Source organism: Nesterenkonia halobia, assembly GCF_039536005.1.
Taxonomy (GTDB): Bacteria; Actinomycetota; Actinomycetes; order Actinomycetales; family Micrococcaceae; genus Nesterenkonia; species Nesterenkonia halobia.
The window spans coordinates 1-48245 of sequence record NZ_BAAAYG010000012.1 but is presented as its reverse complement, the minus strand read 5'-3'; the positions used below and the strand labels follow the sequence as shown (position 1 = coordinate 48245).

Here is a 48245-nt window from a genome sequence, read left to right as displayed (position 1 = left end):
TGGTGAGTCTGCTCAGACTCCGCTGACCGTGACCGACGGCGGTACTGAGACCGACGGCGGCACTGAGACCGACGGCGGCACTGAGACCGACGGCGGCACTGAGACCGACGGCGGCACTGAGACCGACGGCGGCACTGAGACCGACGGCGGCACTGAGACCGACGGCGGCACTGAGACCGACGGCGGTACTGAGACCGACGGCGGTACTGAGACCGACGGCGGTACTGAGACCGACGGCGGTACTGAGACCGACGGCGGCACTGAGACCGACGGCGGTACTGAGACCGACGGCGGTACTGAGACCGACGGCGGCACTGAGACCGACGGCGGCACTGAGACCGACGGCGGCACTGAGACCGACGGCGGTACTGAGACCGACGGCTCTGCTGACGAGCCGTCCGTCACGGTCGACCCGGACACGGCGGCCCCCGGTGACGACGTCTCCATCGGCGGTGAGAACTTCGACCCGGACACCACGGTGACGGTCGAGATCACCGACGAGAACGGCGACATCGTCGACACCATCGAGGGCGTCGAAGTCGGGGATGATGGCAGCTTCACCGAGGGATGGACGGTGCCGGAGGGCATCGACCCGGGTGAGCTGACCGTCACCGCCACGGACGACCAGGACCCGAACGTCTCTGAGTCCGCCACCCTCACGGTGACGGAGTCGGGCGGTCTGGGCACTGACAGTGACGGCACCGTCGATTCGGGTGCCGGGTCTGACGGTGACTCTGACGATGGTCTGGCCGTCACCGGTCCGACCGGAGCCGTAGGCCTCGGCCTCATGGCGCTGCTCCTGCTGATGGTCGGCGTCGGCATCGTCGGCTATGCCAAGGCACGGCGTACGAGCTGACCATATGGTGAGCTGAAGCGATGACCGCTGGCGACGTCATCTCCCGACAGGGTGATGGCGTCGCCAGCGTTCGTTTCCACAGACGATCCGTGACAAGTACCAGATCGATCAAGGCCTTCCGGAGACTATGGACCTGCACGCACGTGATGACCGAGCGGCGGCGCCGCCTGCAGGGGAACCTGCCTCCGGCCCCCGAGCCCCGCGCATCGCTCGCGTGGTCATGTGGCCGCTGCTCGCCGTCGTCCTGGCCCATAGCCTGATCATCGGCCTCTGGGTCGCGCCCAGCACCGCCTTCCGCGACGCCGTCGGCTACGATCGTGTTCGTGAGTACGTCCAACCCTGGTTCCAGCAGGGGTGGTCCCTCTTCGCACCGACTCCCAAGCGCGGCGATGTGGTGTTCGAGGCCCGTGCGTTCGTCGTCGACCTGGAGACCGGGGAGGGCGAGCCCACCGAGTGGGCGCGCGTCACCGACATCGAGAACGCCCTGGTCCACGGAGACCCGGCGCCTCCGCGCACCAGGAAGGTCTCCCGCCGGACGGCCAGCTATGTCCACAGTGCTCGCAGCGATCTGAGCGACGAGCAGCGGGACCTGCTGACGGTGGACTTCTTCGAGACGCCGGTCGACGAGCTGCGCACCATGCTCGAGGAGGAGGGAGGCGGCGAATCCGGCGCCGTCGACCGATATATGCGGGCTGACGCGACCGCCACACTCATCGCGGCCGCCTACTCCGAGGTCACCTGGGGCGAGCAGGGGGAGATCATCCGCGTGCAGTATCGGACCGGAAGTCGCCGCGTCCCGCCCTATCAGCTCGAGCAGGACGAGACCCTGGATGACCAGGACATCGATTACCGCGACTACGGGTGGCGGCACCACCAGGAGCTGACTGATCAGCAGCTCGAGCTCTTCGCCCAGTACGCGACCACGGAGGTGGACTGAGGTGGACCTGCTGCGTCACCACGTCCTGGACCCGGTCCTCTCGTGGATCCGTGCTCTGGAGGATTGGCTGCTGAGCCAGCGTCGCGCGCTCCGCGGGCTCGCCGCGACCCGCGTCCTGGTCGGCATCGGAGCGCTGGGGATCCTGCTGAGCAGCTTCCCGGCGCGCCACGTCGTGTGGGGACCCGGTTCCTTCTGGGTCGAACCCATGCGGGAGGCCGGCGAGTTCGACGTCCTGACCGGACTCTTCGCGACGGACTCGCCGCTGGTCTTCACCCTGGAGTACCTCGCCCTGACCGCCGTCGCGGTGGCCTTCGTGCTGGGCTGGCGCACGCGGGTGATGAACGTGGTGCTGGTGCTGGGGATGACCGGGCTGGTCGAGCGGGCCCCGATGATCGGGAACCAGGGGGACAACATCATGAGGATCGGCCTGACGCTGCTGATCCTGATGAGCACCTCCGAGCACTGGTCCCTCGACGCGCGTCGTCGTGCGCGCGGCCGCAGAATCGAACAGTCCGGGAGTCGACTGTCCGTGCTCCGGCGCCTGCACTATGGTTTGCCGGTGCTCCCGCGATGGTTGACTGCCGCAGTTCACAACAGTGCGCTCATCACCCTGGCATGTCAGATCTTCATCCTCTACACCGCCTCGGCGCTGTACAAGGTCCAGGGAGATCTCTGGCAGTCCGGGACCGGACTCTACTATCCGTTGAGCCTGCCCGAGTTCAGCGTGCTTCCGGCTGTCAATGAGCTGGTCACGGCCGATCCATATCTGCTGACCGTGATGACCTACTTCTCGGTCTTCGTCCAGCTCTTCTTCGCCGTCGGGCTGCTGCACCCGGTCACCCGCCGGCTCTTCCTGCTCGGCGTCATCGCCCTGCATGGCGGCATCGCCGTGCTGATGGGGCTCCCCTGGTTCTCGCTGGCGATGCTGGCCTACGACGCGATCTTCGTGACCGACCGGAGCTGGCGGGCGGTCGAACGTGCCGTTCGGGCCGGCGTCCGCGGGGTCAGGAGACGCGGCTCGCCGGCCGCCTCCGACGCCGATGAGGACGAGTCTCCGCCGCCCGACGGACGTCCTGACGGGCGGGGGATCCGCCGCCGCCAGACCATCGCTGAGCGACGCGCGGGGCAGCCGGCACGCTGATCACCGGCTGAGCCTCAGGCGCAGCTGGGCACCAGCCCGAGAGTGACGGAGAAGTTCGCCGTCTGCGACGGCTCCGAGGTCCACTGGCCCGGACCGAGCGTGCGGACGGTGATCGAATACCGCGTGGAGATGCCCAGCAGGTCCTCGAGCACCTCGAGCAGGTCGGCGCTGAGCGACACCTGCGTCGTCCCCGGCCCATAGGTCTCCGAGCTGATCAGACCCTCGGGGGAGAGGACGCCGCGACGTCGGATCTCGACGGCGTAGCCCTCCGGCTCCGGTCCGCTCGCCGGCGGGGTCCAGACGATGAGTGGGCGCTGCAGCAGCCGCGGACGGCACTCCACCGGAGCCGGCGGGTTCACCGTCGAGGCAGTCAGCGCGTCGGCCCGGGCATGGACGCCGGCCGTCCATTCAGCGAGGGTGGCCTCCACCGGCGCTCGGACCGACGGAGGATCCGTCGGCGGCTGCGGGGCGCCGACGCTCACCAACAGCGCCAGCGCCCCGGTCACCGCGACGCCGGCACGCAGGCGGCGCAGACGGGGCCGTGATCCCCGGCGCCGTGTCATCTCCGCCTCCCGTCGCCGGACTCGTCCGTCGCAGCCCGACGCGTCCGCACCATCATCAGCCGTCGCCCGATCCCCAGGGACAGCATCCCGGCTGCGGCGACGATCAGCAGCGGGGCTCCTGTGGTGGCCAGCTGTCCGTCTCCCGGATCCGGCGCAGGGGAGGGAACGTCGTCCGGAGAGACGGAGATCGACTCACCCTCGCCCACGACGTGGACTCGCAACCGAGAAGCCAGGCCCGGGGCGCTGTCTCCGGAGCCCTCGGGAAGCGAGACCTGCAGTCGCAGCCAGCGCTGCTCATCGGCAGGGTGCTCGTCGAGACGTCGACGGTCCTCGTCGCCGGGGAAGAGCGTCGTCCCCTCCAGCAGCGTCCGCCGGCCGCTCGCGCAGGAGGTCGACTCGGGCCCTCTCGACACGACCGGCTCGACGACGCGCGGCGTGCCGCCCCACGGCTCGGCGCAGGACTCGACGACGACGGCCAGGGGCGCCTGGCCGCTGAGACTCAGCCCGGTGCGCACAGCCCCCGGAGACGGCGCCTGCGCCGAGACGCCGAGCTCCCACACGGCGGTGCCCCCGGGAGTCAGCTGCTGCGCGGCGTCCGGCGGCAGTACCGAGACGAGCTCGAGATGCTCGCCGGTGATGGTCTCGACTCCGGTGCCGGAACGGTCCGTCGCCGACGGCGAGGTCGCCGCCTCGGCGCGCTCTGCCATGGTCGCCGGCGCCATGAGGCCGACGACGCCGATCAGCATCACGATCACCGTCGGGGCGGCATGCCGGGGACGTGCAGGCGCCGCACCCGAGCCGGAGTCCTCGCTGCCTTCGTCGTCCTCGTGGCCTTCATCGGACTGTCCTGCGGAACGGTGCGGCCAGAACGCCCAGCCCACCAGCAGCGCGGCCCCGACGGTGACGGTGCCCATCACCCACGGATCGGACAGCCGGTGGATCGGCTCGGCCATCCCCGGCACGGACCAGAGCACGTCACGCACCTCGGTGACGGTGTAGGGCTCCGGATCCTCCGCGGCGTTGGCGTCGCCCTGCATGGTGATGATCCGCTCCTGCGGCCCCTCACCGTCCTCCACCGAAGTCACACGGTGGGTCACCGGCAGCCGTCCGGCGCGGTCGACGGTCACCACGTCGCCGACGGCGACCTCGGAGGCCGGGATCTCCTTCACCAGGGAGGCCGCGCCCTGCGGGATGGTCGGCTCCATCGACCCGGTACGGAAGAGGATCAGCGAGAGTCCGAAGACGTGGGCGCAGATCACCAGCACCATCGCGGCCAGTCCGGCCAGCGCCGCGACCCAGAGCAGCAGCTCGACGGTCAGGCGACGCAGTCGGCGCAGCAGACTCGACATGAGGGCCTCATCCGTCCGAGCTGGTGCCGAGGACGTGCCAGACCGGTGCCGCGGACTCCCCCTGGACGTCGTTCGGAGCGTCGGCGGAGAGCGTCAGCTCCAGACAGTAGTTCACCGCCGAGGCGCCGTCGGCGTCCACCGCTTGGCTCGTCTCGGCATCGGCGGTCACCGGAGTGCCGCGGCCGACCACGTCGCCCCCGCCGGCGAAGGCGTCGGCGTCGCAGGTGGTGCCGGAGACTGTGCGCACCGCGTACGTCAGCGCGTCGGGCAGGGCGCCGACATTGCCGTCGTCGCCCTGGACCTGCAGCTCGCCGCCGGCCGATCCGGCCGCGGTGCGCACGCTGAAGAAGGCGTAGCTCTGCGCGCCGGGGACCAGCGCGTCGGCGGCGGAGAAGCTCACCGCGTGCGGCGAACCCGCCGTCGACGTCGAGTACGAGGACCCGTCGGTCGAGCCCTCCAGGGTGAAGTGCCCGGCGGTGACGGTGCCGCCGAGGTGCTCGGAGTCGTTCCAGGCCGCCAGCGTCGTCGTGGCTCCCACCCCGAGCACCAGCCCGCCGGCCAGCAGCGCCCGGGCTCTGACCGAGAGGCGGTGGCGAGCGGTCTCGTCACGGGCGGCGCGCGCCCGGCCGGTCACGAGTTGTCGACCGAGGTCGCGAGGACCTCCCAGGTGACCTCAGTGGTGTCACCCTGGGCGAACTCCTCCTCGGCCGCGGTGACGGAGAAGCAGAGCTGCACCGGCGTGCCGGCGGCGTCCTCGCCAGCGGTCAGATCGATGGTCGACGTGCTGCCGACGCCCGTGCTGAGGTCCGCGCCGGAGGCCACCGTGGTGCCGGTGGCCGCGCCGGCGGCGTCGCAGGAGTCCGGATCCGCGGTGACCTCGTAGGAGAGGTTGGCGGTGTTCGTGCCGTCGGATCCGGTGATGCCGATGCCGTCGGCGGCCTCGATGGTGCCGTCCACAGTGGTGTCGGCGTCCAGCCGGACCCAGAACGGGGTATGGACCGTCTGCCCCGGGGTCATGTTGTCCGCGGAGAAGTCCAGCGTCGCGGCCGCGTCCGCGGACGCGTGGTCGGTGTAGCTCTCTCCGTCGGTCGAGCCTTCCAGGTTGAAGGCCGCGGAGCCGAAGATCCCGTCGGCGAACTCCGAATCGTTCCAGGAGGCCAGCGTCACCGCGGCGCCGACGCCGAGGACCAGGCCCCCGGCGAGCACCGCCTGGACGCGGCGGCGGGCAGTGGTCTTTCCGGACGCAGCAGCGGCGTCGGTCATGAGAGGTCCCCTCGTCTCTCCGATGGTCGGCCCCTCGCCCTCCTCAGCGAGCAGGCCTGTGCACACGAAGCACTCCACACGGCGCGGAACGCTACGTTTCGGATAGAGTAGGACAGGTCACGTCTGCTGGACAAGAGCCGGCGCCCGACCACGGAGCCGGGCGCCCCGGGAGCCGCTCAGCCGTCCAGGCGCTGACGCTTGGCGCTGATCACCCCGGTGTTGAAGCCGGCGAGGTTCAGCCCGCCGTGGAAGCGGGCGTGCTCGATCTTCACGCAGCGGTCCTGCACCGCCTCCATGCCGCGGTCGCGGGCCAGCTGCGCGGCCTCCGGGTTCCGGATGCCCAGCTGCATCCAGATCGTCTGCGCCCCGACTTCGGCGGCCTCCTCCACGATGCCCGGCACGTCCTCGGGGCGGCGGAAGATGTCGACGATGTCGGGCACCTCCGGCAGCTCGGCCAGCGAGGGGTACACCGGTTGCCCGAGGATCTCGTCCAGCCGCGGGTTGATGAAATGCACCCGATAGCTCGAGGAGCTCAGCAGGTAGGTCGCGACGAAGTGGCTGGCGCGCTGCGGCTTGTTCGAGGCGCCGACGATCGCGATCGACCGGGCGGAGCGCAGCAGCTGCAGCCGGCGCACCGGCGACGGCGGCTCCCAGATCCCGTGGGGGTGCTCGGAGTGCGCGGCGTCGGCGGTCGTCTCCGTGGTGCTCATCGGGCCTCCTCCGTCTGCTCGGTGGCCGCCGTCGCGGCCAGGGCGGCGTCCAGCGCCTGGTCCAGATCCCAGAGGACGTCGTCGACGTCCTCCAGGCCCACTGAGATGCGGATCAGGTCGTCCGGGATGCCGGCGGCGGCCATCTGCTCCTCGGTGAGCTGCTGGTGGGTGGTCGAGCCGGGGTGCAGCACCAGCGTGCGCACATCGCCGACGTTGGCCAGGTGGCTGGCCAGCTGCAGCGCCTCGATGAACCGGGCGCCGACCTCGCGGCCGCCGGTCACGCCGAAGCTGAACACCGATCCCGCGCCCAGCGGCAGCACCTCGCGCGCCCGCTCGTGGTCCGGATGCGAGGGCAGCCCGGCGTAGTTGACGTAGGAGATGCGCTCGTCGGCCTCCAGCCACTCGGCGATCCGCTGCGCGTTGGCCACATGCTCGCCCATCCGCTGCGGCAGCGTCTCGATGCCCTGCATCAGCTGGAAGGCCGCCTGCGGAGTCAGCGAGGGGCCGATGTCGCGCAGCTGCTCGGAGCGCAGCTTGGTCAGGAAGCCGTACTCGCCGAAGTTCCCCCACCAGGAGAGGTCCCCGTAGGAGGGGACCGGCTCGGTCATCGAGGGGAACTTCCCGTTGTCCCAGGGGAAGGTGCCGGCCTCGACGACGACGCCGCCCAGCGTGGTGCCGTGCCCGCCGAGGAACTTCGTCACCGAGTGGACGACGATGTCGGCGCCGTGCTCGATCGGCCGCAGCAGGTACGGGGTGGTCAGCGTGGCGTCGACCACCAGCGGCACCCCGTGCTCATGGGCGACGTCGGCCAGCCCGCGCAGGTCGGCGACGTCGGAGCTGGGGTTGGCCACCGTCTCGGTGTAGACGACCTTGGTGTTCTCCTGCAGCGCGGCGCGGAAGGCCTCCGGGTCGGTGGTGTCGACGAAGGTCGTCTCGATGCCGAAGCGGCGCAGCGTGACGTCCAGCTGGGTCACCGTGCCGCCATAGAGCTTCGAGGAGGCCACGATGTGGTCGCCGGTGCCGCACAGCGCGGCGAAGACCAGGAACTCCGCGCTCATCCCGGAGGCGGTGGCCACCGCCCCGATGCCGCCCTCCAGCGAGGCCAGCCGCTCCTCGAGCGCGTTGACGGTCGGATTGCCGATCCGCGAGTAGATGCTGCCGTACTTCTGCAGCGCGAAGAGGTTCGCGGCGTCGTCGGTGTCCTTGAAGACGAAGGACGTCGACTGGTGGATCGGCACCGCCCGGGTGCCGTGGACGGCGTCCGGGACGGCCCCGGCGTGCAGCGCCCGGGTGCGGAATCCGAACTCTCTCTCGCTCATGCGGTCTCCTGGGTCGAGGGGCGGGAAGCGGCGGTGCCGCGCGCGTCGCAGATCGCGGCGATCTGCTCCACGCAGTGCTCATTCTGCAGGCTGGTGGTGTCGCCGAGGGCCGCGCCGTCGTGCAGCTGGGTCAGCAGTCGGCGCATGATCTTGCCGGAGCGGGTCTTGGGCACCTCGGGCACCGGGATCACCCGCCGCGGCTTGGCCACCGGGCCGATCACCGCGCCGACGTGGGCGCGCAGCCCGGCCAGCAGCTTCTCCTCGGCCGAGTCACCGTCCGAGTCGGCGTCGGCGAGGCGCGCGCGGGCGGCGTCGGTCAGCACGACGAAGGCCACGGCCGCGTGGCCGGTGGTCGGGTCCTCGACCGGGCAGACGCCGGCCTCGACGACGTCGGAGTGGGTGACCAGCGCCGACTCGATCTCGATGGTCGAGAGCCGGTGGCCGGAGATGTTGATGACCTCGTCGATGCGGCCGAGGATCCACAGGTCGCCGTCGGCGTCCTGCTTGGCGCCGTCGCCGGCGAGGAACCAGCCCTGCTCGGCGTACTGCGCCCAGTAGGAGGTGTAGTACCGCTCCGGATCGCCCCAGACGGTGCGCGCCATCGACGGGCCGGTGCGGGTGAGCACGATGTTCCCCTGGGTCTCGGCGTCCACCGGCGCGCCGGCGTCGTCGACGACGGCGGCCTCCCAGCCGGGCATCGCCCGGCTCGCGCTGCCGGGCTTCAGCGTGCGGGTCGCCGCGTCCTCCGGGCGCGGGGAGAGCACTGTGGAGCCGGACTCGGACTGCCACCAGGTGTCGACCAGGGGGAGCGCGGGCCGTCCGGCGTCGTCGACGGTGTCCCGGCCGATCTCCCGCCGGATCCACCGCCAGGCCTCGGGGTTGACCGCCTCGCCGACGGTGCCGGCCAGCCGGATGCTGGAGAGGTCGTATTCGGCCGGGACGCCGTCGGGGAAGGCGCCCATCAGCGAGCGCACCAGCGTCGGGGCGGTGTAGTAGCTGGTCACTCCGAGGCGCTGGATGATCTCGAAGTGCCGGCCCGGATGCGGGGTGGTCGGCGTGCCCTCGTAGATCACCTGGGTCGCCCCGGCGGCCAGCGGCCCGTAGATCTCATAGGTGTGGGCGGTGACCCAGGCCAGATCCGCCGTGCACCAGTGGACGTCCTCGCCCCGCCGCGCGGGATCCGGGTGGGCGAAGAGCCGCAGATGGGTGAACAGCGCCCCGGTCAGATAGCCGCCGGTGGTGTGCACCAGGCCCTTGGGCTTCCCGGTGGTGCCGGAGGTGTACATGATGAACAGCTCGTGCTCGGCGTCGAAGAACTCCGGCTCGTGCACCGGCGAGGCGGCGTCGACAACGTCGCCCCAGGCCACGTCGCGGCCGGCGGTCCAGGCCACCTCCGAGCCGGTGCGCTCGACGACCAGCACGTGCTCGATCGCGTTCTCCCCGGCGACGGCGGCGTCGGCGTTCTCCTTCACCGGCACCGCCTGTCCGCGGCGGAACTGCCCGTCGGTGGTGACCAGCAGCTTCGCGGCGGTGTCCTCGACGCGGAAGCGCAGCGCCTCGGCGGAGAAGCCGCCGAAGACCAGCGAGTGCACCGCCCCGATCCGCGCGCAGGCCAGGGTGATGACCACGGTCTCGACCAGCACCGGCAGGTAGATCACCACCCGGTCGCCGGCGCCGACGCCCAGGGCGGTCAGCGCGTTCGCCGCGCGGTTCACCTGGTCCTGCAGCTCCGCGTAGGTGACGTCGCGCCGGTCGCCGGGCTCGCCCTCGAAGTGCAGGGCGACGACGTCGCCGCGGCCGGCGGCCACATGGCGGTCGACGCAGTTCACCGCGGCGTTGAGCGTGCCGCCGGAGTACCAGCGGATGTCCGGGCCGCGCTGCGCCTGCGGGTCCGGCGGGGTCCACGAGTGGGTGGTCTCCCAGGGCGTCTGCCAGTCCAGCAGGGCGGCCGCCGTCGCCCAGAACTCCAGGCGCTCGTCCTCGGTCTGCGGGTCGGCCCAGGCGTGGACGTCGGCGGCCAGCGGCTCGGCGGGCGCGACGGCGGTCTCGGCGAACGTCTCGGCGAACGTCTCGGCGGCCCGGGTCACCGGTCACCGTCCGGCACCGGCTCCGGGGCGTGCACCTGGGCGAACTCGCTGCGGTGGAAGACCAGCGGCCGGACCGCCTCCTGCTCGTCCACCGAGACGTCGAGGACCTCCAGGACGACGATGTCGTGGTCGCCGGCGGTGACCTGGTCGTGGATGCGGGTGGTCAGCGTCAGCGGCGAGCCGTCCAGGGTGATCGCGCCGTCGTCGCCGGTGCTTCGGGCGACGCCGTCGAAGCGGGAGGCGCGGTCCTTCGAGGCGATCTGCCGGCACAGCCCGTGCTGGCCGCGGCCGAGCACCGAGATGCCCAGCCGGCCGGCGCCGTCGCGCAGCCGCGGCCACGTCGAGGAGGTGTGCTGCACGGCGAAGGTGACCAGCGGCGGATCCAGCGAGACTCCGACGGTGAAGGTGGAGGCGATCAGCGCCTCCGGGGTCCCGTCGACCTCGGCGGCGACGGTGACCACGCCCTGCGGGAACTCGGCGAAGGCGCGGCGCAGCCGCAGCGGATCCAGAGGCGTCGGCGTCCCGACGTCGACGGACGTGGCGGGGGCCTCGGCGGCGAGGGCGGGTGCGGATGCTGGCATCGGCGATTCACTCCCATCGGTCCTGGCGGTAGCACCCGACTCAAACGGGTTGCTGCGGCGTCGACGAGCCAGATCTCTCAGCCGCTCGGGATGGATACACGGTTCACGGTACGGGGTGCCGATGCCCGGGTCCAACGTGGGGCTCATCATGTGAGACGTGATGTCATCCGGCGTCATGCGCCCCGGCGGGCGTCGCCGAAGGTGTCCGGAATGTGGACCGCGACTCCGAGGAACGTCGGAAGGACGTGTACAGTGCGGTCCGTACCATCCAGAGCGGCCGAGAGACCTGGCTCGTCGACGCCGCAGCAACCCGGATCCGCCGGGTGCTAAAGCCAGGACCGATGGAGGTCTCCTCCCTCGCGCACCCCCGATCGGCGGCTCGCTCCGCCGGTTCGCCGCGCGAGGGGCGCCTGCATCGGCGAGCCACACGAGGAGCACCGCATGACGCATACCCCGTCCCAGCCGCCGACCACCCCCGCCGGACAGCGCGAGATCCTGTTCAACGCCTTCGACATGAACTGCGTGGTCCACCAGTCCCCGGGACTGTGGCGCCACCCGGAGGACCGGGCCCGGGAGTACAATACGCTGAAGTACTGGACCGACGTTGCGAAGACCCTGGAGAAGGGGCTGTTCGACGGCCTGTTCATCGCCGACGTCCTCGGCCCCTACGACGTCTACGCCTCGAACCCCGACGCCGCGCTGTCCTCCGGCGCGCAGGTGCCGGTCAACGACCCGTTCCTGCTGGTCTCGGCGATGGCCGCGGTGACCGAGCACCTCGGCTTCGGGCTGACCGCCGGCACCGCCTACGAGCACCCGTACCCCTTCGCCCGCCGTCTGGGCAGCCTGGACCACCTCACCGGCGGCCGCGTGGGCTGGAACGTCGTCACCGGCTACCTTCCCTCGGCCGCGCAGAACATGGGCCAGGAGGACCAGCTGGAGCACGACGCCCGCTACGACCACGCCGACGAGTACATGGACGTGGTCTACAAGCTGCTCGAAGGCTCCTGGGAGGACGACGCCGTCGTCGCCGACAAGGCCTCCGGCGTCTTCACCGACACCTCCAAGGTCCACCGCATCGAGCACCAGGGCGAGCACTTCAAGACCCCGGGCATCTCGGTGGTCGAGCCGTCGCCGCAGCGCACGCCGGTGATCTACCAGGCCGGCGCCTCCACCCGCGGGCGGGCCTTCGCCGGCAAGCACGCCGAGGCGGTGTTCATCAATCCGCCGACGAAGGAGCTGGCCAAGCAGTCGGTGCAGCGGATCCGCCAGGCCGCCGTCGACGCCGGCCGCGACCCCTACTCGGTGCGCATCTTCGCCATGCAGACGGTGGTCACCGGCGCCGACGACGCCGCCGCACAGGCGAAGTACGACGACCTGGTCCAGTACATCGACCCGATCGGCGGGCTGGTGCTGATGTCGGGCTGGATGGGGCTGGACCTCAGCCAGTTCGACCTCGACCAGCCGATCGGCGACGTCGAGTCCAACGCCATCCAGTCCACCGTCGAGACCTTCCAGAAGGCCTCCGGCCGCGAGGGCGAGCCGTGGACTGTGCGGCAGCTGGCCGAATGGGTCGGCGTCGGCGGCTTCGGCCCGGTGATCGTCGGCGGCGGCGAGTCCGCGGCCCGGCAGCTCGTCGAGTGGCAGGAGGAGACCGACGTCGACGGGTTCAACCTGGCGTACCACATCACGCCGGGGACCTTCGAGGACATCGTCGAGCACGTGGTCCCCGAGCTGCAGAAGCTCGGCCGCTACAAGACCGAGTACACCTCCGGCACCATGCGCCATAAGCTCTTCGGCGACGGCGACCACCTGCCCGACGACCACCACGGCGCCCAGTTCCAGCTGCGCCGGCAGACGCAGACCAGCTGAGAGGGCCGGACATGACCACATCCCAGGAGTTCACCCGGCGCCTCGACGCCGGGCCGGTGATCTGCGCCGAAGGCTTCCTCTTCGAGCTCGAGCGCCGCGGGTACCTCTCCGCCGGCGAGTTCGTCCCCGAGGTCGCCCTCGAGCACCCGGAGGCGCTGCGCGGGCTGCACGTCGACTTCCAGCGCGCCGGATCGGACATCGTCGAGGCCTTCACCTACAACGGGCACCGCGAGAAGATGCGGGTCATCGGCAAGGAGGACCTGCTCGAGCCGCTGAACCGCGCGGCCCTGCAGATCGCCCGGCAGGTGGCCGACGAGCGGCCCGGCGACCTGGTCGCCGGCAACATCTCCAACACCAACATCTGGGACCCGGCCGATCCGGCCGCCCAGGCGGAGGTGCGCGGGATGTTCGAGGAGATGGTCGGCTGGGCCGTCGACGAGGGTGCCGACATCATCGTCGCCGAGACCTTCTACTACGCCGGCGAGGCGCTCGCGGCCCTGGAGATCGCGAAGGCGAGCGGGCTGGCCGTGGTCACCACGCTGGCGCCGATGGCCACCGAGCGGATGTCCGACGACGTCGGCATCGTCGAGACCGCCCAGCGGCTGGAGCAGGCCGGCGCCGACGTCGTCGGGCTCAACTGCTTCCGCGGGCCGCAGACCACCATGCCGTGGCTGCGCCGGATCCGCGAGGCGGTCTCCTGCCACGTGGGTGCGCTGCCGGTGCCCTACCGGACCACGGAGGAGGAGCCGACCTTCTTCAACCTCTCCGACGAGTCCGCCGCAGTGCCCGCCCCGCACGGGCGGACCTTCCCGACGGCGCTGGATCCGCTGTTCACCAACCGGTATGAGATCCGCTCCTTCGCCGAGGAGGCGCTGGCGCTGGACGTGCAGTACCTCGGAGTGTGCTGCGGCGCCGCACCGATCCACATCCGCGAGGTCGCCGAGGCCGCGGGGCGGACGACGCCGGCGAGCCGGTACGGCGAGCGGATGCAGAACCACTTCATGTACGGCTCGCACGAGCGGCTGCCCGAGCACATCGCCGGGCTGGGCGAGACCGCCTGAGCTTCCGGGGCCGTGCGCCGGGGCCCGGGTCCCGGCGCGCGGCCTCGGCCCTCCATGCGCGGCCCGCCGACGCGTTGGCTCTGGAGTTCGGGCCTTAACCCCCTCGATTCCGGCGGGGGTTAAGGCCCGAACTCCAGAGCCAACGGTGTGTGGGCGGGGCGCCGGGCCGACGGCGTCGTTCAGAGGTGCTGCGACAGGACCAGCTCAGGCTCGCCCGTCTCGGGCTGGGCCTCCTGGAAACCGTGGCGCCTGTAGAAGCGCCGGGCATCCCTGTCCTGGGCATCCACCGGAACCTCCACCCATGCGACGTCGGCCGCCCGGGCGTCGTCGAGCACTGCGCGGATCAGCAGCGAACCCGGGCCGACGGAGCGCAGCGCAGGCACCACGTAGAGCTCGTCCAGCAGGTCGACCGGATGATCGGACCAGACGTTCGCCCGGCGGGTGACCAGGGCCAGGCCCGCCGCCGTCGTCGCCTCGGTGACGAGCCAGGCACGAGTCCGGTCGGTCGGCAGCATCCGGCGCAGCCGGTCGGCGAGCACCGCCGGCCCGGGCGTGGGCGAGCCGAACTCCGTGTTGAAGTCGTGCAGCAGGCGCGCGAGGACGTCGGCGTCCGCGACGGTCGCGCGGCGGACCCGCGTCTCGTGGGGCGCCGTCCCGTGGGGCATCGTCGATCCTCCTGGAGAGGGCGTGCGACGAACCTAGCCGGGGGAGCGGCCGGAGCGGAAGCCCTGGGCGCATACGTCGCTTCTGGAGTTCGGGCCTCCGCCACCGCTGAGATCGACGGGGACTGATCCCCGAATTTCAGAGCTGGCGTCGTCTCGAAGGCGAACGACGGGAGTCGCCCATCATGGAGACAAGGTCTGCGGTGTTGCCTGGGGCCTCGAGTCGTGCTGTTCTGCGACCTCCTCCTCCAAGCGCCTTCCCCGGGCACGCAATGTCGCATAGGCCGCCTGTACCGCCGGGTTTCGCAGGGCCTCGGCGCGTCCGACCGCCCAGTAGGAGAGCTCGTGGGCGTAGTTCTCCGGCAGGATCCGGCGCAGTCTGGTGTCGCGTTCGGCCAGAAAGTCGGGGAGCAGGCCGATGCCAGCGCCGGCGGCCGTGGCCGTGACGTGGGAGAGAACGTTCGTCGAGGCGATGCCGCGGCGCATGCTGGGCAGCGACTCCGTAGCGCGGTCGAGGTCGTCGATGGTCAGCACCGCTTCGACGTAATAGTTGAGTCGATGCCCCGCGAGGTCAGTGATCGAGTGCGGAGTGCCGTGTCGCTCGAGATACTCGTCCGTGGCGTAGAGCCGCAGAGCGTAGTCCATGATGTGTTCGGCGTGGGCACGATGGAGCTGCGGACGTCCGACGACGATCTCCAGGTCCAGCCCCGAACGGTTCTGCCGGGCGCGCTGGGTGGCACTGATGAGTTCCACGGCGAGATTCGGATGCGCATCCTGGAGCTCGGACAGCGCCGGCGTCGCCACCTGGACGGCGAAGGCGTCGGGCGATCCGATGCGCACGACCCCGGAGATGCGGGCGTTCCCGTCGCCGTCGTCGACGAGGTCGGCCAACGCCTCTTCGATGCGCTCGGCGGCAGAGAGAGCTCGCTGGCCCAGAGCGGTCATCTCCCAGCCGGCGGGGGAGCGGCTCAGCAGGCGACCGCCCAGCGCATTCTCGAGTCCGACAATGCGACGCGACACTGTCGAATGGTTGATCGACAGAGCGTCGGCGGCGGCCGTGTACCGACCGAGTCGCGCGACGGCTAGAAAGGTCATCAGCTCGTCGAGGTGGCTTGCCAGCCCTTCGGTTCCGGGCGGCAGGTCGTGTGCGGCAGGTCCGGAGAGTCGCGTCATGCCCTGAGTGTGCATGAACGCACATCCGGGGTGCAATGTTCCCTTCCTTCTGTGCATTGAGTGGCGGTCGATGCCTCCTTAGTGTGATTCGTGACACATCAGTCGGCGATGCGGAGTCCCTCCGCTCAGCGACGGTCACTGCGTCCGACCCGAGGAAGCGGCCGGGCGGACTCATTTGAAGGAGGAGCTATGACGACGTACGGATGGATCGGTCTGGGCAACATGGGCGGTCCGATGACGGCGAACCTGGTTGCGGCCGGGCACACCGTCCGTGGATTCGACCTGGACGCCGGGGCCGCCGCGGAGGCCGCCGCCCGCGGGGTGGACATCGTCGGCAGCATCGCCGAAACGGTGGCCGGTGCCGACGTAGTCTTCACCATGCTGCCCAAGGGCGAGCATGTCCGCGCCGTCTACGGCGGAGAGGACGGCATCTGGGCCACTGCCGACACCCGGGCCCTGCTGGTGGACAGCTCCACCGTCGACATCGAGACATCCCAGCACTGTCACGACACGTCTGCGGCTCGCGGTTTTCGCTTCGTCGACGCCCCGGTCTCCGGCGGCGTCTCCGGGGCCGAAACCGCCACGTTGGCGTTCATGGTCGGCGGATCGCCCGAGGCGTCCGAGGAGGCGGTCGGTCATATCGAGCCGATGGCCGGCAGGACGATCGTGGCCGGCGGGGAGACGACCGGCATTGCGGCGAAGATCTGCAACAACATGATGCTGTTCATCAATCTGATGGCGGCCTCCGAGGGCTCTCAACTGGCCGATCGGCTCGGCCTGGACCCGCAGGTCTTCTGGGAGATCGCCTCGGTCTCGTCCGGCCATTCCTGGGCGCAGCAGACGTGGTACCCGATGCCGGGGATCGTCGACTCGGCGGCGTCCAACCGCAATTACGACGCCACGTTCCGCGCGGACCTCGCCCGCAAGGACGTCACGCTGGCCCTCGACGCCGGCGTACTGACCGGAGTCTCCCTGGAGGCCGCGCGGCTCGCACAGCGCCAGTTCGACCGCTTGATCGACGAAGGGCTGGCGGACAAGGACTGCTCGCTCATCGTGAAGTATGCCTCGCCCGACGGCGGGGCGCCGGGATGGACCGGCGCCGGCTCCGCTTCGGCAGAGCGCACCCTTTCTGCAGCCGAGATGAAGGAGGTTCGATGACTATGACTCCCCGGACGAACAACATGCTCTCTACTGACGATCTGAACTGCACGACGGATGTTGGCGCGCACGCTGCGGTCGGCGCCGCGGATGAGGAGCTGCCCACCGTCGGACACTTCATCGGCGGGGAGGCCGTCACCCACGCGCAGCGCCACGCGGAGGTGACGAATCCCGCACAGGGGAGGACGACCGGCCGTGTGGCGCTGGCCGATCGCCAGCAGGTGCGCGACGCCGTCGACGTCGCCGCCGCGGCCCAACGCTCCTGGCGTCGTGTGGGCCTGACCAAGCGGGCCCAGGTCATGTTCCGCGCGCGGCAGATCCTGGAGGACCGTCGTGCCGAGCTGGCCGCGACCATCACCGTCGAGCACGGAAAGGTGCTGTCCGACGCCGAGGGCGAGATCACCCGCGGACTGGAGAACGTCGATTTCTGCGCGGGACTGACGCACCACCTGAAGGGCGAGTACGCCGAACAGGTGGCCACCGGCGTGGACGTCCATCAGGTGCGCCAGCCTCTGGGGGTGGTCGCATGCATCACCCCGTTCAACTTCCCCGCGATGGTGCCACTGTGGATGATCACCACCGCGATCGCCGCGGGCAATGCGGTGATCCTCAAGCCGTCCGAACGAGCCCCGTCGGCGGCGCTGCAGATCGCCGAGGCCTTCCGCGAGGCGGGCCTGCCCGACGGAGTCCTCAACGTCGTCCAGGGAGACAAAGAGGCCGCGGACCAGTTGCTGATCGACCCGGCGGTCGCCGCGGTGAGCTTCGTGGGATCCACGCCGATCGCGCGGCACATCTATTCCACCTGCGCCGCGCATGGAAAGCGCGTCCAGGCGCTGGGCGGGGCGAAGAACCACATGGTGGTCATGCCCGACGCCGACCTCGACGCGGCGGCGGACGCCGCCGTCTCGGCGGCCTATGGTTCGGCCGGTGAACGGTGCATGGCCATCTCCGTCGTGGTCGCGGTCGGGGACATCGCCGATTCACTGGTCGAGCGTATCCGCGCACGCGCAGAGTCACTCCGTATCGGCGACGGGACGGATCCGGCCTCGGAGATGGGGCCGCTCATCACCGAAGAGGCTCTGGAGCGCGTCTCCGGCTACGTCGACGGTGCCGCCCAGGAGGGGGCTGCCGTGATCCTCGACGGTCGGGACCTGCGGGGGCCCGCAGAGGGGTACTTCATCGGGCCGTCGCTGCTGGACCACGTGCGCCCCGGCATGAAGGTCTACGACGACGAGATCTTCGGGCCTGTCCTCTCCGTGGTGCGCGTGGACAGCTACGACGACGGTGTGGAGCTGATCAACGCCAATAGCTATGCGAACGGCACGGCGGTGTTCACCCGAGACGGCAAGACGGCGCGGGAGTTCGAGTTCGACATCGAGGTGGGGATGGTCGGGATCAATGTGCCCATCCCCGTTCCGGCGGGAGCGTTCAGCTTCGGCGGGTGGAAGGACTCGTTGTTCGGAGATACTCACATGTACGGGCCGGAGGCCTTCAACTTCTACACCCGGCGCAAGGTCGTCACCAGCCGCTGGCCAGAGTCGAGCGAGTCTCAGGTCGACCTCGGATTCCCCACGCACTGAGCCTGCTCCCTGCGGGCTCGATTCCGGCTGGGCGGTCGGCGACGATCCGCTGATCGCCCAGCCGCTCCGCCGGCCGGTCACAGGGGACGGGACCGACCCCGGAATGCACCTTCACCCATACACGGGGCGATGTCGTGCTGCGTCCCACTGATCCCAGGAGGCCCCCATGATTCTTGGACTCATCGGCATCCTCGTCTCCCTGATGCTGCTCATCACCCTCGCCTACCGCGGCGTGACCATCGTGGTCGCCGCGCCCATCGCCGCCCTGGTCGCGATGATGCTCTCCGGAGCTCCGGTCCTGGCCAACTACACCGAGGTGTTCATGCCGGCGTTGGCCGATTTCATCGGTCGGTACTTCCCGATGTTCCTCACCGGAGCGATCTTCGGGCGCATGATGACGATGGCCGGATACGCCACCGACATCGCCCGCGTGATCACCCGGTGGTTGGGGCCGCGACGGGCCCTCCTGGCCACGGTGCTTACCACCGCTTTGCTGACGTACGGCGGGATCAGCGTCTTCGTGGTCGTCTTCGTCATGTACCCGCTCGCCAGGGAGTTGTTCCGAGCCGCCGACATCCCCCGTCGACTCATCCCGGGGGCGATCGCCCATGGCATGCTCACATTCACCATGACAGCCCTCCCCGGGTCTCCCCAGGTGCAGAACATCATTCCGGGTCAGGCGTTCCAGACGACGACGTTCGCGGCTCCCGGTCTGGGCATCCTCGGCGGGACGAGCATCTTCGTCCTGGGCATGCTGTGGCTGGAGTACCGCAAGCGTCGGCTTGCGGCCGCAGGCGAGCATTTCGCCGATCTGACGGTACAGGAGCAGAGGAGCGGCGTCGCGCCGACCAGACATGCGCAGGCGAAGCCCGGCCCGGGCGCGGCGAGGGTTGGCGAGACAGCCGCCCTCGCGCGAGACGACGCTTCGCGGCAGGACCGGGCGCAGGAGCCCGGGGACGAGGCGGCCGAAACGCTCACTCCCGCTCATCACGTGGTCTCCTTCCTCCCGATCCTGGTGGTGTTCCTGCTCAACTTCGGCTGCATCACGCTGCTCTTCCCCGCCATGGACTGGGGGCATCTGCAGGACGAGGAATACGGCGGGATCTCTCTGCAGGATCGTGCCGGGACCTGGGCGGTGCTCATCGCCCTCGTCGGGGCAATCCTGAGCATCCTGGCTCTGAATCTCCGACACGTCCGGTGGTTGCTCCAGGGCCTGACCGAAGGTGCCCGGTCGGCCCTGCTGCCGATCTTCAACACGGCCTCAGAAGTCGGGTACGGCGCCGTCATCGCGTCCCTCGCGGCGTTCACGGTGATCCGTGACGGCATATTCGGCGTCACCGGCAACGCGCTGGCGTCCACGGCGCTGTCGACGTCGACGATCTCCGGAGTGACGGGGTCGGCCTCCGGCGGAATGACGATCGCGCTCAATGCGCTGGGCGATGATCTCCGTCAGCTCGCCGTGGACCAGGACATCAGCCTCGAGGCCATGCACCGCATCACCGCCATGGCCTCCGGCGGACTGGACTCCATGCCCCACAACGGCGCGGTGATCACACTGATCATCGTCTGCGGGATGACCCATCGCGAGTCCTACAAGGACGTCGGCATCGTCTCATTGGTCATTCCCGTTCTGGTGACAGCCGCGCTCATTCCCGTGGTCCTCGCCGTCGGCGGGTTCTGACGGGGAACCGTCCTCGCCGGGCCTACGCCCAGGTCGTCAGCGCCCGGCGCTCGACCAGTCCGAGCAGCGCATCGGTGATCTTGCCGATGACCGCCAGCAGGATGATCGCCAGCAGCAGCCGATCGGTGCGGCCGGTGTTCTGCGAGTCGGTGAGCACGAAGCCCAGGCCCATCGAGGAGGCGATGAGCTCGGCCGCGACCAGGAACAGCCAGGCCTGGGCCAGCGCCAGGCGCAGCCCGGAGAACACCGAGGGGACCACCGCCGGCAGCTGGACGGTGGTCAGCAGACGCACCCCGTGCAGGCCGAAGGCCCGGCCGGCCTCCACCAGCTGCGGGTCCACATGCCGCAGGGCGGAGTAGACGGCGGTGAAGACCGGGAAGAAGGCGCCGATGGCGATGAGGGTGACTTTCGAGTCCTCGTAGATGCCCATCCAGAGGATCAGCAGCGGCACCCAGGCCAGCGAGGGCACCGCCCGGAATGCGCCGATCGTCGGCTGCAGCAGCGTGTCGGCGATCCGCGACAGCCCCAGCAGCGAGCCGACCGCCAGGCCGAGCACCGCGCCGATGCCGAAGCCGAGCAGCACGCGCTGCACCGAGATGGCGATGTGCTGGCCCAGCTCGCCGCGCTGGTGCAGCTCGACGCCGGCGGCGACGACCTCCTGCGGCGCGGGCAGCTGCACGGAGGAGAAGAGGCCGAGGACGTCGGTGACCAGCCACCAGACCAGCAGTAGGACCAGCGGCACGATCGCGCCGAGGACCACCCGGCCGCCGGGGACGCGGCGGAGCCGGGCCGGGGTGCTCTCCTGGTTCTGTTCCTGCGTGGTCTCGGCCATCACTGATCACCCTCGGAGGAGGTCGTCCCCTCGGCCTCGGTCGCTTCGCGGTCCTCGGCGAAGTCCGGGTGGAACAGTGTCTCCAGCGCCTGGTCGATGTCCTCCTGGCTGGAGACGTCGCCGGTGTCCAGGAAGATCGGGCCGACCTCCTCGAGCACCTCGCGCTGGTCCTCGCCCGGCACCGGGTCGATGTCGAAGGTGGTGCGCTCGGTGATGACCTGCTCGGCCACCGAGGTCTCGATGTTGCCGTACTCGGCCAGGATCTCAGCGGTCTGATCCGGGTTCTCCTGCGCCCACTGCCGCGCCTGCTCGTAGACGTCGACCACTGTCTGCGCGGTGTCCGGATGGTCCTCGATGAAGGGCTCGGTGGCGTTGATGACGCTGTAGGTGTTGAAGTCCACGTTCCGGTAGAAGAGCTCGGCGCCCTCCTGCTCCTGACCGGCCATGATCGGATCCAGACCCGCCCAGGCGTCGACGTCGCCGTTGGACAGCGCGGTGGCGCCGTCGGCGTGCTGGAGGTTCTGGACCTCGACGTCGTCGACGCTCATCCCGGCCTGCTGCAGCGCCTGGACCAGGAAGAAGTACGGGTCGGTGCCCAGCGTGGCGGCCACGCTGGCGCCCTCGAGGTCCTCCATCGACTCGATGTCCGAGTCCGGACCGGCGACCAGCGCCGACCACTCAGGCTGGTTCTCGATGAGGATCGTCTTCTGCGCGGCGCCGTTGGCGCGGGCGAGCAGCGCCGCCGAACCGGCGGTGGAGCCGACCTGGATCGCCTCGGCGCGCAGCTTCTCGTTGGCGTCGTTGGAGCCGTGGGACTGGACCCACTCGACCTCGGTGCCGGCGTCGGAGAGCTCCTCCTCCAGCCAGCCGTGCTCCTTGATGACCAGACTCAGCGGGTTGTAGGTCGCGAAGTCGAGGGTGAGCGTGCCCAGCTCGCCGTCCTCGGAGTCGGACGGCCCCTCGCCCTGCACGCAGCCGGCGGCCAGGACGGTCACCGCCGCGCCGGCGGCGACGACACGGGCGAGCCGGGTGGTGCGGAGGGCGGCGTGGTGCGAACGATTCATCGTGGGGAACGGCCTTTCGTGCAGTCGTGTCATCAAGGGGCAGGCGGTGCCGCGCGGGGGAGGGGGAGCGTCAGTGCTCGTGGCTGTCCACGACGTGGCCCGCGACGAGCTTCGCTCGTCACGGGTCCCTGACGTCGTGGGTCCAGACGCCGAGGCCGGCGAGCAGCTCGCCGCGCAGCGTGGCCAGCTCGGCCGAGGCGCGGTCGCGCGGGCGCTCGCCCGGGACCTCGAGCAGCCGGGAGACTGTCGCGCCCTCGGGGGCGCCGTCGGAGTCCTCGGCCGGGTCGGCGCCGAGCAGCAGGATCCGGTCGGCCAGCTGCAGGGCCTCGTCGACGTCGTGGGTCACCAGCAGCACGGTGGTGCCGGTCTGCGCGTGGACGTCGAGCAGCAGGTCCTGCATCTTCAGCCGGGTCAGCGCGTCGAGCGCGCCGAAGGGCTCGTCGAGCAGCAGCACCCCGGGCCGACGCGCCAGCGCCCGGGCCAGCGAGGCGCGCTGGGCCATGCCGCCGGAGATCTCGCGCGGACGCAGCTCCGCCCGCTCGGCCAGCCCGACCAGCCGCAGCAGCTCGTCGACGCGCTCGCGGCCCTCGGCCCGGGACACGCCGCGCGGCAGTCCCAGGGCGACGTTGCGGCGGATCGAGCGCCAGGGCAGCAGCCGCGGCTCCTGGAACCCGACGGCGGTGCGCTCGTCGAAGGGCTTCACCGGGTCGCCGTCGATCAGCACCTGGCCGTCGTGGCCGGCGTCGAGACCGCCGACGGCGCGCAGCAGCGTGGACTTGCCGCAGCCGGAGGCGCCGAGGACCGCGACGACCTCGCCGGGACGCAGGGCGACGTCCACGTCGCGCAGCACAGTGCGCTCGCCGAAGCGCCGGCCGACGGCCTGCAGATCCACCGGCAGCGAGCGGCGGGCGGACTCGGCCGTCGTGCCCGGACGGGCGGCGGGCGACTCGGCCTCGGCGGGACGCTCGGCGCGGGGCGTCGCGAGGGCAGGTGCGGACGTCGTCATGGAGGATTCACGCTCCCATCGGTCCTGGCGGTAGCACCCGGCGTGACAGAAGCACCCGGGTTGCTGCGGCGTCGTCGAGCCAGATCTCTCGGCCGCTCGGGATGGATACGCGATTCACCGTACGAGGCCCGACGCGCCGGGACCAAAGCGCGCCCACGATGTGAGACATCCGGCGACATCTTCTGCCGCCGCAGACGCTCCCGGTCGCCCCCGCCGGGGGAGGCTCATCTGACGAACTGTGACATGAACACTCTGCACAGATTTGACGAGTGTTCATCACCGGCCCGTACAGTTGAGCCCAGCCACCATCCAGAGCGACTGAGAGATCTGGCTCGACGACGTCGCAGCAACCCGGGAAGGCCACGCCGCGCCGGGTGCTACCGCCAGGACCGATGGAGAATGCCCATGATTTCACTGCGCCATGTGTCCACGACCTTCCCCGCCGCACGGGGTGAGGATCCGATCCGCGCCGTCGACGCCGTCAGCCTGGAGATCCCGCAGGGGAGCATCCAAGGCATCATCGGCTTCTCCGGCGCGGGGAAGTCGACGCTGCTGCGGAACATCAACCTGCTCGAGCGCCCCACCGCCGGCGCGGTGCACGTCGCCGGCACGGAGCTCACCGCCCTCGACGGCGAAGCGCTGCGCCGTGCGCGCCACCACATCGGGATGATCTTCCAGGGCTTCAACCTGGTGAACAATCTGACTGTCGCGCAGAACGTGGAGCTGTCGCTGAAGTTCGCCGAAGTCTCCGAGAAGGCCGAGCGCCGCCGGCGCGTGGCCGAGGCGCTGGCCATCGTCGACCTCGCCGACCGTGCTGAGACCTACCCGGCCCAGCTCTCCGGCGGACAGAAGCAGCGCGTGGCGATCGCCCGGGCGCTGGCCACGCGGCCGCAGGTGCTGCTCTGCGACGAGCCGACCTCGGCCCTGGACCCGGCGACGACGGCGACGGTGCTGCAGTACCTCGCCGACGTGAACCGGGACCTGGGGATCACCGTGGTCATCGTGACCCACGAGATGGAGGTCATCAAGGCCCTGGCCGATCATGTGGCCGTCATGGAGGACGGCCGCGTCGTCGAGCGGTTCCCGGCCGCCGAGCTGGACCGTGAGGACTTCGCCCCGCGCACCGCCATCGGCGAGTATCTCGCCGGCGGCGGCATCCGCGTCGACCGCGGCGGGCGCGCGGCGGCCGACGTCGCCGCGCCGGAGCAGACGGATCGCGCGGAGCAGACGGAACAGGCCGCCGCGCACGACTCGCACCAGCTGTCGGAGGTGGTCGGCTGATGCAGCGCATCCTCGAACTGCAGCCCGAGCTGGTCCAGGCCCTGCTGGAGACCTTCGTGATGATCGGGGTCGCCATCCCGCTGGCGGTGCTGCTCGGCACGCCGCTGGGCGTGTGGCTATTCGTCCACGCCCCGGGCGGGATCGCGCCGTCGCCGCGCAGCCATGCCGTGGTCAGCGGGCTGGTCAACGCCGTGCGCTCCTTCCCGTTCCTGATCCTGCTCATCGCGATCATCCCGTTCACCCGGCTGATCGTCGGCACCACGGTCGGCACCGCCGCGGCCATCGTGCCGCTGACGGTCAACGCGATCCCGTACTTCGCCCGGCTGGTCGAGCAGAACATCAGTCAGCTCGGCACCGGCGCCGTGGAGGCCTCCCGGGCGATGGGGGCGACGCGCCGGCAGATCATCCGCAACGTGCTGCTGGTCGACGCCCGGCCCGGCCTCATCGGCTCGATCACCATCACCACGGTCAGCTTCATCTCCTACTCGGCGATGGTCGGGCTGGTCGGCGGCGGCGGGATCGGCGACTTCGCCATCCGCTACGGCTACTACCGGTATGAGACCGCAGTGATGCTGGTGGCCATCGTGCTGATGCTCGCCCTGGTCAGCCTCGTCCAATGGGGCGGCGGCCGACTCTCCCGGCTGGCCGACAAGCGGGTCTGACCGCTCGGCTCCCCGCCCGCCGGAGCCCGCCTCCGGCCCCCTCCCTCCGCCGTCCGGCGTGATCGGCCCGACGCGTCGACGGCTCACCGCACCTCTGACACGAAAGCATCCCCATGTCTCACCTGCTGAACCTCTCCGGCCCCTCGTTCGGCGGCCCCTCCCGCCGCGGCGTGCTCGTCGGCAGCCTCGGCGCCGCCGGCGCGCTGGCCCTGACCTCCTGCGGCCTGGCCGACGCCGTCGGCGGCGGGAGCGGCGACGACACGACCATCAGCATGATCGTCACCGAGTCCGCGCCCTTCCAGGAGCCCACCGAGATCGCGAAGGAGCTGCTGGCCGAGGACGGCTGGACGCTGGAGACCACCTACGTCACCGACATCATCCAGCCCAACCAGGTCGTCTCGCAGGGCGAGTACGACGCGAACTTCTTCCAGCACATCGCCTACCTGCGCCAGTTCAACGAGGACAACGGCACCGACGTCGAGCCGGCCTTCTCGGTGTACTACGCCCCCAGCGGCATCTTCTCGCTCGAGCATGACAGCATCGAGGACCTTCCGCAGGGCGCGCAGATCGCGCTGGCGGTGGACACGGCCAACAACGGCCGCGGCATCAAGCTGCTGGCCGAGGCCGGAGCCCTGGAGATCGACGAGTCCAAGCCGGTCACCGAGCTCAGCCAGCGCGACATCACCGCCAACCCGAAGAACTTCGAGTTCATCGAGGTCGACCAGCAGTCCACTCCGCAGACGCTGCCCGACGTCGACGCCGGCTTCGCCTTCGCCCGACTGATCGCCGAGGCCGGCCACGACGTCGACGAGACCGCGCTGATCCTGGAGGACGACGCCGAGGTCCGGCGTCCCTACACGATCGTCGTGGCCGGCCGGCCCGGCTTCCAGGACACCGAGAAGGCCCGGGCGCTGCAGAAGGCCTTCCAGTCCGAGGAGGTCCGGCAGTGGTACGCCGACTACCTCGACGGCGCCATCGACTTCACCGACGAGTTCACCCTCGAGAACGTCGAGGACGTCTGGGCGGAGTTCTCCGGCTGAGCCGGTCCGCCCCCGCTGAACCCTCCCGGCGGCGGTCGCGCGGTGCACTGGGCATGGCCGCGACGACCGTCGTCGGGAGTCTCCCTCCCGAGTCCGCTCCGCCGGGGCCTTCCCCGTCGACTCGCCGCCCGCCCGAGGATGTGATGCCGCGATGAGCACGACCGCACTGCACGAGACGACAGCCCACCAGGACCGTCGCTCCGCCGACGGAGTCGAGCTGCCCGAGGAGCTGCTCGCCGAGATCGCCGACGGCGCCGTCGACCGCGAGCTCGACCGCGAGCTGCCGCACGGGCCCGTCGCCGCGCTGGATGCCGCCGGCTTCGGCGCGCTGCGCGTGCCCGGCGAGGCCGGCGGACCCGGAGCGAGCATCGCGGACCTTACCCGTCAGGTGATCCGCCTGGCGGCCGCCGACTCCAACGTCGCCCATCTCTACCGCGGGCACTTCGGCTTCGTGGAGTCGCTGCGCTTCCAGCCCGAGGAGATCCGGCGCGCCTGGTACCCGCGGGTGCTGGCCGGCGAGACCGTCGGCAACGCCTCCACCGAGAAGGGCGGCAACGCGCTGGGCACGCTGAACACTGTGCTCACCGTCGGCGAGGACGGCACGACGCGGCTGGACGGCGAGAAGTTCTACTCCACCGGCACGATCTTCGCCGACCACACCCGCGTCTCGGTCTCCCGCCCGGGGCGCGAGGGGCGCGGCTTCGCCGTCGTGCCGATCACCGCCGACGGTGTGACCGTCCACGACGACTGGGACGGCTTCGGCCAGCGGCTCACCGGCACCGGCACCACGCAGTTCGACGGCGTGCCGGTCGCCGAGGACGCGGTCCTCGACCGGGTGCCCGGATCCCATGAGGCCGTGCACGAGGCGGCCTTCTTCCAGCTCCACCTGCTGGCGGTGCAGGTCGGCATCGCCCGCGCCGCCCTGGCCGACGCCTCCGCGCTGGTGGCGAAACGGTCCCGGACCTTCAACACTTCCGGCTCCGGACAGCTCTTCCGCGAGGATCCGCTGATCCAGCAGATCGTCGGCCGGATGTCGGCGCGGACCTTCGCCGCGGAAGCGACGGTGCTCGAGGTCGCCCGCATCCAGGACCGTGCGCTCGCCGCCGGGCTGGCCGCCGGCACCCAGGACGACCCGCACGCCGAGCTGCCGCGGGCGGTCCACGACGCCGAGATCGCGGTCGAGCAGGCGCAGATCACCGTGCCGGAGACGACCATCGGCGTCGCCCAGGAGCTCTTCCAGACCGTCGGCGCCTCCGCCACGCTGCGCGGCAAGGCCCTGGACCGCCACTGGCGCAACGCCCAGACCATCGCCACGCATAATCCCGTCGCCTTCCGCGCCCGCGCCGTCGGCGACTGGGAGGTCAACGGCACCCTGCCCGAAGGGCTCACCGCGATCGGGGATGCCGCCGCCTCGGGCGCCGCGGCGTCGACTGCGGGAGGAGGAGCATGACCACGTCGCTGCAGACCCCCGCCCCGGCGGAGCCTGGGCTCGCGCCGCTCCGCGAGCGCCGTCGTGTGCTGGCCTCCGCCTTCGCCGGCACGACGATCGAGTGGTACGACTTCTACCTCTACGGCACCGCCGCCGCGCTCGTGTTCGACACCCAGTTCTTCCCCAGCGAGAGCGAGCTGGCCAGCACCGTCGCCTCCTTCGCCGCGCTGGCCACCGGGTTCCTCATGCGGCCCCTGGGCGGCATCGTGGGCGGCCACCTCGGCGACCGGATCGGTCGCAAGGCGCTGCTCGTGGCCTCGCTGATGATCATGGGCATCGCCTCGCTGCTCATCGGCCTGCTCCCGAACCACGGGACCATCGGCGTCTGGGCCGCGATCGCCCTGGTGACGCTGCGCATGGTGCAGGGATTCGCGACCGGCGCTGAATGGGGCGGCTCCGCCCTCCTCTCGGTCGAGCATGCCCCGGCCCGGCGCCGCGGGCTCTACGGATCCTTCACGCAGGTGGGCTCTGCGGCCGGCATGCTCCTGGCCACCGGCGCCTTCGTCCTGGTCGGCGCGCTGACCACCGATGAGGAGTTCGCCGCCTTCGGCTGGCGGATCCCGTTCCTGCTCTCGGCCGTGCTGGTGGTGCTGGCCCTGTGGATCCGGCTGGGAGTGCAGGACGCGCCCGAGTTCTCGGCGATGCGCCGCGAGGGGCGCACTGCGAGATCCCCGGTGCGCGAGGTGATCGCCCACCATCGCGGCCCCCTGCTCATCATCATCGCCCAGCGCATCGCGCAGAACAGCGTCTATTTCCTCATCGCGGTGTACCTGCTGAGCTACCTCTCCTCCACGCGCGGCGACGACGCCGCAGGAACCACGGCGGTGATGGTCGCCTCCGCCGTCGGCCTCGTGACCACCCCGCTGTGGGGCCTGATCTCGGACCGGGTGGGCCGGCGGGCGCCGACGGCCTTCGGCTTCGTGGCCATCGCCGGCTTCGTGTGGGTGCTCTTCGCCTACCTGGACGCCGGGCCGCTCACGCTGCTCCCGCTGGTCGTGATCCTGGGGATGAACATCGCCCACGACGCGGTGTACGGCCCGCAGGCGGCCTGGTTCGCCGAGCAGTTCCCGATCGAGGTGCGCTATTCCGGGGTGAACATGGGCTATCAGCTGGGCTCCGTGATCGGCGGCGGCATCATGCCCCTGGTCGCCGCCCTGCTCTTCGCCGCCGGCGGCGACACCCCCTGGCTGATCTGCGCCTACGTCACGACGATCGCCGCGATCTCGTTCGGAGCGACCATGCTCGCCCGCGACTCCCACGGCCGCTCCCTCCGCGCCGCGCGCGACGACCGACCCTGACCATCCTGAGGACCCGAGGAGAACCATGCCCCCGACGCCGATGCTCTTCAACGCCTTCGACATGCTCGTCCCCGTCCATCAGTCCCCGGGGCTGTGGCGCCACCCGGACTCGCGGATCGCCGAGTTCGACACGCTGGCGTACTGGACCGAGCTGTCCCGGACGGTGGAGGACGCCGGGTTCTCCTCCCTCTTCCTGGCCGACGTGCCCGGGGTCTACGACGTCTACGGCGGCGACGGCGACGCCGCGGCGCGCGGGGGCGTGCAGTATCCGCTGCTGGACCCGCAGGTGATCGTGCCGGCCCTGGCCGCGGCGACCACCCACCTGGGCTTCGGCGTGACCGCCTCGGTGACCTACGAGGCGCCGTACCTGCTGGCCCGACGCTTCGCCACATTGGACCACCTCACCGGCGGCCGGGTGGCCTGGAACATCGTCACCAGCTACCAGGACTCGGCGGCGCGGAACCTCGGCATGCAGGGCCAGATCCCGCACGACGAGCGCTACGACCGCGCCGACGAGTACATGGAGGTCATGTACGAGCTCTTCGAGCGCTCCGTCGAGGACGACGCGGTGGTCGCCGACGCCGACCGCGGGGTCTTCGTGGATCCGGAGAAGGTCCACGACGTCGACCACGCGGGTCGCTGGTTCTCCGTGCCCGGGCGCATGCTCACCCACCCGGGGCCGCAGCGCACTCCGCTGCTCTTCCAGGCCGGGGCGTCGGCCCGCGGGCAGCAGTTCGCCGTCGACCACGCCGAGGCGATCTTCGCGATCACCTCGCGGCCGGAGAAGCTGGCCGAGCAGGTCACCGCCACGCGTGAGCAGCTCTCCGCCGCCGGCCGGGATCCGGCGTCGGTGCGCTTCTTCGCGATGGTGACCATCGTCGTCGGCGAGACGGAGGACCAGGCGCGGGCCCGGCTGGAGGAGTACCGCGAGCACGTCGACACCGAGGCCGCCCTGACGCTCTTCGGCGGCTGGACCGGCGTCGACCTCTCCGATCTGGCCGAGGACGACGTCATCGCCGACGTGCAGACCGAGGCGAACCAGTCGGCGCTGGCGATGTTCACCAAGGATCCCGAGCAGCGCTGGACGGTCCGCGACGCCGCGGAGTTCATCTCCATCGGCGGCCGCGGTCCGCTGATCGTCGGCGACCCCGCGCAGGTGGTGGACGAGCTGGAACGCTGGCGGGACGTCGCCGACGTCGACGGCTTCAACGTCTCCGCGGCGGTGCGTCCGGCCGACTTCGAGCGGTTCCGCGATCTGGTGGCCCCGGAGCTGCGGCGCCGCGGGCTGCTGGCCGAGCGGCCCGAGCAGCCGCTCACCCTGCGCGAGCAGCTCGGCGGCGAAGGACCGCATCTGGCCGCCGAGCACCCCGGCCGCCGCGGCTGAGCGGCTCGCCTCCGGATCGGGTCAGCGCGCCGCGCGGCGCAGCATCAGGTCCATGATCTCGGCGTCGACCGGGCGCGCCGTGCCGTAGGCCGGGTAGCGGAACGGGATGATGCTGGCATAGGGGTTGATGTCGAGGACGACGGCGTCCTCGCCCGTGTCCAGCCGCGGCGCGAGCAGGTCGACCACGGCCGTCTCGAGCCCCGGGACGGCGGCGAGTCCGTCGGCGGCCAGCTTGGTCAGGTCCTCGGAGAGCGCGTCGGTGACGTCGACGGCGATCCCGCCGCCTGCGGCGAGGTCCGCGATCGGCGTCAGCTGGGCGGTCTCGCCGGCGGGGATCACAGTGTCCGGACTCAGCCCGACCGGCTCGAGGAACGCCTCGGTGATCTGAGGCTGCCGCGAGCTCAGTGCGGCGCACCCGCGGCGCCGGGAGATCTCGGCGGCGGCCAGCTCGCCGACGGTGGAGGACCCGTCGCCGACCACATGCAGCGGGACCCGCACGATGGCCGCGGCGACCCGCCGGCCCACGACGAAGCAGCGCAGGTCCAGCCCCGGATGATGCGCCTCCACCACCATCTGATACTGCGACCCCGAGGTCGCCGAGCGGGCATGCATCGCCTGCAGCCAGGCATGGCGCAGCTCCGGCTCGGTGCGCACGTCGGCGGTGACGCCGCGGCCGGTGCGTCCGGTGGAGGGCTTGACCGCCGCCGGTCCGCCCAGCGTCTTCAGATACTTCACCGCGCGGCTGAACTGGGTGGGGCTGATGCCCCGGCCCTGCGGCGTCGGCACGCCGGCGGTCTCCAGGTAGCGCCGGGTCAGCTGCTTGGAGCGGGCCACGCGGCGGGCATGATTGCTGACCAGCGATGTCACCGCGGAGTCCATCCCGCCGACGACGATGCCGGAGAGCGAGAAGACCACATGGTTGTCGGTGATCCGCTCGGCCGTCATCCCGCGGCGCCGGGCGGCGTCCTGGAGCAGCTCGCGGTGCGTGCTCACCGCGGTCCACCGGTTCATCAGGCCCCGTCGCGGCGTGACGTGCTCGGCGAGGAAGCTGTCCAGCGCGCCGCCGTCGTCGGGGGCCCGGCCCGGCGGCGTGCCGGGCGACTCCGGCTCCTCGGGCGCGGACCGGTCGGCGGGCTCCGCAGGGCGCGGAGCCGACGTCGGCGGGGCGGGGAGAGGGGACTCGGAGGGGGCCATGGGGGTCAGGATATCCTCACCGGGAGGCCCGGATCAGGAGCATGTCCGCCAGCGCACCGGCCACATCGCGGCCGGTGCCGACGGCGGGGAGATGGTGGGGGAGGAGCGAGGCGGTCGGCTCGACGTCGACCACCACCGCGCCGTCGGCCGAGTCCAGCCGCGGAGCCACCAGATCCGCGGCCCCGGCGCCGAGGCCGGGCATCGCGCCGACGGCGTCGGCGGCCACCTCGGCGAGCTCGTCGGCGAGCTCGTCCGTGACGTCGACGGGCAGCCCGCCGGCGTCCAGACCGGCGGTCGCGGCCAGGATCCGCACCTCGCCGGCCTGCGGCACGGCGTCGGCGCGCAGACCGGCGGCCTCCAGCGCGGCGTCGTCCAGATGGGGCGTCCGCGGCGCGAGGATCGCGTGGCCGCGGCGTCGGTCGGTCTGCAGCTCGAGCAGCTCGCGCACTGTCGAGGTGCCGTCGCCGACGAGGTGCAGCGGCACGCGGACGATCGCCGAGACGACCCGGTCGCCGACGACGAAGGCGCGCAGGTCCAGCCCGGCATGGTGGGTCTCGAGCAGCAGGTTGAGATTGGCTCCGGGGCCGCGGCGGCGGGCCTGCAGCGCCGGCCGCCACGCGGCGCGCAGCTGGTCCTCGGTCTCCAGGCCGGTGGTGATCCCGGCGCCGGGGTGGCCGGCGACAGGTTTGAGCGTCGCGGGGCCGTCGAGTTCGGCGAGCTGCGCGCAGGCGGCGTCCAGCGCGTCCGGGCCGTGCATCCGCCCGGCGGGCACCGGCACGTCGCGGACCCGCAGGTGTCGCTTGGTCAGCCAGGCGTTGTCGCCGACGCGGCGGGCGTGGGCGCCGACCAGCGTGGTGACGCCGTCGCGCAGCCCGCCGACGACGATGCCGCCGAGCAGCAGGACCTGCTGGCCGTCGACCTCCTCGGTGCGCACACCGCGGCGGCTCAGCGCCGCGCGGATCAGCTCGTCGTCGGTCGCCGGGCGCGGCACCGAGGCGACGGCCCCGGCCTCGCCGACCAGCCGGTCGGCGATGAACTGTTCGACAGCATGCTCGCTCTCATCGCGGGACGGCGCGGCGGCCGCCTCGTCCGGCTCGTCCGGCGAGTCGGCGGAGGCGCCGGACACTGCGCCGGACTCCGCGGCGGGGTCTTCGGCGGCGGCGCGGGCTGGGGGCGTGGAGCTGGCCATGCGCCCCAGGATAGCGCCCGGGCCGGGGCGGTCGCGGTCAGGCCGAGGAACCGCCGCGCTCGGCGGGGTGGCCGCCCTCGTCGGCCCAGTCGCTGCCGGTCTCCTCGGTGGCGAGCCCGGGGTCGGAGACGACGTCGCCGCTGCCCTCGGCGCCGGCGGCCGTCGTGGTGGGCGAGGAGTCCGGGTCCCCGGGGTCCTCGCCGCCGGATCCCGCGCTCTCCGGGTCGGTCGCCGGAGCGCCGGATCCCGCCGCCGGCGAGGCGTCGGCGAGGTCGGCGTCGGCGGCCTCGCGCACACGGTCGGCGGAGGTGCGCACCGCCTCGGCGGCGGCGTCGGCGGCCTTCCGCGCGCCGGCGGCGACATCCTGGGCCGTGCGGGCGGCGACGTCGGAGGCGCGGTTCATCTGCTCCTGGACCGTCGGATCGTTCCACGTCTCCGAGGCGGTGCGGCGGGCCTTCTCCAGGCTCTCGCCGCCGTTCTTCGAGCCGAGCACGTAGCCCACGGCCACGCCGACGCCCAGTGAGAACAGTCCCATGATGTGTTCCATCCTTCCGTCACGACCGTCGTCGGGTCGGGTGGTCTGCCGCGCGGCCCGCGACCGGCGGATCCGGGCCGCTGCTGTCGAACCTACGGGGCGACGTCGGCGGTGTCACCAGTGCGGGACCCGGAACCGCCCCTGAGCCGTCCCTGAGTCGTCCCTGAAGGGGCTGTGAACGGTGGGAAATCAGTGCATGGCATCGGCGACGTCGAGGGCGGCGTCGAGGATGTCGAGACCGGCGTGCGCCTCGTCCACCGAGACGGTGCACGGCGGCACGACGTGGATCCTGTTGAAGTTGGCGAAGGGCAGCAGGCCGCGCTCCTTGCAGGCCGCGATGACCTGGGCCATCTCAGGGCTGCTGCCGCCGTAGGGCGCCAGCGGCTCCTTCGTCTCCGGGTCCTTGACCAGCTCGACGGCCCAGAACACTCCCGTCCCGCGGACTTCTCCGACCGACGGGTGGCGCTCGGCGATCTTACGCAGCCGCGGGCCGATGGTCTCCTCTCCGAGGCGGGCGGCGTGCTCGACGATGCCTTCGGCCTCCATGGCCTCGAGGGTCGCCACCGCGGATGCGGTGGCCAGCGGGTGTCCCGAATAGGTCAGTCCGCCGGGGTAGGGGCGCTGGTCGAAGGTCTCGGCGATGTGCGGGCTGATCGCCACGCCGCCGAGCGGCACGTAGCCGGAGTTCACGCCCTTGGCGAAGGTCAGCAGGTCCGGGACGACATCGAAGTGTTCGACGGAGAACCAGCGGCCGGACCGGCCGAAGCCGGCCATGACCTCGTCGGCGATGAGCACGATGCCGTGGCGGTCGCAGAGCTCGCGGACGCCGCGCATGTAGCTCGTCGGCGGGATCATGATCCCGGAGGTGCCGGGGATGGATTCGAGCACCAACGCGGCGATGTTCTCCGGACCCTCGAGCCGGACGGTCTCCTCGAGGTGCTCCAGCGCGCGCTGGGATTCCTCCTCCTCAGTGGTCGCGTGGAAGCGTGACCGGTAGAGGAAGGGGCCGAAGAAGTGCACCACGCCGGAGTCGCCGTAGTCGTTCGGCCAGCGCCGGGGGTCGCCGGTCAGGTTGACCGCGGTATCGGTGCCGCCGTGGTACGAGCGATACCGGCTGAGCACCTTGTATCGGCCGGTGTGCAGTCGGGCCATGCGCACCGCGTGCTCATTCGCATCGGCCCCGCCATTGGTGAAGAAGATGCGATCCAGGTCGCCGGGCGTGTGCTCGGCGATCAGCTCGGCGGCCCGCGACCGGGCCGGGTTCACATGCTGCGGTGCGACGGTGCAGATGTCGGCGGCCTGCCGCCGGATCGCCTCGACCACCGACGGATGCTGGTGGCCGATGTTGGTGTTGACCAGCTGGGAGGAGAAGTCCAACAGGCGCCGGCCTTCGCCGTCCCAGATCCAGCTGCCCTCGGTGGCCAGGATGGTCATCGGGTCCAGCGAGCCCTGCGCGGACCACGAATGGAACACATGACGACGGTCCAGTTCATAGGCGTGCCGGCCCGCTTCGACGGCCTCGGCGGAGAACTCGCGGGTCGGGCCGAGGTCTTCTGCTCCGCGACGGACTGAGGTCTCGGTGGTCATGATGATCTCCTTCGCTGATCGTCCGCTGTGGATCTCGTGCGGATCCCGCGCGGATCAGGTGCTCGGGTCGGGGCCGGTCAGCCGTTCTGCGGGAAGCCGAGCTGCAGGCCGCCGTGACTGGGGTCCAGCCAGCGGCTGGTGACAGCCTTGGTGCGGGTGTAGAAGTGCACGCCGTCGGCGCCGTGGGCGTGGGAGTCGCCGAAGAGCGAAGCCTTCCACCCGCCGAAGCTGTAATAGGCCATCGGCACCGGGATCGGCACGTTGATGCCGACCATGCCGACCTCGACCTCGTTCTGGAACCGCCGGGCCGCGCCGCCGTCGTTGGTGAAGATCGCCGTGCCGTTGCCGTACTTGTTCCGATTGATCAGCTCCAGGGCCTCGTCGTAGCTCTCCACGCGCAGCACCGAGAGCACGGGGCCGAAGATCTCGTCGGTGTAGATGCTCATCTCCTCGCCGACGTGATCGAAGAGCGTCGGCCCCAGCCAGTAGCCGTGCTCCATGCCCTCTGCGGAGCGTCCGCGCCCGTCGACGACCAGGTGCGCGCCGTCGCGCTCTCCGGCGCCGACGTAGGCGGCGACCTTGTCGCGGTGCTCCTTCGTCACCAGCGGACCCATCCCGGGCTCGTCGGTGCCGCGACCGATGGTGATGCCACGGGTGCGCTCGGCGATCTTGGCCACCAGCTCGTCGGCGGCGTCGCCGACCGCCACGCAGGCGGAGATGGCCATGCACCGCTCGCCGGCCGAGCCGAAGCCTGCCGAGGTCATCGCGTCGGCGGCCAGGTCCAGGTCGGCGTCGGGCAGCACGATCGCGTGGTTCTTCGCCCCGCCGAGGGCCTGCACACGCTTCCCGGCCTCGGTGCCGGTGCGGTACACGTACTCGGCGATGGGCGTGGAGCCGACGAAGCTGACGGCCTTGATCGCCTCATGGGTCAGCAGCTCGTCGACGGCGGTCTTGTCGCCCTGCAGCACGTTGAACACGCCGTCGGGCAGGCCCGCCTCCTTCCACAGCTCGGCCATCCACAGCGACGCCGAAGGGTCCTTCTCGGAGGGCTTGAGCACCACGGTGTTCCCCGCGGCGATGGCGATCGGGAAGAACCACATCGGGACCATGGCCGGGAAGTTGAAGGGACTGATGATGCCCACCGGGCCCAGCGGCTGGTGGATCGAGTAGGCGTCGATCTTCGTCGAGGCGTTCTCGGTGTGTCCGCCCTTGAGCAGGTGAGCGATGCCGCAGGCGAACTCCACGACCTCCTGGCCGCGGCCCACCTCGCCGAGGGCGTCGGAGACGGTCTTGCCGTGCTCGCGGCTGATGATCTCGGCCAGCTCGGACTTGCGGGCGTTGAGAAGCTCCCGGAAGGCGAAGAGCACCGTTGTGCGGCGGGTCAGCGAGGTGTCGCGCCAGGCGGGGAATGCTTCGCGGGCGGCCTCGATGACTGCGCCGGCGTCGTCGACGTCGGCGAGGGCGACCTCAGCGGTGGCCTCGCCGGTGGCCGGGTCGGTGACCTCGGCGGTGCGGGCGGACCGGCCGGAGAAGGCCTCGCCGGCGCGCCAGTGGGTGACAGTGGTGGGCATGTGCTCTGCTCCTCGTGGCTGGGGGCCGTGCCGGGACCCGTCGTGGGGTCTCCCGTGCGGTTCTCCGTCCAGCGTTCCAGGATCCTCGCCATGTGACGGACCGCATCCTGTATGAGCTTATTGACACAGATTTACACTGTGTCAATGACTGTCACCGTGTCAGAGATTCTGGACCTGGATGTCGTGCAGGCGGGCGATCCGCTGGTGCTCAGCGATGAGGGGGTGGAACGTGCGGTGCGTTGGGTCCACAGCATCGACATCGAGGACGTGACCCATCTGTTGCGCGGCGGCGAGCTGGTCCTCACCACCGGCGTGGCGCTGCGCCGCGACGCCGCACGCCACCTGCGCGGCCTCGCCGAAGCCGGAGCGGTCGGTGTGCTCGTCGAGCGTCCGGTGCCCGAGGGAGGGGATCGGCGTGACGTGATGCCGGACGGGGTGCCGGAGCTGGCCCGTTCCCTGGGGCTGACGCTGGTGGCGCTGCGCCGCGAGGTGCGTTTCGTCGAGATCACCGAGCAGGTGCATCGCCGGCTCGTCGCCCAGCAGTACGAGGAAGTCCAGTTTGCCCGCCGGGTCTACGAGACCTTCACCGATCTGGCCATGCACCGCGAGCCCCCGCGGGGCATCGTCGCCACCTCTGCCGATCTGCTCGGGGTGCCGGTGGTGCTTGAGGATCCGATGCACCGGGCCGTCGCCGTCGCAGGTGCCGGTCGGCCGCTCGATGATCTCCTGAAGGACTGGGACGCGACGGCGCGGGAGCAGGACGGGGACGGTCGCAGCAGTTGGGCGTCCGTCGACGTCGGGCCGGTGGAGGAGCCGTGGGCACGCCTGGTCGCGGTGGATGCGGAGCTGCCGCCCGCGCGAGTCGAGATGGTCCTCGGCCGTGCCGCCCAGGCCCTGCACCTGCAGCGCATGCAGGAGTATGGCGGGCAGGAGCTGGAGCACCGGGCGCACCGGGACCTCTTCGACGATGTGCTCGAGGGTCGACTGACATCCGGGGAGATAGAAGCGCGCGCCGTCGCACTGGGTATGGCCCGTGCTGATCAGTACGTGGCAGTCACAGCAGTGGTGCCGAGCGGCCTGAACAGAGAGCGGCGAGGCATCGACCCGGAGCCCGACGGCGGCCTGAGCCTGCAGCACCGGATGCGCGACGTGCTGGCCGCGACCGTCCGGTCGCAGGGCCACACAGGCCTGGTGTCGCTCGGCAGGGAAGCGCGCGTGGACCTGGTCCTGGCCCTCCAGCACGGGCAGGAGGCGCCGGGCTCCGTGTTGGAGAGGCTGGGGCAGGCTATGCGGACCCAGCTGAGCCGCACCACAGGTCTCGATGGCTTGGTGGCCGGGTTCGCCGACCCCTCCGAGGATGTCTTCCGAGCGGTTCTGGCGACTCGGGTATCTGCTCAGGCCGCCGCTGCGGCCGCCGCTCTGAGAGCGCCCGATCACGTCTGCTTCTCCTTCTCCGGACTGCGCCTGCGCGGGCTGTCCTCGCTGATTCGCGACGATCCCAGAGTCCAACGTTTCGCGGAGGCTGAGCTGGGCCCACTGCTGTTGGACGATATTCGTCGTGAAGGGCGGTCGGTCGATGTGCTCCGCGCCTACCTGGAGTGCGGGGGCAACAAGACGGCTGTCGCCCAGCGCCTGCACATGAGCCGGCCCGCTCTCTATGCACACCTGAGACGGATCGTCGAGACGCTGGGCGTCTCCCTGGAGGACGGTGAGTCCCGCGCCTCCCTCCACGTCGCGCTGATGATCATCGATGCACGGTCTGCGCTGGACGGTCATGAACAGCCAGGGGGTCTTCTGGCCGACGTGTGATCGTCGCGTTGCCGCATTCGGCGATTCCGTGTGATTCCGGCGCGTCCTTCGTGCGGGGGCGACCGGCTGCGTGGCAGGGGCGGCGTTCATCGATGCCGTGCCCGGTGTGGAGCGGGCTTTGACATCTTGTAAAGCAGGAAGGTCATCGGGTGACAGTCTGCCCCGGACGCCCGTGAGGCGATGCGGCAGGATGGGCGCAGCAGAATGTGTAGTGAGTCACATCGCTGGACTGTCGATGTGGCCGCTCTGCAGGAGTCTGGTCCCGACTATGGAGGTGGTGCAGTCACCATGTTCGGACTGCCGATGAGCACCACGGTGATCATGGGGGTGGTGATGGGCTTCTGGGTCGTCTACACCCTGGTGTTCTACCTGAGTACCCGCAGGTGGGTCGTCGAGGACGCCGATTACGACGACGCCACGTCCGTGGACGGTTCCGGCGAGGGAGGCGTGCGACGATGAACATCGAGATCACGTTCCTGATCGTCTATTTCCTCGTTCTGCTGGGCATCGGAGCCTGGGTCTCGCGCATCAGCAGCTCGGATCGTGAAGGATACTTGCTCGGCGGCCGGCGCCTGGGCCCGGCTGTGACTGCTCTGCGTCTCCAGAGCACTTCGATGTCGGGCTACATGTTCCTCGGCGCCGGAGGACTCGGCTACAGCCAGGGCTATTACTCGATGTGGTACGCCCTCGGCGATCTGGGCGGCGGCGTACTCAACCTGTCGGTGCTCGGCCGACGCATGCGCAAGCTCTCGCAGCTGCTCGGCTCGATCACCTCCATCGGCTATCTGGAGCATCGGTACCCCTCGGTCTGGACGCGGGCGGTCGCCGCGCCGATCGCGCTGTTCTGCATGTTCTTCTACGTGCTGGCTCAGCTGCTCGCCGGCGGCCAGGGGTTGGCGATGGTCACCGGTCTGGACCTCGACCTGGCGCTGGTCATCGCCATCGGCGTCATCGTCGGCTACACGCTGATGGGCGGGTACCTGGCGGTCGCCTACACCGACTTCGTGCAGGCGATCATCCTCGTCATCGGGATGCTCTGGATCCTGGTGGCGACGCTGCAGCACGTCGGGGGCCTCACCGCCGGCCACGAGGCGCTGGGCGCCATCAACGAGAACCTGCTGACCATGTGGGGCGCCGAGGGAGAGTTCGCCGGCCAGTGGGGGATCATCCTCGGAGCGCTGCTGGTCTTCTCGATCGGATACATGGGCTGGCCCCACGTCAACGTCAGCCACATGTCCATGCGCCGGCCCTCCGTCGCACGCCGCGCGGGTCTCTACGCAACCGGCTTCAACCTGCTCTTCATCCCGGGGGCCTACCTGGTGGGCATGATGGCGCTGCTGATCGTGCCGAACCTGGAAGACCCGGAGATGGCGATCTTCCGGGTCGCCGAGACCGTGCTGCCGGCGTACGCGGTGGGCCTGGTGATGGCCGCCATCATGGCGGCGATCATGTCCACCGCCGACGCCCTGCTGCTGCAAGCAGGCACCATCGCCTCCCAGGACCTCTGGGGCCGTTTCGTGCAGAAGAACATGTCGGAGAAGGCCTCGGTGAGGGTCTCACGGCTGACCATCCTGGTGCTGGCGGTGATCGGCCTGGTGCTGGCGATGGCCCGGCCGCCGGGCGTCTTCGACATCGTCGTCTTCGCCACGTCGGTGCTCGGCGCGGCCTTCGTGCCGGCCTATGTGTGCGCGGTCTGGTGGAAGAGCGCGAACACCGCCGGGGCCATCTCCTCCATGCTCGCTGGGACGGCAGGTGCCGTCTCCGCCGAGCTGATGGGCTCGGCCGACGCCCTCGGCGTCGACGCGATGGTCGTGGGCATCCTGTGCTCGACGGCCACCATCGTGGTGGTCTCGCTGGCCACGCGCCGGATCGCTCCCGTTCCCGAGCGGGTGCGGCGCGCCGTGGAGGAGACTTCCCGGGTCGGCCCGGTGCCGGCGCGGCTCGTGCTCGGCGAGGATCCGACGCTGGCGACCCAGCGGCCGAGCGTCGAGAGCGAGGACGCCCGTGGCTGAGAAGCTGCTGACCGACGCGGCGCCGGCCTCCGGCACACCGGGCGCCCCGCGGCTGGCCTGGCCGGTCGCCGTCGACGCTGATCAGGCGCAGGATCGGGTGAGGGCGCGGCTCGGCCGGGCCGGCGCCTCCGCGGCCCTGCAGGCCCGGCTCTACCTGCACCCCATGCTCGCCGTCGAGCTCGCATGGCACCGTCGCCGGCGCGAGGGGGCGGCGCATGCCCTGGTCGATCTGGTCGGCGGCCGCGCCTTCGTCGTCGAACCTTGGACGGAGGTGCCCTTCGTCCCGGTCGAGGAGCTCGCGGAACTCGACGGGTACAGCGCACGCGACATTCGCGACGGGGCCGCGCGTTTCGGGCCGCCCGTCGCCCGCGTGACGGTGGACGAGGCCGTGGGGACCGCCTGCCGGCTGCTCACCAGCGTGCTGCTGCGGCGCCGCCGACTCGGATCGGGGTCGTCCTTCGAGCTGCGGCGGGACCCGCTGGTGGTAGGGAAGCCGAACTGGTGGGTCACCGGCTCGGTGAGCGGACGGCCGGTGGAGGTCGTCGTCGACGCCGTCTCCGGCCGGCACTACGCCTTCCGGGGCTGAGACGCGCGGCTTCCGGTCGCCCGGTCCGCGCAGAGCGCACCAGCTCGAGACCACCACTGCAGACATCGACGCAGAGAACGACGTAGAGAACGATACGAGGAGGGCCGAGACATGACCGGTCGCCGACCGACTCGCACGGCCGTGACCCTGTGGACGTGCATCGTGGCGGGATTCGCCCTGATGGAGTTCCCCGGGGTCCTGTTCTTCCATGACATGGCCGAGCCGAGGATCCTGGGGCTGCCGTTCATCTACGGCTTCACCGTGGTGATCTGGTTCCTCATGTGCGTGGTGCTGTACGTCGGCCACCGGACCCGCTGGGGGCGCCGAGGGCCGGACGAGGTCGACGACGTCGGCCCGGACGCGACGACGAACGGCAGGGGGCGGTCATGAGCAGTACAGAGATCATCGGACTGCTGGTCATCGCCGGCTTCCTGCTCGTACCCCTGGCGATGGGCGCCGTCGCCTCGCGGAAGGCCACGGCCACCGCCGAGGACTTCTTCGTCCAAGGACGCGGCATGGGATCCGTGGCGGTGTTCTTCACGGTGGCGGCCACCTGGTGGAGCGCGTTCGCGTTCCTCGGCTCGAACGCCAGCTTCTACCTGGACGGTCCGCTGTACTGGACCGCCATCGCCTGGAACATCCTCTTCGGTGTGATGTACTACCTGGTCGGCAAGCGCATCTGGTTCCACGGCCGGCGCGGCGGATACGTCACGCCGCGGGACTTCTTCGTCGGACTCTACGGGTCTCGGAAGCTGGGCACGTACATCGCGGTCATCCTGCTGGTCTTCACCCTGCCGCATCTGCAGATCCAGCTGACCGGAGGGGCCTACCTGATGGAGGTGGCCTCCGACGGAGTCCTGCCGTTCTGGCTCGCGGGTCTGCTGTTCTACCTCGTCATCATCATCTATGTCTGGTCGGGCGGTCTGCGGGCCGTGGCGTGGACGGACGTGTTCTACGGGGTGCTGCTCTTCACCGGAATGATCAGCGCCGGGATCTTCCTGGTCGGCGAAGTCGGCGGGATGGGGACGATGTTCGACCAGATCGAGCAGGTGCGTCCCGAGCACCTCATCCTCGCCGACGGCGATTGGATGGCCTGGATCTCGATGTTCGTGGTCACACCCCTCGGAGCCTTCATGGGGCCGCAGATGTGGACCCGGATGTATGCGACGAAGTCTCCGCGGCTCTTCGACCTCATGCCCTTCCTGCTGGGCCTGGCGGCGATCAGCTACGTGGGATCGATGCTGATCGGCAACGCCGCGGTGGTCCTGGACCCCGACGTCGACCAGGCCGACCAGGTCCTGCCCCGGATGCTGCTGGACTACGCGCCGATCGCGCTGGCGCTGGTGCTCATCGCCTGCGGTGCGGCGGCCGCGATGTCCACGGCCAACTCTCAGGTCCACGCGATGGCGGCGAGCTACACCGTCGACTTCCACGAGAAGTACGTGCAGAAGAACCTGCCGGAGAGCCGCCGGGTCTGGGTGGGGCGCTGGGCGATCCTGGTGTTCTCCGCCATCGCCTACGTGATGACCCTCTACGTGCCGGGCCTGCTGGTCACGATCGGCCTCGTCGCCTTCGCCGGCCTCGCCCAGGTCATCGTGCCGACGCTCGGAGCCCTGTTCTGGACGCGCGCCAGCGTCGCCGGAGCCGTCTCCGGACTGACGGCCGGCGTGGGATCGCTGATCCTGTTCACCGCACTGCCGGCCACGGTCCCGGCGCCGTTCGCCTCCGGCGGCGCCGGTCTCCTCTCGCTGCTGCTGAACATCGTCGTGTTCGTCGTCGTCAGTCTCCTCACCAGGTCCCGCGACGCGGGCATCATGGCCCGGATCTCCTCCCGGGCCCGAGACTTCGACGACGAACGCTGGGCGGCCGACGACGCCGACGATTCCGACGAATCGGCGGAGCGCTCCGCCGCCGACTGACCGTGCCGCGGCGACCGCGCGCCGCCCCGCCCCCGAGAGAAAGGGCCCGTCCCATGAACGACTCCACATCCACCCACGAGACCGCCGGACGCGAGGACTCGCCGGCACTCTCCGCATCCGCCTTCCTCCGGGATTTCCACCACACCTCACGCTTCGGCGCGACGTCGGGCGGCGGCATCGACCGCCAGGCGGGCACGCCCGAGCATGGGGCGGTGCGCGACTGGTTCGAGGAGCGGGCGCAGGAGCTCGGATTCACCGTCGCCGGGGACGGGATCGGCACCCTGTTCGCCCGCCGGGAGTGGATCCCCGGAGCACCGTTCGTGCTTGTGGGCTCGCATCTGGACAGCCAGCCGCTGGGCGGGCGCTTCGACGGCACCTACGGCGTCGTCGCCGCGCTGCATGCGGCTGCCGCGGTCGACGCCGACGTCGCGGCCGGGACGCTGTCGCCTCGGCACAACGTGGCGGTGGTCGACTGGTTCAACGAGGAGGGGTCGCGCTTCGCGCCCTCCATCATGGGCAGCTCGGTCCACGCCGGCCTGCTGGACCTGGACACCGCGCTGCGGACGCGGGACCCGGACGGCACCACGGTGGCTGAGGCCCTGGAGGCGACCGGGCGTCGCGGGGGGACGCCCGGCCCGACGGCGGCGGCCTACGCCGAGATCCACATCGAGCAGGGGCGTCGCCTGGAGCGGTCGGGCATCCCCGTCGGCGTGGTGGACCGCAGCTGGCACACCCAGAAGCTGCTCGTCAGCGTGGTCGGCGAGCAGTCGCACACCGGTGCGACGCTGATGGCCGACCGACGCGACGCGCTGACGGCCGCCGCCCAGGTGGTGCTCGCCGTCGAGTCCGTGGTCGAGTCGTTCCCGCCGGAGAGCATCGTCACGTCGGTCGGGCAGCTCGACGTGGAGCCGAACTCGCCGATCGTCGTGCCGCGGCAGGTGGACCTGGTCGTGGACCTGCGGGCGGATCGGGCCGAGGACGTCGACCGTGCACGGCGGCTGCTGCTCGACCGGTTCCGGGAGGTCGCCGCGGACCGCGGCGTCGAGGTCCGCTCGGAGGACTTCGACGTCCGGCCGGTGCAGCGGTTCCCCGCCGCAGGAGTCGATCTCGCGGAGAAGGCGGCTCGGGACGACGGGCTGGAGTCCGCGGTGCTGGCGACGCTGGCGGGGCACGATGCCGTGGCCATGAATCGGGTGGCTCCGTCGGTGATGCTCTTCGTGCCGTCGACCGACGGAGTCTCGCACTGCGAGCGGGAGTACACCTCCGATGCGGACATGGTGTCCGGCCTGTCCGTGCTCACCGGAGTCCTGCGTCGCCTGGTGGCCGGTGATCTCGACGACGTCGCGCCCGGTGGGAGCGCGACGGCATGAGCGCGGCGACCGACGGAGCGCCCCGGCGGCCGGCGGGGACCGGGGCAGGGGGCGAAGGGCTCGAGCGCGCCCCTGCGGTCGAGGTGCTGGGTATGTTCGCCCGCCGTGAGCTGGCACCCAGCGAGTACCTGGATCACCTGGTGGCCCGCATCGATGCGGACTCCGACCACCCACGGCCGATCAACGCCTTCATGGAGGTGCTGGGGGAGGAGGCCCGGAGCGCGGCGGCCGCAGCCGACGCCCACTATGCGCGTCTCGGGCGGCGCGGCGCATCGGTGCCGGGGCGCCGACTGCTCGGGCTGCCGGTGGCGACCAAGGAGAAACATGGTCTCGCCGGGCACTCGCACAGCCAGGGGATGCGCGCCCACGCCGACGCCGTCGCCGCGCGGGATCATCCGATCGTGCGGCGCATCCGCGACCACGGAGGTGTCATCCACGGCCGCACGACCTCCCCGGAGTTCTCCTGCGCGACCTTCACCCACACCGACCTCTGGGGAACCACCCGCAATCCCTGGGACCGAGGGCTGACTCCCGGAGGATCCTCGGGCGGAGCCGCGGCGGCGCTGGCGGCGGGGATGACCCCGCTGGCCACAGCCTCGGACATCGCCGGCTCCACCCGTCTGCCGGCGGCGTTCACGGGCGTCGTCGGCTACAAGGGTCCCTACGGTGCGGTGCCCGGATCCGGAGTCTTCGCCGCCGACTGGTATCGCGGTGACGGAGCCATGGCCCGGACCGTGGCCGACGTCGCCCTGCTCACCGACGTCATCCGCGGCGTCCATCCCGAGGACCACGCCACGGTGCCCACCTCGTCCGTCTCCGTCCCCGGTGGCGCGGCCGCCCTCGAGAGCCTGCGCGGCCGACGGATCGCCTATGCCCCGACCCTGGGCGACTACCCCGTCCAGCGCGGAGTGCGCCGGCAGGTCGATGGTGCCGTCGCGGCGCTCGAGGGGGCCGGCGTCGACGTCGTCGTGGTCGATCTGCCGTGGACGACCGCGGAGATCCGCCGGACCACGATGGCGCACTTCGGCCACCTGCTGGCCGACGGGATGAGCCGGTTGCTGCGCGGACGGGAGGGAACGGCCGAGGACTACACGCGGCAGTTCATCGAGGACGCTCGTGCCCATGCGGCTCGCCTCTCGCTGTTCGAGACGCTCGACCGTGAACAGCGGATGCAGGCCGAACTCGCCGTGGCGATGGACGGGGCGGATGCGCTCCTGACACCCGTCTCGGCCGTCGCCTCGCTGCCGGCGGGAAGCACGTTCCTCCGGGGACTCGACGTCCATGACGTCGCCGACGGCCCGGACCGGCGTGTGGAGCACTACTGGGAGGCCCATATGACCGTGCCCTTCAACGTGGCCAACCGGTGTCCCGCGCTCTCGATGCCGGCCGGTCTCCACGCGGGGGTCCCGGTCGGGCTGCAGATCGTCGGCCACCCGTACGACGAGGCCACGGTCTTCGCGCTCGGGGCGGCGCTCGAGGCGGTTCGCCCGCAGAGCGCCGCCCCTCCTGGCTGAGACGCGACCGGCACGTCGGATCACCCTGCAGGCTGACGTGCACTGCGCGCCGCGCGCATAGAATGGCCGGGTCGATCGACGATCGATGCCGACTCGTCCGTCGAAGCGTCAGTGAGGTTCAAGCGCAGTGGCCGTAGAGAAGACCGACGAGAGCGACCCCGCCGCCCAGCGGTCGCCCGTCGATCCTGCCGCCCTGGAGGCCCGCGGGCTGAACTCGCTGCAGGTGGCCGAGCGCCAGCGGCTGCAGCTGGCCAACGTGCAGCCGCACACCACCTCGCGCTCCGTGCTGGAGATCCTGCGCACCCACCTGATGACCCTGTTCAACCTGATCATCGGCGCCTGCGCGCTGGTGATCATCCTGCTGGGCCGCTGGCTGGACCTGCTCTTCGCGATCTCCGCAGTGGCCAACGTGATCATCGGGCTCATCCAGGAGTACAGCGCCAAGCGCAAGCTCGACGCCATCGCGCTGCTGCACCAGGACGACATCCACGTCCTCCGCGACGGGATGCTGGTGGAGATCCACCGCGAGCACATCGTGCTCGACGACGTCGTCGAGCTGCGCCGCGGCGACCAGATCCCCGCCGACGGCGTGATGCTCTCCTCGGCCGGCCTCGACGTCGACGAGTCGATGCTCACCGGCGAATCCGACGCGGTGCCCAAACGCCGCGACGACCGCGTGCTCTCCGGCACTGCAGTGCTGGCCGGATCCGGGCGCTTCCAGGTCACCGCCGTCGGCGACTCCGCCCACGCGGTGCGGCTGGCCGCCGAGTCGAAGCGCTACCAGAAGATCAACTCCGAGCTGCGCCGGGCGCTGGAGCGCGTGGCCTTCTGGCTGTCGATCGTGCTGCTGCCCATCGTCGCCGTCGTGCTCAACGGGCAGATGCAGGCCTTCGGCGGCTGGGGCGAGGCCTGGCGCGACGGCCAGTGGCGAGAGGCGATGGTCACCGCCGTCTCCTCGGTGACGGCGATGATCCCGGCCGGGCTGGCGCTGATGACCACCATCGCCTTCGCCGTCGCGGCGGTGAAGCTCGCCCAGTCACAGGTGCTGATCCAGGAGCAGCCGGCGGTGGAGATCCTCGCCCGGGTCGACGTCGTCGGCCTGGACAAGACCGGCACGCTCACCGACGGGACCATCGCCTTCCACGGCGCCGAGCCGCTGGACGCCGCCGGTCGTCCGGCGCCGGCGACGACGCGCTCGTCGACGGCGCTGGAGGGCACCGAGCCCTGGCAGCAGGTGCTGGCCTGGTTCGGCGCCGACGAGTCCGCCAACGCCACCGCCGCGGCGCTGAACGGTCCTTTCCGCGCGCTGCCGCGCCACCGGGAGACCTCCCAGGTGCAGTTCTCCTCGGCGCGGCGCTGGTCGGCGGTGACCTTCGCCGACGACGCCGGCGAGCTGGCCGGCCACTGGGTGCTCGGCGCGCCCGAGCTGCTGCGCGCGCCGACGACCGCCGCCGACGTCGCCGTCGACGAGCTGCTCGAGCGCACCGAGGAGGTGGCCGACCGCGGGCTGCGCACGATGATCCTCGCCCACGCCCCGCTGCACGGGCCGGTGGTGCCCGGCGAGACCGGCGAGCTCGGCCGCGGCGAGCGGCTGCCCGACGAGCTGCGGCCGGTGGCGCTGCTGACCTTCAAGGAGAACATCCGCCCCGACGCGCGCTCGACGCTGGAGTACTTCTCCCGCCAGCACGTGGAGATGAAGGTGATCTCCGGCGACAGCCCGCGCACTGTCGCCGCCGTCGCCCGCGAAGTCGGCATGGAGGTGGCCGGCCACGGCGTCGACGCTTCCGAGCTGCCCGACGACCCCGAAGGGCTGCGCCGCGCGATGGCCTCCCACCAGGTCTTCGGGCGGGTCTCTCCGGAGCAGAAGCGCTCGATGGTCCAGGCGCTGCAGGCCAACGGCCACGTGGTCGCGATGACCGGCGACGGCGTCAACGACGCGCTGGCGCTGAAGAGCGCGGACCTGGGCATCTCGATGGGCAGCGGCGCCCCGGCGACCAAGGCCGTCTCGCGCATGGTGCTGCTCGACGGACGCTTCGACCGGCTGCCCGACGTCGTCGCCGAGGGCCGCAAGGTCATCGCCAACACGGAGCGCGTCGCCCACCTGTTCCTGACCAAGACGCTCTACGCGATCCTGCTGGGGCTGTTCTGCGGGCTGCTGTTCTGGGAGTTCCCGTTCCTGCCGCGGCAGTTCTCCACAGTGGACTTCCTGATGATCGGCTGCCCGGCGTTCTTCCTGGCGCTGATGCCCAATACCCGGCGCTACCGTCCCGGATTCCTGCGACGATCAGTGCTGTTCTCGGTGCCGATGGCCGTGGCGATCTGTCTGGGCGTCATCGCCGTCAGCATCGCCGGACGTATGCTCGACGAGTCCGCCTCCGCAGTGCAGACGGCCTCGACGCTGGCTCTGACGGTCATCGGGCTGTGGGTGCTGGCCGTGGCGCTGCGGCCGATGACCGCTCCGCGGATCGTCCTCGTCGCGGCGATGTACGGGCTGCTGGCGGTGGTCCTGCTGCTGCCGGTCTCCCAGCGCTACCACCTGTTCGAGATGCCCGGCCCGGAGCTGCTCGCGGCGGCCTTCGTCGCCTCCATCCTCGGCGCCGGCGTCGTCGAGGGGGCTTGGCGCGTCCACGAGCGGCACGTGGAGCAGGATCCGCTGGACCCGGCGCCGTGGTGAGGTCGGCGCGCCAGTCAGCCGATCATCGTCGCGTCGATCGCGTTGCGGGTCTCGGGGCGGTCCAGCCGCGCATGCAGCCGGTCCTCGCCCTCGGTGATCCGCAGTGTGGTGAAGGCCGCGGCATCCAGCCGCGGCGCCGCGGGCTCGTCGCGCTGACCGGCGTCGCGCCCGCCGTCGTGCTGGTCGTGCTGGTCGTGCCCGTTCATGCTCCTCACACCCTCTCCAGCAGCAGCGCCGAG

40 protein-coding genes, 2 pseudogenes and 4 riboswitches are annotated in these 48245 nt (G+C 70.9%); of the genes and pseudogenes, 23 read left to right on the top strand and 19 right to left on the bottom strand.

Annotated elements, in window-relative coordinates; translation table 11 throughout:
* The 3 genes and pseudogenes from ABD652_RS12430 to ABD652_RS12420 form a co-directional block, all read left to right on the top strand.
* Positions 1 to 856, top strand: a pseudogene (locus ABD652_RS12430) (hypothetical protein); the annotation flags it as partial.
* Positions 857 to 1076: 220 nt separating this feature from the next.
* Complete coding sequence (locus ABD652_RS12425) at positions 1077 to 1793, top strand: DUF5819 family protein (protein ID WP_344721842.1); 717 nt, start codon at positions 1077 to 1079, stop codon at positions 1791 to 1793.
* 1 nt (position 1794) lies between these two features.
* A complete protein-coding gene (locus ABD652_RS12420; protein WP_344721834.1) occupies positions 1795 to 2934 on the top strand; it encodes an HTTM domain-containing protein in 1140 nt (379 codons plus the stop codon).
* 14 nt (positions 2935 to 2948) lie between these two features.
* Here ABD652_RS12420 and ABD652_RS12415 read toward each other — a convergent pair whose 3' ends face one another.
* The 8 genes from ABD652_RS12415 to ABD652_RS12380 all read right to left on the bottom strand — a co-directional run bounded on the left by ABD652_RS12415 (position 2949) and on the right by ABD652_RS12380 (position 10806).
* The gene (locus ABD652_RS12415; protein ID WP_344721832.1) at positions 2949 to 3497 is read right to left on the bottom strand and encodes a hypothetical protein; all 549 of its coding nucleotides are present in this window, start codon (positions 3495 to 3497) and stop codon (positions 2949 to 2951) included.
* Positions 3494 to 4846 carry a signal peptidase I gene (locus ABD652_RS12410; RefSeq protein ID WP_344721830.1) on the bottom strand — a complete coding sequence of 451 codons (1353 nt, stop codon included), beginning with the start codon at positions 4844 to 4846 and terminating at the stop codon, positions 3494 to 3496. The genes ABD652_RS12415 and ABD652_RS12410 overlap by 4 nt, the downstream gene beginning before the upstream one ends.
* Before the next feature lie 7 nt (positions 4847 to 4853).
* The gene (locus ABD652_RS12405; protein ID WP_344721828.1) at positions 4854 to 5480 is read right to left on the bottom strand and encodes a SipW-dependent-type signal peptide-containing protein; all 627 of its coding nucleotides are present in this window, start codon (positions 5478 to 5480) and stop codon (positions 4854 to 4856) included.
* Positions 5477 to 6109: a SipW-dependent-type signal peptide-containing protein gene (locus ABD652_RS12400; protein WP_344721826.1), complete on the bottom strand. Its 633-nt coding sequence runs from the start codon at positions 6107 to 6109 to the stop codon at positions 5477 to 5479. The genes ABD652_RS12405 and ABD652_RS12400 overlap by 4 nt, the downstream gene beginning before the upstream one ends.
* 176 nt (positions 6110 to 6285) lie before the next feature.
* Positions 6286 to 6819, bottom strand: coding sequence for a CoA-binding protein (locus tag ABD652_RS12395; RefSeq protein WP_344721824.1), 534 nt, complete (start codon positions 6817 to 6819; stop codon positions 6286 to 6288).
* The gene (locus ABD652_RS12390) at positions 6816 to 8138 is read right to left on the bottom strand and encodes an O-acetylhomoserine aminocarboxypropyltransferase/cysteine synthase family protein (RefSeq protein ID WP_344721822.1); all 1323 of its coding nucleotides are present in this window, start codon (positions 8136 to 8138) and stop codon (positions 6816 to 6818) included. Before ABD652_RS12390 ends, ABD652_RS12395 begins: the two co-directional genes overlap by 4 nt.
* On the bottom strand, positions 8135 to 10225 hold the full coding sequence (acs, locus tag ABD652_RS12385) for an acetate--CoA ligase (protein ID WP_425574581.1): 2091 nt from the start codon (positions 10223 to 10225) through the stop codon (positions 8135 to 8137). Before acs ends, ABD652_RS12390 begins: the two co-directional genes overlap by 4 nt.
* Positions 10222 to 10806: a flavin reductase family protein gene (locus ABD652_RS12380; protein WP_344721820.1), complete on the bottom strand. Its 585-nt coding sequence runs from the start codon at positions 10804 to 10806 to the stop codon at positions 10222 to 10224. The genes acs and ABD652_RS12380 overlap by 4 nt, the downstream gene beginning before the upstream one ends.
* A gap of 10 nt (positions 10807 to 10816) precedes the next feature.
* A riboswitch (SAM riboswitch) is annotated at positions 10817 to 10903 on the bottom strand.
* Between the two features lie 164 nt (positions 10904 to 11067).
* A riboswitch (SAM riboswitch) is annotated at positions 11068 to 11154 on the top strand.
* 93 nt (positions 11155 to 11247) lie between these two features.
* Here ABD652_RS12380 and ABD652_RS12375 point away from each other — a divergent pair.
* Together ABD652_RS12375 and ABD652_RS12370 are read left to right on the top strand one after the other, a co-directional pair.
* On the top strand, positions 11248 to 12675 hold the full coding sequence (locus ABD652_RS12375) for an LLM class flavin-dependent oxidoreductase (RefSeq protein ID WP_344721818.1): 1428 nt from the start codon (positions 11248 to 11250) through the stop codon (positions 12673 to 12675).
* Between the two features lie 11 nt (positions 12676 to 12686).
* Positions 12687 to 13736, top strand: coding sequence for a homocysteine S-methyltransferase family protein (locus ABD652_RS12370; RefSeq protein ID WP_344721816.1), 1050 nt, complete (start codon positions 12687 to 12689; stop codon positions 13734 to 13736).
* A gap of 179 nt (positions 13737 to 13915) precedes the next feature.
* Here the strand turns inward: ABD652_RS12370 and ABD652_RS12365 are convergent, their stop codons facing one another.
* Both ABD652_RS12365 and ABD652_RS12360 read right to left on the bottom strand, forming a co-directional pair.
* The gene (locus ABD652_RS12365) at positions 13916 to 14401 is read right to left on the bottom strand and encodes a GNAT family N-acetyltransferase (protein ID WP_344721814.1); all 486 of its coding nucleotides are present in this window, start codon (positions 14399 to 14401) and stop codon (positions 13916 to 13918) included.
* Positions 14402 to 14581: 180 nt separating this feature from the next.
* Positions 14582 to 15571: a LysR family transcriptional regulator gene (locus ABD652_RS12360; protein ID WP_344721812.1), complete on the bottom strand. Its 990-nt coding sequence runs from the start codon at positions 15569 to 15571 to the stop codon at positions 14582 to 14584.
* Between the two features lie 189 nt (positions 15572 to 15760).
* Between ABD652_RS12360 and mmsB the strand changes: the two genes are divergently transcribed.
* From mmsB to ABD652_RS12345, 3 genes are all read left to right on the top strand, one after another.
* A complete protein-coding gene (mmsB, locus tag ABD652_RS12355; protein ID WP_344721810.1) occupies positions 15761 to 16729 on the top strand; it encodes a 3-hydroxyisobutyrate dehydrogenase in 969 nt (322 codons plus the stop codon).
* 98 nt (positions 16730 to 16827) lie between these two features.
* Positions 16828 to 18309 carry a CoA-acylating methylmalonate-semialdehyde dehydrogenase gene (locus ABD652_RS12350; RefSeq protein WP_344721838.1) on the top strand — a complete coding sequence of 494 codons (1482 nt, stop codon included), beginning with the start codon at positions 16828 to 16830 and terminating at the stop codon, positions 18307 to 18309.
* Between the two features lie 166 nt (positions 18310 to 18475).
* Entirely contained in the window at positions 18476 to 19990 is a 1515-nt protein-coding gene (locus ABD652_RS12345) for a GntP family permease (RefSeq protein WP_344721808.1), read from the top strand.
* 22 nt (positions 19991 to 20012) lie between these two features.
* On the opposite strand, the gene ABD652_RS12340 is transcribed toward ABD652_RS12345, so the two are convergent.
* The 3 genes from ABD652_RS12340 to ABD652_RS12330 form a co-directional block, all read right to left on the bottom strand.
* Entirely contained in the window at positions 20013 to 20822 is an 810-nt protein-coding gene (locus ABD652_RS12340; RefSeq protein WP_344721806.1) for an ABC transporter permease, read from the bottom strand.
* On the bottom strand, positions 20822 to 21886 hold the full coding sequence (locus ABD652_RS12335; RefSeq protein ID WP_344721803.1) for an aliphatic sulfonate ABC transporter substrate-binding protein: 1065 nt from the start codon (positions 21884 to 21886) through the stop codon (positions 20822 to 20824). The genes ABD652_RS12340 and ABD652_RS12335 overlap by 1 nt, the downstream gene beginning before the upstream one ends.
* A gap of 118 nt (positions 21887 to 22004) precedes the next feature.
* The gene (locus ABD652_RS12330; protein WP_344721801.1) at positions 22005 to 22892 is read right to left on the bottom strand and encodes an ABC transporter ATP-binding protein; all 888 of its coding nucleotides are present in this window, start codon (positions 22890 to 22892) and stop codon (positions 22005 to 22007) included.
* Between the two features lie 12 nt (positions 22893 to 22904).
* A riboswitch (SAM riboswitch) is annotated at positions 22905 to 23000 on the bottom strand.
* 194 nt (positions 23001 to 23194) lie between these two features.
* Positions 23195 to 23291: riboswitch (SAM riboswitch) on the top strand.
* Positions 23292 to 23297: 6 nt separating this feature from the next.
* On the opposite strand from ABD652_RS12330, the gene ABD652_RS12325 reads away from it, so the two are divergent.
* From ABD652_RS12325 to ABD652_RS12300, 6 genes are all read left to right on the top strand, one after another.
* Entirely contained in the window at positions 23298 to 24173 is an 876-nt protein-coding gene (locus ABD652_RS12325) for a methionine ABC transporter ATP-binding protein (RefSeq protein ID WP_344721799.1), read from the top strand.
* On the top strand, positions 24173 to 24835 hold the full coding sequence (locus ABD652_RS12320; protein ID WP_344721797.1) for a methionine ABC transporter permease: 663 nt from the start codon (positions 24173 to 24175) through the stop codon (positions 24833 to 24835). Before ABD652_RS12325 ends, ABD652_RS12320 begins: the two co-directional genes overlap by 1 nt.
* A gap of 113 nt (positions 24836 to 24948) precedes the next feature.
* Positions 24949 to 25875, top strand: coding sequence for a MetQ/NlpA family ABC transporter substrate-binding protein (locus ABD652_RS12315; protein ID WP_344721795.1), 927 nt, complete (start codon positions 24949 to 24951; stop codon positions 25873 to 25875).
* Positions 25876 to 26026: 151 nt separating this feature from the next.
* Positions 26027 to 27325: an acyl-CoA dehydrogenase family protein gene (locus ABD652_RS12310; protein WP_344721792.1), complete on the top strand. Its 1299-nt coding sequence runs from the start codon at positions 26027 to 26029 to the stop codon at positions 27323 to 27325.
* Complete coding sequence (locus tag ABD652_RS12305; RefSeq protein WP_344721789.1) at positions 27322 to 28662, top strand: MFS transporter; 1341 nt, start codon at positions 27322 to 27324, stop codon at positions 28660 to 28662. Before ABD652_RS12310 ends, ABD652_RS12305 begins: the two co-directional genes overlap by 4 nt.
* A 25-nt stretch (positions 28663 to 28687) precedes the next feature.
* Positions 28688 to 30046: an LLM class flavin-dependent oxidoreductase gene (locus tag ABD652_RS12300; protein ID WP_344721786.1), complete on the top strand. Its 1359-nt coding sequence runs from the start codon at positions 28688 to 28690 to the stop codon at positions 30044 to 30046.
* A gap of 21 nt (positions 30047 to 30067) precedes the next feature.
* Here ABD652_RS12300 and ABD652_RS12295 read toward each other — a convergent pair whose 3' ends face one another.
* From ABD652_RS12295 to ABD652_RS12275, 5 genes are all read right to left on the bottom strand, one after another.
* The gene (locus ABD652_RS12295) at positions 30068 to 31240 is read right to left on the bottom strand and encodes a hypothetical protein (protein WP_344721784.1); all 1173 of its coding nucleotides are present in this window, start codon (positions 31238 to 31240) and stop codon (positions 30068 to 30070) included.
* A 16-nt stretch (positions 31241 to 31256) separates the two neighbouring features.
* A complete protein-coding gene (locus ABD652_RS12290; protein ID WP_344721782.1) occupies positions 31257 to 32429 on the bottom strand; it encodes a hypothetical protein in 1173 nt (390 codons plus the stop codon).
* A 37-nt stretch (positions 32430 to 32466) separates the two neighbouring features.
* Complete coding sequence (locus ABD652_RS12285) at positions 32467 to 32964, bottom strand: hypothetical protein (protein ID WP_344721779.1); 498 nt, start codon at positions 32962 to 32964, stop codon at positions 32467 to 32469.
* A 189-nt stretch (positions 32965 to 33153) separates the two neighbouring features.
* Positions 33154 to 34551 carry an aspartate aminotransferase family protein gene (locus tag ABD652_RS12280; protein ID WP_344721776.1) on the bottom strand — a complete coding sequence of 466 codons (1398 nt, stop codon included), beginning with the start codon at positions 34549 to 34551 and terminating at the stop codon, positions 33154 to 33156.
* A gap of 77 nt (positions 34552 to 34628) precedes the next feature.
* The gene (locus tag ABD652_RS12275) at positions 34629 to 36122 is read right to left on the bottom strand and encodes a CoA-acylating methylmalonate-semialdehyde dehydrogenase (RefSeq protein ID WP_344721773.1); all 1494 of its coding nucleotides are present in this window, start codon (positions 36120 to 36122) and stop codon (positions 34629 to 34631) included.
* Positions 36123 to 36266: 144 nt separating this feature from the next.
* Here ABD652_RS12275 and ABD652_RS12270 point away from each other — a divergent pair, with 144 nt between their 5' ends.
* From ABD652_RS12270 to ABD652_RS12230, 9 genes are all read left to right on the top strand, one after another.
* A complete protein-coding gene (locus ABD652_RS12270) occupies positions 36267 to 37931 on the top strand; it encodes a PucR family transcriptional regulator (protein ID WP_344721770.1) in 1665 nt (554 codons plus the stop codon).
* Between the two features lie 288 nt (positions 37932 to 38219).
* On the top strand, positions 38220 to 38390 hold the full coding sequence (locus ABD652_RS12265; protein WP_344721767.1) for a hypothetical protein: 171 nt from the start codon (positions 38220 to 38222) through the stop codon (positions 38388 to 38390).
* The gene (locus ABD652_RS12260; RefSeq protein ID WP_344721765.1) at positions 38387 to 39943 is read left to right on the top strand and encodes a sodium/proline symporter; all 1557 of its coding nucleotides are present in this window, start codon (positions 38387 to 38389) and stop codon (positions 39941 to 39943) included. Before ABD652_RS12265 ends, ABD652_RS12260 begins: the two co-directional genes overlap by 4 nt.
* Entirely contained in the window at positions 39936 to 40529 is a 594-nt protein-coding gene (locus ABD652_RS12255; protein ID WP_344721763.1) for a hypothetical protein, read from the top strand. The genes ABD652_RS12260 and ABD652_RS12255 overlap by 8 nt, the downstream gene beginning before the upstream one ends.
* Positions 40530 to 40670: 141 nt before the next feature.
* Positions 40671 to 40919: a hypothetical protein gene (locus tag ABD652_RS12250; RefSeq protein ID WP_344721761.1), complete on the top strand. Its 249-nt coding sequence runs from the start codon at positions 40671 to 40673 to the stop codon at positions 40917 to 40919.
* Positions 40916 to 42448: a sodium:solute symporter family protein gene (locus tag ABD652_RS12245; protein ID WP_344721759.1), complete on the top strand. Its 1533-nt coding sequence runs from the start codon at positions 40916 to 40918 to the stop codon at positions 42446 to 42448. Before ABD652_RS12250 ends, ABD652_RS12245 begins: the two co-directional genes overlap by 4 nt.
* Before the next feature lie 53 nt (positions 42449 to 42501).
* On the top strand, positions 42502 to 43818 hold the full coding sequence (locus tag ABD652_RS12240) for a M20 family metallo-hydrolase (protein WP_344721758.1): 1317 nt from the start codon (positions 42502 to 42504) through the stop codon (positions 43816 to 43818).
* A gap of 92 nt (positions 43819 to 43910) precedes the next feature.
* The gene (locus ABD652_RS12235) at positions 43911 to 45332 is read left to right on the top strand and encodes an amidase (protein WP_344721756.1); all 1422 of its coding nucleotides are present in this window, start codon (positions 43911 to 43913) and stop codon (positions 45330 to 45332) included.
* Between the two features lie 127 nt (positions 45333 to 45459).
* The gene (locus ABD652_RS12230) at positions 45460 to 48006 is read left to right on the top strand and encodes an HAD-IC family P-type ATPase (RefSeq protein ID WP_344721754.1); all 2547 of its coding nucleotides are present in this window, start codon (positions 45460 to 45462) and stop codon (positions 48004 to 48006) included.
* A 14-nt stretch (positions 48007 to 48020) separates the two neighbouring features.
* Here the strand turns inward: ABD652_RS12230 and ABD652_RS12225 are convergent.
* Positions 48021 to 48245 (bottom strand): annotated as a pseudogene (locus ABD652_RS12225) (hypothetical protein); the annotation flags it as partial.

Bases quoted from the DNA above. Each gene is read 5' to 3' on its own strand.
- ABD652_RS12425 (WP_344721842.1), top strand. From the start codon at position 1,077: ATGTGGCCGCTGCTCGCCGTCGTCCTGGCCCATAGCCTGATCATCGGC.
- ABD652_RS12415 (WP_344721832.1), bottom strand. From the start codon at position 3,497: ATGACACGGCGCCGGGGATCACGGCCCCGTCTGCGCCGCCTGCGTGCC.
- ABD652_RS12410 (WP_344721830.1), bottom strand. From the start codon at position 4,846: ATGTCGAGTCTGCTGCGCCGACTGCGTCGCCTGACCGTCGAGCTGCTG.
- ABD652_RS12400 (WP_344721826.1), bottom strand. From the start codon at position 6,109: ATGACCGACGCCGCTGCTGCGTCCGGAAAGACCACTGCCCGCCGCCGC.
- ABD652_RS12395 (WP_344721824.1), bottom strand. From the start codon at position 6,819: ATGAGCACCACGGAGACGACCGCCGACGCCGCGCACTCCGAGCACCCC.
- ABD652_RS12390 (WP_344721822.1), bottom strand. From the start codon at position 8,138: ATGAGCGAGAGAGAGTTCGGATTCCGCACCCGGGCGCTGCACGCCGGG.
- ABD652_RS12380 (WP_344721820.1), bottom strand. From the start codon at position 10,806: ATGCCAGCATCCGCACCCGCCCTCGCCGCCGAGGCCCCCGCCACGTCC.
- ABD652_RS12375 (WP_344721818.1), top strand. From the start codon at position 11,248: ATGACGCATACCCCGTCCCAGCCGCCGACCACCCCCGCCGGACAGCGC.
- ABD652_RS12370 (WP_344721816.1), top strand. From the start codon at position 12,687: ATGACCACATCCCAGGAGTTCACCCGGCGCCTCGACGCCGGGCCGGTG.
- ABD652_RS12365 (WP_344721814.1), bottom strand. From the start codon at position 14,401: ATGCCCCACGGGACGGCGCCCCACGAGACGCGGGTCCGCCGCGCGACC.
- ABD652_RS12360 (WP_344721812.1), bottom strand. From the start codon at position 15,571: ATGACGCGACTCTCCGGACCTGCCGCACACGACCTGCCGCCCGGAACC.
- mmsB (WP_344721810.1), top strand. From the start codon at position 15,761: ATGACGACGTACGGATGGATCGGTCTGGGCAACATGGGCGGTCCGATG.
- ABD652_RS12345 (WP_344721808.1), top strand. From the start codon at position 18,476: ATGATTCTTGGACTCATCGGCATCCTCGTCTCCCTGATGCTGCTCATC.
- ABD652_RS12340 (WP_344721806.1), bottom strand. From the start codon at position 20,822: ATGGCCGAGACCACGCAGGAACAGAACCAGGAGAGCACCCCGGCCCGG.
- ABD652_RS12335 (WP_344721803.1), bottom strand. From the start codon at position 21,886: ATGAATCGTTCGCACCACGCCGCCCTCCGCACCACCCGGCTCGCCCGT.
- ABD652_RS12330 (WP_344721801.1), bottom strand. From the start codon at position 22,892: ATGACGACGTCCGCACCTGCCCTCGCGACGCCCCGCGCCGAGCGTCCC.
- ABD652_RS12325 (WP_344721799.1), top strand. From the start codon at position 23,298: ATGATTTCACTGCGCCATGTGTCCACGACCTTCCCCGCCGCACGGGGT.
- ABD652_RS12320 (WP_344721797.1), top strand. From the start codon at position 24,173: ATGCAGCGCATCCTCGAACTGCAGCCCGAGCTGGTCCAGGCCCTGCTG.
- ABD652_RS12315 (WP_344721795.1), top strand. From the start codon at position 24,949: ATGTCTCACCTGCTGAACCTCTCCGGCCCCTCGTTCGGCGGCCCCTCC.
- ABD652_RS12310 (WP_344721792.1), top strand. From the start codon at position 26,027: ATGAGCACGACCGCACTGCACGAGACGACAGCCCACCAGGACCGTCGC.
- ABD652_RS12305 (WP_344721789.1), top strand. From the start codon at position 27,322: ATGACCACGTCGCTGCAGACCCCCGCCCCGGCGGAGCCTGGGCTCGCG.
- ABD652_RS12300 (WP_344721786.1), top strand. From the start codon at position 28,688: ATGCCCCCGACGCCGATGCTCTTCAACGCCTTCGACATGCTCGTCCCC.
- ABD652_RS12295 (WP_344721784.1), bottom strand. From the start codon at position 31,240: ATGGCCCCCTCCGAGTCCCCTCTCCCCGCCCCGCCGACGTCGGCTCCG.
- ABD652_RS12290 (WP_344721782.1), bottom strand. From the start codon at position 32,429: ATGGCCAGCTCCACGCCCCCAGCCCGCGCCGCCGCCGAAGACCCCGCC.
- ABD652_RS12285 (WP_344721779.1), bottom strand. From the start codon at position 32,964: ATGGGACTGTTCTCACTGGGCGTCGGCGTGGCCGTGGGCTACGTGCTC.
- ABD652_RS12280 (WP_344721776.1), bottom strand. From the start codon at position 34,551: ATGACCACCGAGACCTCAGTCCGTCGCGGAGCAGAAGACCTCGGCCCG.
- ABD652_RS12275 (WP_344721773.1), bottom strand. From the start codon at position 36,122: ATGCCCACCACTGTCACCCACTGGCGCGCCGGCGAGGCCTTCTCCGGC.
- ABD652_RS12270 (WP_344721770.1), top strand. From the start codon at position 36,267: ATGACTGTCACCGTGTCAGAGATTCTGGACCTGGATGTCGTGCAGGCG.
- ABD652_RS12265 (WP_344721767.1), top strand. From the start codon at position 38,220: ATGTTCGGACTGCCGATGAGCACCACGGTGATCATGGGGGTGGTGATG.
- ABD652_RS12260 (WP_344721765.1), top strand. From the start codon at position 38,387: ATGAACATCGAGATCACGTTCCTGATCGTCTATTTCCTCGTTCTGCTG.
- ABD652_RS12245 (WP_344721759.1), top strand. From the start codon at position 40,916: ATGAGCAGTACAGAGATCATCGGACTGCTGGTCATCGCCGGCTTCCTG.
- ABD652_RS12240 (WP_344721758.1), top strand. From the start codon at position 42,502: ATGAACGACTCCACATCCACCCACGAGACCGCCGGACGCGAGGACTCG.
- ABD652_RS12235 (WP_344721756.1), top strand. From the start codon at position 43,911: ATGTTCGCCCGCCGTGAGCTGGCACCCAGCGAGTACCTGGATCACCTG.